The following is a 56743-nucleotide window of genomic DNA, read 5'->3' as shown; positions in this document are numbered from 1 at the left end:
CAGAAGGGTGGCCTGGAAGATCTGGAACAGATTCGCGTCGCGGTCGAGGAGTCGGGCGCGCTGCAGTACACCGCCGAGCTGGCACGCGATTACGTGAAGCGTGCCATCGCCTGCCTCGAAGTGCTGCCTGCCAGTGAATACCGGGATGCGCTGGTTGAACTGAGCGAGTTTGCGGTCGCGCGTACGCACTGACAGACCGAGTCGCCTTCATTCGCGGGCAAGCCCGCTCCTACACCATTTGTGGGAGCCGGCTTGCCCGCGATGCTTTTTGTCCGGACATAATCACTTCCGGGAAATTACCTTTTACAATGTGGGCTTTTAACCGCCCGTCTGTTTGTTTGAGGAACCGAAGTGAGCACTCTGCCACCCTGCCCAAAATGCAACTCCGAATACACCTATGAGGATGGCACTCAGCTGATCTGCCCTGAATGCGCCCACGAGTGGTCGGCCGGCGGCGATGCCGAGGCGGCCAGTGACGAGGTGGTGAAAAAGGATTCGGTCGGCAACATCCTGCAAGACGGTGACACCGTCACCGTGATCAAGGACCTCAAGGTCAAGGGTTCGTCCCTGGTGGTCAAGGTTGGCACCAAGGTCAAGAACATCCGCCTGTGCGACGGCGACCACGACATCGACTGCAAAATCGACGGCATCGGTGCCATGAAACTGAAGTCCGAGTTCGTCCGCAAAGTCTGATTACACAAAAATCCGGCAATTGGCGCTTGCCATTTACGTAATAAGAATTATTCTCATTGGAATTGCTGTCCAAGGAGAATTGCCATGACTTATCTGATCGACGCCTGGCTGGAACGCCCTCACCCCTACCTGCGCATTCTTCATCGGGAAACCGGCGAAGTGTGCGCGGTGCTTGAAGAAGAAGCCCTCGACGAACTGCGTGACCAGGGTGACCTGGACATGAGCGGGCTGAATTCGAGTGAGCCGGGGGTGCTCAAGGAACTGGTACGGAATCTGTTTCTGTTCTGCTATGCGCGGGCATTGCGCCCTGGGGGGACAGACTGGAATTGAGGCCGGCAGGGCCGGCCTCTAGGGCATTACAGAACGTCGAGCAGCTCGACGTCGAACACCAGTACGCTGTGCGGCGGGATGCTGCCAACGCCTTGGGCGCCGTAAGCCAGCTCGCTTGGCACGTACAGGCGCCATTTGCTGCCAGCGTTCATCAGCTGCAGGGCTTCGGTCCAGCCAGCGATCACGCCGCCGACCGGGAATTCAGCCGGCTGGCCACGCTCGTAGGAGCTGTCGAACACGGTGCCGTCGATCAGGGTGCCGTGGTAGTGCGTACGCACGTTGTCTTCGCGGGTCGGCTTGGCGCCTTCGCCAGCGGTCAGCACTTCGAACTGCAGGCCCGAAGCCAGCGTGGTGATGCCTTCACGCTTGGCGTTCTCGACCAGGAACTCCTTGCCAGCAGCAGCGGCGGCTTCGGCCTTGGCTGCAGCTTCGGCTTGCATCACCTCACGGATGACCTTGAAGCTGGCCGACAGGTCGGCTTCGCTGACGCGGCTGTCGGCACCGTTGAAGGCGTCGGTCAGGCCGGCCAGGATGGCTTCCAGGCTAACGCCTGGCGGCGGGTTGTCGCGCAGCTGGCCGCCCAGCTGACGGCCGATACCGTAGCTGACGCGCGTTTCGTCGGTAGACAGGTTGAGTTCGGACATTGTCGTGCTCCACTGCAGGGCGCAATGCAGCCGCGCCCTTGATAAAAAGGGCGAGCAGCCTAGCACACTGGGGCGCTGCGAGCAGCTACCAGGCCGAACGCTGGGAAATCGGCACCTTCAGGTCTTCTTCCGGGTGCGTACCCATGCCGCACATTTCGTCCTGCACCGACCAGTGCACCAGGTTCATCGAGACCATGGGGATGGTTAGCAGCAACTTGCGCGCATCCTCCACCGAGTGCACGCGCAAGCGTTCACCGCGGGTATCGGACAGGGGGTGAGCATGGCCTTTGACCCGGGCCTCGAGCAGGTAGTCACCGCCCTCGATGGCGATCAGGTTCAGTTCTTCGACATGGCCAGCCCTGGCCTCGGTATTGAGCTGATGCAGGTTCATGAGAGCACCTCGCGATGGGAACCACGCATGAGAGCTCATTTTTTGTACAGGAAGGGAGAATGCGCAAGGCATGACTGACGCCACTCGTCAGTTGATCTCTGTGGGAGCGGGCATGCCCGCCCCCCCCAGGAATTGCAGTGAGGCCTGGCAGGACTCAGTGCTTGGTCAGCTTGTCCAGGTAGCCCATGCAGAACGCCGAGACCACGAAGGTCATGTGGATGATCACGTACCACATCAGGTAATCGGTGGAGATGTTCTGCGCATCCATGAACACCCGCAGCAGGTGAATGGACGAAATCGCCACGATCGACGCGGCAACCTTCATCTTCAGCGACGAGGAGTCCATCTTGCCCAGCCAGTTGAGCTTTTCCTTGCTTTCATCGATGTCCAGCTGCGAGACGAAGTTCTCGTAACCGGAAATCATCACCATCACCAGCAGGCCACCGACCAGCGACATGTCAATCAGCGACAGGATCACCAGGATCAGGTCGGCTTCGCTGAGGGCAAAGACGTTGGGCAGGACGTGGACCACTTCCTGGAAGAATTTCAGCGCCAGGGCCAGCAGGCCGAGGGACAGGCCGAAGTAGATCGGTGCGAGCAGCCAGCGCGAGGCATACATCGCGTTTTCGAGGATACGTTCCATGAAGTTCAGGACTCATCAGGTGACTAAAAAAGCGACGGCGAGTATAGCCAGCCACCTGTTACAGCAAAAGCCCGGGGGCTGCTCCGCAGCCTGATCGCGACACAAGGCCACACTCTCACAGCAAGGCGATGCTGTACCTGTGGGAGCGGCCTTGTGTCGCGATGGGCCGCAAAGCGGCCCCGGCATTCTTCAGGTCTCAGGATGAAATTGGTAATCCCCCAGATTGCGACACCGCTCACCATTGATCCGCCGCAACTGCGCCTGCAAATGCAAACACCAGATCTGCGGGTCCTCGGCCACCTGGTACCCATGCAGGGTCAGGCTGTCGACAATGGCATTGAGCACCGACTCGGCCACCAGTGGCCCATGAAACGGGCCCTGCGCCTTGATCGCGGAGGGTTGTTCACCGGCCATGCCGGCGGCGAACAGCAACGTCCACATGCCGTTGTCACCGGCCAGCGGGCGGATGCTGCATTCGATACGGGTCACCAGGCCCAGGCACTGGCGTGTGAGGCTGAGGTTGCGCATGGCCGCGTCCCCTCCAATGAGCCTTGTTCAGCCCGAAACCCTCAGGCTGTTTCCATCCTGAACGCTGTACCGTCCTTAAGTTCCAGCATAGAGGAACAGTACAGAAAGATGGAAAACTGGCGCTGAACGGTAGCACATCGCCGCCAGCGCCAGTTTATTGACTCAGGCTGGTTTGGCCTGGGCAATTACCTCTTCCAGGCGTTCCTTTTCTGCCTTCTCGATGTCTTCCTCGCTGATCATCTCGGCAATTTCACGCAGGCGCTCCACCACCCGAGCGTTGACGCTGCCCTCGGTGAACAGCCCCTTGTCGTCGAGTACCCCGGCCTCCTCGCCCACCAACAGGCTCAGCGCCTCATCAGCCTGGCTGACCGCGTAGACGTGGAACATGCCGTTCTCCACCGCCTGCAACACGCGCTCGTCAAGCATCAGGGTGGCGACGTTGGCACGCGGAATGATCACCCCCTGCTCGCCGGTCAGGCCACGCGCCTCGCAGAGGCGGAAGAAGCCCTCGATCTTCTCGTTCACCCCACCCACCGCCTGCACTTCACCGAACTGGTTGATGGAACCTGTAATGGCGAAGCACTGCTTGAGCGGTGTGCGCGACAAGGCCGAGATCAGCGTGCAGGCTTCGCCCAGCGAGGCGCTGTCGCCGTCCACGTAGCCGTAGGACTGCTCCAGGGCGATGCTCGCGGAGATCGCCAGCGGGAACTCCTGGGCATAGCGGCTGCCCAGGTAACCGGTGAGGATCATCACCCCTTTGGAGTGGATCGGCTGGCCAAGGTTGACCTCACGCTCGATATCGACAATACCGCTGCCGCCGGGGTAGACGGTGGCCGAAATACGCGCGGGCATGCCGAACGCCGAGTCACCCACTTCCAGCACGGTCAGGCCGTTGCACTTGCCGATGGCCGCGCCTTCTGTGTCGATCAGGATGATGCCGGCGAGCATGTCGTCCAGCACCCGTTGCGACACACGACCGGTACGGGTGGCCTTGGCCTTGAGCGCACGCTCGATGTGGCCTGCGTCGGTCATTTCGTCACTGGCCAGCTGGCGAATGAAATCAGCCTCGCTGACCAACTGGAACAGGTCGCCGATACGCGCCGACAGGCGCGACTGGTTTTCAGCCAGACGCGCACTGTAGGTGGCCAGACGCGCCACCGCGTCACTGGTCAGCGGCGCCATGCCCTCTTCGTTGGTGCGGGTGCGCAACAGCTGGGCGAACTGCTCCAGGTTCTCGTCGACCATCGGCATGTCTTCATCGAAGTCCACCAGCACGCGGAACATCTCCTGGAAGTCCGGGTCGTGGTCCTGCAGCGCGTAGTACAGCTGGCGCGAGCCGATGATCACCAGTTTGACGTTCAGCGGAATCACCTGCGGCTGCAGGCTGACAGTAGCAACACGGCCCAGCTCACCGATCGGCGACTCCATCTTCAGCTTGCGCGACTGCAGCGCACGCTTGAGCGCGTCCCATACGAACGGCTCGCCCAGCATTTTCTCGGCTTCCAGAATCAGGAAGCCGCCGTTGGCCCGGTGCAGCGCGCCTGGGCGCAGTTGGCGATAGGAGGTATACAGCGCACCTTGGTCGGTGCTGTATTCGATACGGCCAAACAAATTGTCGTAGGTCGGGTGCGGCTCGAACACCACCGGCGCACCACCGTCAGCGTGATGGCCCACCACCAGGCTGGGCGCGTACTGCTCTTCGAGCAGCTTGCGGGCCACAGCGTCGGACTTGCTGTCATCGACCAGTTGCTCGACCAGCGTACGCAACAGGTTCAATTGCACCGATTGCAGGTAGGCGCAAACCGCCGCGTTTTCGGCGTACTTTTCCGACAGCGGCGCCAGCAACGGCTGGAGTGCCAGGGTGATGGTTTCTTCGTTGAGCTGGCGCAGCTGGTTGTTCGATTCGCGCTTCCATTGCGGCAGGCTGGCCAGCTCTTCGTTGAGGCGCTCCTCAAGCAGGGCAATGTCCTCGTGGAACTGCTCGCGCACCTCCTCCGGCAATTGGGCAAATTCAGCTTCATCCAGCGCCTTGCCATCCGCCATCGGCGTGAAGGCGACGTTGCTGGCATCGCGGTACAAGGCCACGTCCTTTTCCAGCGACGCGCGCTCGATCACATCCAGAGCACGGTCATAACGCTGGTTGAAAGCGCGGTCGATGGCGCCCTTCTTCTGCTGGTAGGACGGGTGTTCGAACACCGCCGGGAACGTCGACAGCAGGTTGTCGATCAATCCGCCCATGTCGCTGATGAACTCGGCGGCGCTTCCGGACGGTAGCTCCAGTGCGCGTGGTTCACGGGTGTCGTCGAAGTGGTTGACGTAGACCCAGTCGGCCGGGGTCTGCTGGCGCTTGCCCTCGGCCTTGAGGTAGCGCTTGACGAACGAGAAGCGCCCGGTGCCGGGCTCGCCCATCACATACACATTGTAACCAGGACGCGGCATGGCCACGCCAAACTGCAGGGCCTCGACAGCACGTTCCTGGCCCAGAACTCCGCGAAACGGCTCCAGATCGTCGGTATGGGTAAAAGCAAACTGCTCGGGTGAGAAACGCCGGGTCAGGGCTTCAGGCGCAAGACGCAGGCGCGCAGCGACAGGATCGGGCATTGGGTTTCCTTACTTCGGCGGGCAGATACGCAGCATTCTGGCGCTGCCCGCGCGCGCCTTGCAAGGCTCCACGGGACTTTATGTCGCAGCCGGTGCAGTCCTGTGACAGCAAATTTTTCGCAATCAACAACGCAACCTTTAGATCGTGCCTAAACTCCAAGCTGCGCGGGTGGGTGAAAAGCTTTCCCGACCTGGCAACCGAGTTGCCAGAAACCCTGACCCTTGGTTAAGACAAAGAGAACAAATGCTATGAAACGGATTCTTCTGGGTACTCTGTTCACCGTGGTCTCGCTGAACGCAATGGCCGAAGCGCCTGGCGGCCCGAACTGCGGCTGGGGCAACATGCTGTTCGAAGGCCAGCGCGGCACGCCGGCACACTTCCTGGCTTCTACCACCAACGGCACCTCCGGTAACGCCACCTTCGGCATGACCTCCGGCACCAACGGCTGCTCGACCAAGGCTTCGCTGACCTACGGCGGCAAGTCCTGGTTCGCCATGAACGGCATGATGAACGAGCTTTCCGAAGACATGGCCATGGGCCAGGGCGAAGCACTGACCACCTATGCCGTCGTTCTCGGCGTAGCACCGGAGGACCGCAGCTACTTCAACTCGGTCACCCACCAGCACTTCAACCAGATCTTCAGCAGCGCCGACGTCACTGCCGAAACTGTCCACAGCAACACCCTGGCCGTTCTGAAGAGCGACCCACGCCTGGCCAAATACGCTACCGAGGCCTAAGCACAGCTGCTCCCGCCCCACCCGGGGCGGGTTTCGCCTTTTTCGGCATCGTCAAGAAGTAGTTGCCCGATATGCTCAAACGCCTCGCTGCCCTGGCGCTGTGTGCCTGCGCCCCTGTTCATGCCGCCCCCCTGCTGGATCCAGGCCGTCTCCAGCAATTGGCCAATACCCCTTACTGGCTCGCCATTGGACATTACGAAACCGCCAAGCTCGGCGGCTGGCGCAGCTATGTGGATGATGATGCGTTCTTCCTCGCCGAAGATGGCGCGCACCATCCGGACCAGGAACTCAAGGCTACGGTCGATGCGCTGTATGCCCCGGCCAGTCTCGGTGACAAGCACGCCCAGTGCGTATTCCCCGCGCGCACCCGCTGGCTGCGCGAACAGCTCGACCTGCAAGACTTGCCACAACCGGACTGCCAGGAATTCAAGACCTGGTACCAGTCGATCGACCCGCACAGCGCCGCGTTGATCTTCCCGGCAGCCTATCTGAACAGCCCGTCGTCGATGTTCGGGCACACCCTGCTGCGCATCGACCAGTCCAACACCCGCAGCGACGACACCACGCTGCTGAGCTACGCCATCAACTTCGGTGCCTATATCGAAGGCAGCGACAACAGCATCCTGTACGCCTGGAAAGGCCTGATGGGTGGCTACCCGGGGCTGTTCGCGCTGATGCCCTACCAGGAAAAACTGTCCGAATACCGCAGCCTGGAAAACCGCGACCTGTGGGAATACCAGCTGGACCTGACCCCCGAAGAAACCGGACGTATGGTCGAGCATGTGTGGGAGCTGAAGCAGATCCAGTTCGACTACTTCTTCTTCGACGAAAACTGCTCCTATCGCCTGCTGGAGCTGCTGCAAGTGGCCCGGCCAAGCCTGGACCTGACGTCTCAGTTCCCGCTGACCGCCATTCCCACCGACACGGTGAAAGCCGTGAAGCAGTCCGGCCTGGTCGCCAGCGAAACCTACCGCCCCTCTCGCGAACGTGAATTGCTGGCCAGGGCCGAGCCTCTCGACCACAACGAAAAACGCCAGGTGCTGGCTGTAAGCGCCGACACTGCGCAATTGCAAAGCCCTGAATTCCAGGCCCTGCCTCGCGAACGCCAAGCGTTGGTGCAAGATGCCGCGTATCGCCTTGAGCGCTATCGGGCCAATGGCCAGGAACGCGACCCAGGGCAGGCCAAACGCAGCTTCGAGTTGCTGCGGGCGATCAACGGCAACCCGCCGCCGCCCCTGCAGATCGAGCGCCCCGGCCTGCCCGAGGATGGCCATGACTCGCGCACCTGGCAACTGGGCGTGGGCACCCGTGAAGACCGCGCCTACGCCGAATATGGCCTGCGCATGGCCTACCACGACCTGAATGACAACGCCTATGGCTTCCCGCTGGGCGCACAGATCGAAATCCTGCAATTGAAGCTGCGCCAGTACGAAGGCAACGATTGGCAGGTGCAGCGCCTGGACCTGGCCACCATCCGTTCACTGACACCCCGTAACGAGCTGCTCAAGCCTTGGTCATGGCAAGTGGCTGGGGGGCTGGAGCGGGTGCCGGGCAAGCATGATGACGAAGTGCTGGTGAGCCATGTGAATGGCGGCGCTGGCGGCACCTGGCAGCTGGCCGACGGTTTGCTGGGGTTTGCCTTGGGCACAGTGCGGGTCGAGCATCACAACGACTTCGCTCAGTTCATTGCCCCGGCGGCTGGCTTCAATGGCGGGCTGCTGTGGCGCAACGGGCTGGGCAACATGACGCTGGAGGCCAAGGGCGATTACTTCACCAACGGCGAGGTGCGACGCAGTGTGAGCCTGAATCAGCAGTGGGAAATCAGCCAGAACCTTGGGCTTCGGTTGAGCGCCTCGCGGGAATTCAGCCACCTGGCTACGGCGCAAAACGAGGTGATGCTGGAGCTGAAGTGGTATCACTACTGAGGCCGCTTTGCGGCCTTTCGCGGGCACACCCGCTTCCACAGAGCCCCACAAGATTCGAGGCCTGTGAAGTACCTGTGGAAGCGGGCTTGCCCGCGAATTGGCCAGTTAGGCTAGTAAAGCAGTGTGACTGAACCAACTCTTTGACACTGTTTTGACACCTATCCGACAAACCGCCACCTAGACTTCCCATCATCAACTGGAGGGCCTTGTGGCTATGTCGCGGTACTGGTTTGGCGTGTGCATTGCGGTGTTGCTGTCAGGTTGCGAAACCACCCACGAGCAGATGGTCAACCACGGCTACCCTCCTGCCTATGCGGATGGCTTCCAGGACGGCTGCAGCAGTGGCCGCCAGGCGGCCGGGCTGATGGTGGGCAACTTCCGCAAGAACGTACCGCGCTACCTGCACGAGCGCCAGTACGAAACCGGCTGGGACGATGGCTTCCGCCAATGTCATGCCATGCAGAACAGCGAAGAACAGCGCCAATACCACGAGCGCTTCTGGGACCAGCGCGACCGCGAGTGGGAACAGGAAAAGGACCGCGGCGCTGCCAAGGCCTATCGCCACAACTGAGTCGCAAACGGACATTCCTTTAAACCGGCGGCCTGCCATGATGGTCTCACGCACAAGGAGGCCCTGCATGAGCCGAGCATTCGTCAACGAAGACCAAGCCGCCGCCCAGGCCGACCAGCCGGTCGAACGGCGCATCAGCGACCAACCCAACTATGTGACGGCCAGCGGCCTGCACCAGCTGCAAACGCGTGTGGCCGAGCTGAATGCCTTGCGCAGCGAACTGCAGGCGCAGGGCGAACAGGGCGACAAGCAACGGCTGGCCGATACCGAGCGGGATCTGCGCTACTTCAGCGCGCGGGTGCAAAGCGCACAGGTGGCGCATAGCAAGGTACAGATTGGTAGCCGGGTGCGGTTTGTCGACACGCATGACCAGGAGCAGGTGGTGCGGCTGGTAGGCGAGGATGAGGCGGATGCCGGGCACGGGTTGATCAACTGGGGTTCGCCGCTGGGGCGGGCTTTGCTCGGGGCTGGGCCGGGGGATGAGGTGGTCTGGCGGCGGCCGGTGGGGGAACAGGTGATAGAGGTGGTTGAGATTCTCGGTGAGGATTGAGGGCCCTGGGGCTGCTTTGCAGCCCATCGCGACGCAAGGCCGCTCCCACAGGGCCTTGACTGCCTGGTTGTCCAACTTCTCGGGTGCAGTCCAGCCTGTGGAAGCAACTGTCTTGCTCAATTTCTAAAAGCTGGCGCCATCCCTGTGGGAGCGGCCTTGCGTCGCGATGGGCCGCAAAGCGGCCCCTACGGCCTCAGATCAGACCACGCCCTGAGCCAACTGTCTTGCTCAATTTCTAAAAGCTGGCGCCATCCCTGTGGGAGCGGCCTTGCGTCGCGATGGGCCGCAAAGCGGCCCCTACGGTCTCAGATCAGACCACGCCCTGAGCCAGCATCGCATCGGCCACTTTCACGAAGCCCGCGATGTTCGCCCCCTTGACGTAGTTGATCCGGCCATCCGCCTCTTCACCGTAGTGCACGCATGCATGGTGAATCGACTGCATGATGTTGTGCAGCTTGCTGTCCACTTCACCGGCCGTCCACAGCAGGCGCATGGCGTTCTGCGACATTTCCAGGCCCGACACGGCTACACCGCCCGCATTGGAGGCCTTGCCCGGGGCGTACAGAATGCCGGCGTCCAGGAAGATATCCACAGCCTCGAGGGTAGTCGGCATGTTGGCGCCTTCGGCCACACAGATACAGCCGTTACGCAGCAAGGTGCGGGCATCTTCGGCGCCCAGCTCGTTCTGCGTGGCGCATGGCAGGGCGATGTCGCACGGCAGGCTCCACGGGGTCTGGCCCTTGCGGAACTCCAGGCCGAATTGCCCGGCCAGCTCGCTGATACGTCCACGCTTGACGTTTTTCAGCTCCATCAAGGCGTCCCACTGAGCGTCGGTCAGCCCGGCTTCTGCATACAAGGTACCTTCAGAGTCAGACAGCGAGATCACCTTGCCGCCCAGGTCCATGACCTTACGCGCAGCATACTGGGCGACGTTGCCCGAACCAGACACCGCCACGCGGCGGCCGTCGATACGCTTGTCCTGACGCTTGAGCATTTCTTCGGCGAAGTAAACGCAGCCATAGCCGGTGGCTTCCGGGCGGATCAGGCTGCCGCCATAGGTCATGCCCTTGCCGGTCAACACCGAGGTGAACTGGTTGGCCAGGCGCTTGTACTGGCCGAACATGAAGCCGATTTCGCGGGCACCCACGCCGATGTCACCAGCCGGTACGTCGCAGTCAGCGCCGATGTGGCGATACAGCTCGCTCATGAACGCCTGGCAGAAGCGCATCACTTCGGCGTCGCTCTTGCCTTTCGGGTCAAAGTCCGAGCCGCCCTTGCCACCGCCCATGGGCAGCGAGGTCAGCGAGTTCTTGAACACCTGCTCGAACGCCAGGAACTTCAGCACGCTGAGGTTCACTGAGGGGTGGAAGCGCAGCCCGCCCTTGTACGGGCCAATGGCACTGCTCATCTGAATGCGGTAACCGCGGTTGACCTGCACCTTGCCCTGGTCGTCGACCCAGGAGACGCGGAACAGTACGGCGCGCTCGGGCTCGACCATGCGCTCGAGGATGCCGGACTGCAGGTAGTGGGGGTTGGCTTCAAGGAATGGCCACAGGGTGCGCAGCACCTCTTCCACCGCCTGGTGGAATTCCGGCTGGCCTGGGTCACGCTGCTTTAGGCGTGCAAGGAAATTGTCGACAGATTCGATCATGGTAGACATCTCACCAAGAGGATTGGACTTATTGGTTTTTTCAGAAATGTACCAAGAAGCAATCGCACCGGAATAGGGCGAAATGTCGTTTTTTTGAAATTATTTGGTGCGTTTTATGTAAGTGTATACAAAATACACCTTCGCTTCGCCCTTTTTAGCGGTCCGCCAGGCACAAAAATGGGGCCCCCTGGGGCCCCATTCTTGTGCATCAGAAAACCGGCTTACTGGGCCAGTTTCTTGTGCCGTACACGGTGCGGCTGGGCTGCAGCATCACCCAGACGCTTCTTGCGGTCGGCTTCGTACTCGGTGTAGTTACCTTCGAAGAACACCACGTTCGAGTCATCTTCGTACGCCAGGATGTGAGTAGCCACACGGTCCAGGAACCAACGGTCGTGGGAAATCACGATCGCGGCGCCCGGGAAGTCCAGCAGGGCTTCTTCCAGCGAACGCAGGGTTTCGACGTCGAGGTCGTTGGACGGTTCGTCGAGCAGCAGAACGTTACCGCCTTCCTTCAGGGTCAGGGCCAGGTGCAGGCGGCCACGCTCACCACCGGACAGGTCCTTGACGAACTTCTGCTGATCGCCACCTTTGAAGTTGAAGCGGCCAACGTAGGTACGCGAAGGGATCTCGTAGTTGCCGATGCGGATCTGGTCGGAACCGTCGGAGATCTGCTGGAACACGGTCTTGGCGCCGTCCAGGTCCTCGCGGCTCTGGTCCACACAGGCCAACTGCACGGTTTCACCGATCTCGATGCTGCCCGAGTCCGGCTGCTCTTTGCCCATCAACATGCGGAACAGGGTCGACTTACCGGCACCGTTACCACCGATAACGCCCACGATGGCACCTTTGGGCATGGCGAACGACAGGTTGTCGATCAGCACACGGTCGCCGTAGCCCTTGGTGACGTTCTTGAACTCGATGACCTTGTCACCCAGGCGCGGGCCGGCCGGGATGTAGATTTCGTTGGTTTCGCTGCGCTTCTGGAATTCCTGCGACTGCATTTCTTCAAAGCGCTGCAGACGGGCCTTGGACTTGGACTGGCGGGCTTTGGCGCCTTTACGCACCCACTCCAGTTCCTCTTTCATGGCCTTCTCGTGGGCGCTCTGCTGCTTGGATTCCTGCGCCAGACGCTCCGACTTGGCTTCCAGCCAGCCCGAGTAGTTGCCTTCGTACGGGATGCCGGCGCCGCGGTCCAGCTCCAGGATCCAGCCGGCGACGTTGTCGAGGAAGTAACGGTCGTGGGTAATGGCTACCACGGTGCCCGGGAAGTCGTGCAGGAAGCGCTCCAGCCAGGCCACCGAATCGGCGTCCAGGTGGTTGGTCGGTTCGTCGAGCAGCAGCATGTCGGGTGCCGACAGCAGCAGGCGGCACAGGGCCACACGGCGCTTCTCACCACCGGACAGGTGTTCGATGCGCGCATCCCAGGCCGGCAGGCGCAGGGCGTCGGCAGCGACGTCCAGCTGGCGCTCCAGGTTGTGGCCATCAGCGGCCTGCAGGATGGCTTCCAGCTTGGCCTGTTCGGCGGCCAGCTTGTCGAAGTCGGCATCCGGCTCGGCGTAGGCCGCGTAGACCTCGTCCAGGCGGGCCTGGGCGTCCTTGATTACGCTGACCGCTTCCTCGACCACTTCACGCACGGTCTTGGTTGGGTCCAGTTGCGGTTCCTGTGGCAGGTAACCCACGTTGATGTCGGGCATCGGACGGGCTTCGCCGTCGAATTCCTTGTCGACGCCCGCCATGATCCGCAGCAGGGTCGATTTACCGGCGCCGTTCAGGCCAAGTACGCCAATCTTGGCGCCTGGGAAGAACGACAGGGAAATGTTCTTGAGAATTTCCCGCTTCGGCGGCACGACCTTGCTCAGCCGATGCATGGTGTAGACGTATTGAGCCAAAACCAAGCCCTCTAATCAGATAGGTAAAGACATCGCCGATCGCCCCGGCAGCATGGCCAGGGAGATGTGTATTGGGGGTGTCATTGAACAAAGTCGACCATTCTACGCCAACGCGCGGCGTTGCATAGGAGGGGCCGATGGTGGGGTGTGACCAGTGCGGTCCCTGGGATGAATTCATTGCCTGTGCCGGCCTCTTCGCGGGCATACCCCCCCCCCGGAGTCACCACAGAGTCTGAAGAATCCACGATTCCTGTGGGAGCGGGCGAGCCCGCGAAAGGGCCGGCACAGCAGCCGAAGAGGCTCAGACGTGACGCTGTTTGGCCTTGCCACGCGGCAAGCGGCAACGGTCGCCCTGCTCGGCCAGGCGCGCGGCCCAGGCGGACTTCACGCTGAAGCCGCCACTGCGGGCAGGTTGCTGCTCGGCCGCCTTGGCCGGTTTGGCAGGCGCAGTGCTGACCACCTTGGCTGCCGGCTTGGCCGCCGCCACGGCAACAGCCGGCTCTGCTGCCACCTTGGCGGTCTTGCGCAGTTCAGCCAGCGATGGGGCCTTGCTTTTGGCGGCAGCGGCCGCCTCGGGTTTGCCCAGCGAACGCTGGCAAGACTTGCAGGATACGTCCTCGGTCACGGCAGTGCTGACAAGGGTCTGACTGCTGCGCCCGCAGGCGGAATCGAGGCCATTGGAGGAAAAGTGAGTAACCAAAACCGAACATCTCCGATGCGTTGTCATGTATAGCGGGCGCTATTCTCGCACAGGTTACAGGGGCTTGCCGAACCACCCGGCAGCCACCATCGGTCAGCATGGCTGGCACTTTGCCATAATCCGAGGCATGCTAGCCGGTTTCGGGTATCCGGCCTTATAGTGCGCCACCGCGGTGCGCAAGCCCGGCGCCGGCACGCTCCGTGCACGATCATTCCCTGCCATCGCCAGCCCAATCGCAGGATCAACGCTTGACCAACCTTACTCATCCGTCGTCATTGCGTTCCGCCCCACAAGCACCCGCGACTCTCCTGCGCGGGTCGATCAAGGGTGCGCTGGCGCTGCTGGCCCTGATCCTGCTGGGCCTGCTGCTGTGGCAGCTGTTCGCCCAGTTCAATCATACCCAGGCCGAATTGCGCAAACAGAGCCTGGACGCCTCCGCGGAACTGGCCGACCACCTGAGCCTGAACATGGCGCTCAAGGCGCAACAGGCCGTTAACGTGGTGCAACCCTACCTTGATGCACCAACACCTGCCGCCCTGCCCAGCCTGCTCGGTACCCTGCGCGAGCGCCTCCCCGCCCTGCAGAGCGTGGCCTGGCTGGACAACGTCGGGCAGCTACGCGCCGACAGCCTGGCCGGCAGCCCTGACCGCCAGTCGCTTGACGAGTTGCTCGTGCTGAGCCAGGGACGCCCGTACTTCTTCACCAATTCGGCCGACAACCACCTCCTGTACCTGTTGCTGCGCCAGGATGCCGCACAGGGTAGCGGCTACTGGCTACTGCGCCTGTCACCGGACTATTACCGCGAGCTCACCCTCCACCTCGAGGGCAGTGGCCACCCGCAGTGGCTGCTGGAAAACAGCCGCAGCGGCGAGGTGCTGCAGCGCCATGCCGCAGCCGACACCAGCGACGAGCCGCTGCAAAGCGTGATGCTGGCCTTCATCGAAAACAGCACCTGGCAGCTACGCGGTCTGTTCGACGCCAAACTGGCCCGGCAAAAACTATTGCCGGCGCTGTTCGGCAAGTGCCTGCTGGTGCTGTTCTGCGCCCTGCTGCCGGTGCTGGCGCTGATCAACATGCGTCGCCGCCAGCGGGCGCTGCAGGAAGACCGCCGGCGTTATCAGGAAATTTTTGAAGGCACCGGCGTTGCCCTGTGCGTGCTCGACCTGTCCAGCCTGCCCGGCCAGCTCGATCGCTACCACCTGCGCAACCGGGCCGCACTCAAGCACAGCCTGGCGCTGGACCCGAACCTGCGCCGCTCGCTGCTGCTGGAACTGAAGATCACCGAGGTCAACCAAGTGGCGCGCCAGCTGCTGAACATCGACTGCCACGAAGGTGCCTGGCAGCGGCTGATCGATGGCACTGGCGACAGCCGAGACAGCGTCGGCATGCAACTGATCGACGCACTGATCGAACAACGCCCGTTGCTGGAGCTGGAAGTGCGCCTGCCGACACCGCAGGGCACCGAGCTGCACCTGTGGCTGATGGCCCGCATGCCGCTGCAGCGCCGTGATTATCAGGCGGTTATCCTCAGCATCAGCGATATCACCAGCCGCAAACAGGTGGAGCTGTCGCTACTGGAGCGCGAAAGCTTCTGGTCGGACGTGGTACGCACCGTACCCGACCAGTTGTATGTGCAGGATGTGCCCAGCCAGCGGATGATCTTCAGCAACCGCCACCTCGGCCAGACCCTGGGCTACGACCGCACCGAGCTGGCACAGATGGGCGACCGCTTCTGGGAGCTGCTGCTGCACCCCGAGGACGCCGCACACTACCAGGCACTGCGCCAACAACAGCGCGACAGCGGTCATGACCAACCGCTGCACTGCCAGCTGCGCTTCCGCCACCGCGACGGAAGCTGGCGCTGCTACGACATCCGCGAGCAAGTGCTGACCCGCAACGCCGAAGGCCTGGTGACGCGCATCATCGGTGTGGGCAAGGATGTGACCGTTCAGATCGAGGCCAGCCAGTCGCTACGTGACAGCGAGCAACGCTACCGCATGCTCGCCGAAAGCATCAGTGACGTGATCTTTTCCACCGACAACCAGCTCAAGCTCAATTATGTCAGCCCCTCGGTACAGAGCGTGCTGGGCTACCAGGCCGACTGGATCTTCGCCAACGGCTGGCAGTCGATCGTCGCCAACCCAGCCCAGCTCACCGGCATCTACAGCCTGATGGAGCGTGTCAGCAAGGCCATGGGCGATCCGGCGCAGATGGCGCAACTGCGCAGCCAGTTACCCACCCAACTGTTCCTGTTCGACTGCCTGCGTGCCGATGGCCGCAAGATCCCGATCGAGCTGCGCCTGGTGCTGGTGTGGGACGATGACCAGCGCTTCGAAGGCGTACTCGGGGTGGGCCGCGACATCAGCCAGCAACGCCGTGCCGAAAAAGACCTGCGCATGGCCGCGACCGTATTCGAACATTCCACGTCGGCGATCCTCATCACCGACCCGGCCGGCTATATCGTCCAGGCCAACGAGGCGTTCAGCCGCGTCAGCGGTTACGCCGTCAGTGAAGTGCTCGACCAATTGCCGGGCATGCTCACTGTCGACGAACAGCAGGAAGGCCACCTGCGCTATGTGGTCAAGCAACTGCACCAGCGCGGCAGCTGGGAAGGTGAAGTGTGGCTCAAGCGCCGTGACGGCGACCATTACCCGGCCTGGGTCGGCATCACTGCGGTACTGGACGACGAAGGCGACCTGGCCAGCTACGTGTGCTTCTTCACCGACATCAGCGAACGCAAGGCCAGCGAACAGCGCATCCACCGCCTGGCCTACTACGACGCCCTTACCCACCTGCCCAACCGCACACTGTTCCAGGACCGTTTGTACAATGCCCTGCAGCAGGCCGAGCGGCAGAAGGCCTGGGTGGTGCTGATGTTCCTCGACCTCGACCGCTTCAAACCGATCAACGACTCCCTCGGCCATGCGGCCGGCGACCGCATGCTCAAGGACATGGCCCTGCGCCTGCTGGCCTGCGTGGATGACGACGACACGGTGGCACGCATGGGCGGCGACGAGTTCACCCTGCTGCTGCAGCCGCGCCCCACCCGCGAAATGGCCCTGAACCGCGCCATCCACGTGGCCGAGAACATCCTCGGCAGCCTGGTGCGGCCGTTCGTGCTGGAAAACCGCGAGTTCTTCGTCACCGCCAGCATCGGCATCGCCCTCAGCCCGCAGGATGGCAGTGAGCTGAGCCAGCTGATGAAGAACGCCGACACCGCCATGTACCACGCCAAGGAGCGCGGCAAGAACAACTTCCAGTTCTACCAGGCCGAAATGAACGCCAGCGCCCTGGAGCGCCTGGAGCTGGAAAGCGACCTGCGCCATGCCATGGAGCAGAACGAGTTCATCCTCTATTACCAGCCGCAGTTCAGCGGCGACGGCAAGCGCCTGACCGGCGCCGAAGCGCTGCTGCGCTGGCGTCACCCGACCCGTGGCCTGGTGCCGCCGGGTGACTTCATCCCGGTGATCGAGGAACTGGGCCTGGTGGTGGACGTGGGCGACTGGGTGCTGCGCGAGGCCAGCCGCCAGCTCAAGGCCTGGCACAAGGCCAAGGTGCGAGTGCCGAAAGTGTCGGTGAATATTTCGGCGCGGCAGTTCTCCGACGGCCAACTGGGCACGCGGATTGCCAACATCCTGGAAGAAAGCGGCCTGCCGCCGGCGTGCCTGGAACTGGAGTTGACCGAAAGTATCCTGATGCGTGAGGTGAACGAGGCGCTGCAGATTCTTGCCAGCCTGAAGAACCTCGGCCTGAGCATTGCGGTAGACGACTTCGGCACCGGCTACTCGTCGCTCAACTACCTCAAACAGTTCCCCATCGACGTCCTGAAGATCGACCGTACCTTCGTCGACGGCCTGCCCGAAGGCGAGCAGGACGCGCAGATTGCCCGGGCGATCATCGCCATGGCCCACAGCCTCAACCTGGCGGTCATCGCCGAGGGCGTGGAAACCCACGAACAGCTGGAGTTTCTGCGCGAGCATGGTTGCGACGAGGTGCAGGGCTATCTGTTCGGGCGGCCGATGCCGGCGCATCAGTTCGAGGCGCAATTCTCCAACGAGACCTTGTTCATGTTCCATTGAACCGCACACAAGGTCCCCGTAGGAGCGGGTTTACCCGCGAACACCGGCCAAGCCAGTGCCATCCACCGCGCCGCATTCCTGCATAAAAAAGCGGACTTCCAGGTCAACTCCTGCCCCCGCCCAGCCCAGAAACGGCGCGGGATGCAAGATGAAGCCCATTGGTCTGCGACTTGACGCCACTTCATATGCCAGCCGCGAATCAATCGGTTAGAATGCACACCCAAATTACCCCGATCCTTGAGGACCGCCATGTTCAGCCGTGATTTGACCATTGCCAAGTACGACGCCGAGCTCTTCGAAGCCATGCAGCAAGAAGCTCTGCGCCAGGAAGAGCATATCGAGCTGATCGCTTCGGAAAACTACACCAGCCCGGCAGTCATGGAAGCCCAGGGCTCGGTCCTGACCAACAAGTACGCCGAAGGCTACCCAGGCAAGCGCTACTACGGCGGTTGCGAGTACGTCGACGTCGTCGAGCAACTGGCCATCGACCGTGCCAAGGAGCTGTTCGGCGCCGACTACGCCAACGTACAGCCGCACGCTGGCTCCCAGGCCAACGCTGCCGTCTACCTGGCCCTGCTGTCTGCCGGTGACACCATACTGGGCATGAGCCTGGCCCACGGTGGCCACCTGACCCACGGTGCTTCGGTAAGCTCCTCGGGCAAGCTGTACAACGCCATCCAGTACGGCATCGACAGCAATGGCCTGATCGACTACGACGAAGTCGAGCGCCTGGCTGTCGAGCACAAGCCCAAGATGATCGTTGCCGGCTTCTCGGCCTACTCGCAGGTTCTGGACTTCGCCCGCTTCCGCGCCATCGCCGACAAGGTCGGTGCCTACCTGTTCGTCGACATGGCCCACGTTGCCGGCCTGGTTGCCGCTGGCGTGTACCCGAACCCTGTTCCGTTCGCCGACGTGGTTACCACCACCACCCACAAGACCCTGCGCGGCCCGCGCGGCGGCCTGATCCTGGCCCGTGCCAACGCCGACATCGAGAAGAAGCTGAACTCCGCCGTCTTCCCGGGCGCCCAGGGCGGCCCGCTGGAGCACGTCATCGCGGCCAAGGCCATCTGCTTCAAGGAAGCCCTGCAGCCAGAGTTCAAGGCTTACCAGCAGCAGGTCGTGAAGAACGCCCAGGCCATGGCCAGCGTGTTCATCGAGCGCGGTTTCGACGTGGTTTCCGGTGGCACCCAGAACCACCTGTTCCTGCTGTCGCTGATCAAGCAGGAAATCTCCGGTAAGGATGCTGACGCCGCACTGGGCAAAGCTTTCATCACCGTCAACAAGAACTCGGTACCGAACGACCCGCGTTCGCCGTTCGTCACCTCGGGCCTGCGTTTCGGCACCCCAGCCGTTACCACCCGTGGTTTCAAGGAAGCCGAGTGCAAGGAACTGGCCGGCTGGATCTGCGACATCCTGGCCGACCTGAACAACGAAGCGGTGATCGACGCCGTCCGTGAGAAGGTCAAGGCCATCTGCAAGAAGCTGCCGGTTTACGGCAACTGATTGGCGCTTGCCTGAAGTGAAAAAGCCCGGCCCAGTGCCGGGCTTTTTCGTTTGATTTCGTTTGCTTCACACGCACTGCTGCTCTTTGGAGGAGCAACTGTCTTGCTCAATTTGTAAAAGCTGGCGCGATCCCTGTGGGAGCGGCCTTGCGTCGCGATAGGGCCGCGCAGCGGCCCCAGGATCGCGGCATCATGCATAGATTGCAGGGGCCGCTTTGCGGCCCTATCGCGACACAAGGCCGCTCCCACAAAGACCGCGTTCCCAGTTGATCACCGCACAGGCCACACCTTGACCAGAGAACAACTCGAGACCCACCAGATCCCGATCTACTTCGCTGCCGTGCTCGCAGCCGCTGCCTTCGGCTTGATGGCCAGCCACAGCGCACGGCATCTGGAAGCCCTGATCACTCCCGCCATCGCCGTGCTGATGTACGCGATGTTCCTGCAAATACCCTTCCTCGACCTGCGCCAGGGCCTGGGTAACCGCCGCTTCATCACGGCCCTGCTACTGGCCAATTTCATGCTCGTTCCGCTGCTTGTCTGGGCCATCACCCGCGGGCTGGTGGAACACCCGGCGATCCTCGTCGGTGCCTTGCTGGTGCTGCTTACGCCCTGCATCGACTACGTGGTGGTGTTCACCCACATTGGCAAAGGCGACTCACGCCTGACACTGGCCGCAACCCCCCTGTTATTGCTGGCGCAACTGGTGCTGCTGCCGGTGTACCTGGCCCTGATGCTGGGTGGCAGCCGCCAGGTGGCAATCTCCATCACCCCGTTCGTGGAAGCCTTCGTGCTGTTGATCGTGTTGCCGATGGTCCTCGCGGTGCTCACCAGCGCCGGTGCCCGGCACTCGCGCGCAGTCGCGACCTGGAACGACGCCTGGGCATGGTTGCCAGTGCCGGCGATGGCCTTGGTGCTGATGGTGGTGATCGCTTCGCAGATTGTCGTGGTACTGCATGATTTCGACCGTTTGCTGCCGGTGGTTCCGGTATACATCGGCTTCATGCTGCTGGCGCCGGTGCTCGGCTTCATCTGTGCGCGCCTGCTGCGCCTGCCGGCCAGCGAGGCACGCTCGGTGACGTTCAGCGCAGCCACGCGCAACTCGCTGGTGGTGCTGCCGCTGGCGCTGGCGTTGCCAGAAGAGATGCGCAGGTTGGCGGCAGCGGCGGTGATCACACAAACCTTGGTAGAGCTGGTGAGTGAACTGATCTATGTACGGGCGGTACCACGGTTTGTGCGTTGACCGGTGGTACTCGTCATAGAGAAAAGGACTATTCGGGGCACACGGCGAATACCTGCACCTCTACCAGGTAGCCAGCCCCCAGGTCGGCACCCACGCAGGCCCGCACCGGTTTTGCAAAGCCTTGCAACCAGGCGTCGTACACTTCGTTGACCAGGTCGAAGTGGCGGTAGTCGGCCAGCCACATCTGAACCCGCGTCAGCTGCGCCTTGCCGACGTTGGCCTGCACCATCAGGCCGTCGATCACGCTCAGCGCCTGACGCAACTGCCCCTGCACATCCTGTTGCAGGTCATCCGCCACGATGCCTGCCGTTTCAAACAGGCCCCTGTAACTGACCGCCAGTGACATCCGCGCGCTTGATCCGTAGCGAGTGATCATCGAGGTACCCTCCCCCTCAACCCATCTGGTTGAAGCAGACGACTTTGGGTTGGGTCATGTCCTCGTAGGCGAACCGTACCCCCTCACGCCCAAGACTCCCATACTTGGCCCCACCAAATGGCATGGCATCGAAGCGGTAGTCGGAAGAGTCGTTGATCATTACACCGCCGGCCTCGATACGCCGGGCCAGGCTCAACGCCAGCGACAGGTCGCGGGTGAACACACCGGCATGCAAGCTGTACTCCGGGGCATTGGCCAGCGCTATCGCCTGCTCGACAGTCTCGAAGGGCGCCAGCATCACCACCGGTGCAAAAACCTCCTCGAGCCACAGCCGGCTGACGGGGTCAACGCTTTCGAGCACTGTCGGCGCATAGACCGCCCCCTGACGCTGGTGGCCACAGAGCAGGCGGGCACCGCCCTCAAGCGCCTGGTTGACGCGTGCTTCGATCTGCCGTGCAGCCGCTTCGGTGATCATCGGCCCCATATCGGTTTCGCGCCGGCCCGGATCGCCCCAGACCATCGCCTGGGTCAATGCCACAAAGCGTGCACGAAACGCCTCGTAGATCGAGGCATCCACGAGAATGCGCTGGGTGCCGATGCAGTTCTGCCCGGCGGCCCAGAACGCGCCCGACACACACGATTCGACCGTGGCTTCAAGGTCGCAGTCCTTGAGCACCAGCACCGGGGCATTGCCGCCAAGGTCCATGGCAAGTTTTTTCAAGCCAGCCCCGTGCGCAATCTGTTCGCCCGTCGCGAAACCGCCCGTAAAGGAAACCATGCGCACCTCACGCACAGCCACCAGCGCCTTGCCCAGTTCGGCGCCCCCTGTGGCTACGGTGACGACGGCCTCCGGCAACCCTGCATCCACCAGGTACTGCACCAGTTTCAGGGCAGAAAGAGGGGCCAGTTCCGAGGGTTTCAGAATGACCGCATTGCCCCCTGCAAGTGCTGGCCCCAGCTTGTGCGCCACCAGGTTGAGCGGGTCGTTGTACGGGGTAATGGCCAGGATCAACCCCAACGGCTCGCGGGTGAACCAGCCCTGACGCGATTCGGAGCCTTCATAGGCATCGAAAGGCACCACCTCACCGGCGTTGCGCCGCGCCTCTTCGGCAGACAGCTTGAGCGTGTTGATGCAGCGTTTGACCTCTTTCTCGGCCTGGCGCAGGGTCTTGCCCGCTTCATCGACGATCAGGCCGGCAAAGTCTGCCGCATCCCGTTCAATGAGCTGAGCGGCGTGCTCCAGAATAGCGGCCCGGCGGTGCCGGGGCAGCGCCGCACTTTCACGCACACCCTGACGGGCACGGGCGAGCAAGGCAGGCACCGCTTCTGCGCCGAGGTTGTCGACGCTGCCAACCAGGCTGCCATCGAAGGGGTTGTACACATCGATCAAGGCGGGTTGCTGAACAAGCGCCCGCGATACGGAAGTCAGGCTCATGAACGTTGCTCCTCAGACCGAATGGCCGGCGGTGTGAATGGCGACAATGTCCGACAGCAGGGCAAAAGCCGTTTCGATGCGCCCCGCCCCCGGGCCGGACATGGTTACAGCCCCCAGCAACTCGGTGTCGAACGCCAGCGCATTGGTGGCGCCCGAAATACCCGCCAAAGGGTGATGGCCAGGCAACAGCTTCGCTTCGACGCTGGCTCGCACCGAGCCATCAGCTTCACGGCGGGCGCTGCCGATCAGCTTCCAGCGCTCGCCCGCCGCCTGTGCCCGCTCGATAGCTGCGCTGTCGATGGCACTGATACCGCTGCAGGCCACATCACCCACCTGCAGACAGGCGCCGAGCAACTCATTGGCGAGGATCACCACCTTCAGGCGTACGTCATGGCCTTCCACATCGGCGGTCGGGTCAGCCTCGGCAAAGCCAAGCGCTTGTGCCTGGGCCACCGCCTCGTTGAAGCCAAGCCCTTCCTCCATGCGCGTGAGCACATAGTTAGAGGTACCGTTGAGAATGCCCTCGAAACCTACCAAGCCCGCGCCCGCCAGGGTCTGGCGCGCCATGCGCAGCACCGGTGTGCCGCTCATTACGGCGCCTTCGTATTCGAACGACACATCGTTGGCCTTGGCCAAGGCCTTGAGCGCCTGGGCATGCAAGGCAATCGGCCCCTTGTTGGTGGTGACCACGTGCTTGCCCGCCTCCAGCGCCCAGCGGCAGAAGGTTGCCGCCGGCTCACCGTCCTTGGGGTTGGTGAATGTGGCCTCGGCGATGATGTCGGCGCCTGATTGCTTGATCACCGCCTCATTGAACGCCTCGGCCGAACCTTGAGGGATTTGCGCCAGCGCACCCTTCTGGGCCGGCAGCGCGGCCAGCATGGCGGCATCCAGGCCGTCGCGGTCGATCACCGATCCCAGGAACAAGTCGGTGACACCAACGATTTTCAGGCCAAAGCCCAACTCTTGCTGCCAGCGCGCATTGCGTTCGGCGATCAGTTGGGCAAGCGCGCGGTTAACGCCACCAAAGCCAACGAGTGCAATTTTGTATTCGGTCATGGTTTGCTGTCCTGTCCAGGCAGTGGGTCGATGAGGACTAGCGTAAGAGCCGTGCACTGCCAGTTGAATATGGCAATCCGCTGTATTTATTGGCCAATCTGGCCAGTGCAAAGCGCGCACCTGCGCCGGGGCAAAACGCACAACGCCGCCTGGGCGCGAACCCAGGCGGCGTTGTGCAAGCCGATGCAAAGACGCGGTTCAGACCACCGCAGCCAGGACGAACGAAGTCACCGTGTTCTCCACCCCGGGCATGGCAGCGATTTCCTTCCACACATGGTGCACCCGCTCCGGGCTGGAGGCCTCGACGCGCAACATCAGGTCGAACTCGCCGCTGAGCACTTCACACTGGATCACCTCAGGGATCTGGCGCAGCGCATCGAGTACCGCGTCACCGCGCATGCGGTCATAGCGGTAGACGAAGATCACCGCGTTGATCAACGACGCCGGCCGTCTGCCCTCACCGATGCGCAGGGTGTAGCCCTGAATGGCGCCGTCGCGCTCCAGGCGCTCGATGCGCTGGCGTACCGCATTGCGCGACAGGTTCACCTTCAACCCCAACTCGGCGTGGGCGATACGCGCATTGGCGGTGAGCTCGGCGAGAATGCGCTCGTCCAGGGGGTCGAGGATGCGCTTCATCGCCCAGCCTGCAGCCGGGCCAACAAGGCATGAACACCGGCCAGGTCGTCAGGTGCCAACAGCGGCCCATCGCCCGCTGTGCTGACCGCACCGGCGGGCACCTCACCGTGCCAGGCCCCCAGCTCCGCCAGCAGCCCGGCAGACTTTTCGGGGGCAAACTGCCCCAGCGTGACGATGGGCGCACCGATGTTGCGCCGGTGCAGGCGCCCGGCGAATACCCCTGTCGCGGCATGAGGGTCTACTGCGCTGCCCGTTTCGTGGAACAGCGTGACAATTTCTTCGCGAATCAGCACGTCGTCCACGGCATAGGAGTCGAACAGCATGCGCGCATGCAACCACTGGCGGTTGCCGATGCTCAGCTCACCACACGCCTCGAAGTGCTCCATCAGTGCCCGGGTCGCCCCCCCATCGCGGTCATACAGTTCCCAGACGAAGCGCTCCAGGTTGGAGAACAGCGAAAAGTCCATGACCGGTGACAAGGTCTGGCTGGTTGAGCCACGGCTGTAGCGGTTGCAGTGGATGAACCGGTGCAGGGCATCGTTGCGGTTGGTGGAGACGATGATCTGGTTGATCGGCAGGCCCATTTTCTGGGCAATGAACCCCGCGTAGATCTCGGCAAAACTGGCCGTGGGGATGCTGAACCCGACCGGGCGTATCCCGCCACCGAGCTGCAGCGCTGCATGGAAATAGAACACGATCTGCGCCAGCACACCGACCCAGTTGGTGGAGTTGAAGCTGACCGGAATCAGCCCGGGGCATGGCCAGTCACGCAGCAGCGCCGACACCAGCGACTGGCAATCGTCAAAGCTGCCATCCACGGCCACGCAGCTCACGCTGTCGGACGCGGCACTGCGCATCACTGCCGCGCGGTCGGCGGGCGTGCCTGCGCTGGGGTATAGCGCCAGCAAGCCTGCTGCCGGGCAATGCCGCAACGCTTCGATAGCCGCTACTGCGGTATCGCCGTTGCTGGCACCGACCAGCATGACCCGCTCGCACTCCGCCCCCAGAAAGTGCCGGACAAAACGCGCCTGCAACTGCGCGGCAAAGTCCTTGGAGGACCGGGTAGGCCCATGGAAAAGCTGCAGGATCCATTCGTTATGGCCAAGCTGCTGCAACGGCGCAATGCCGCGGTGGCGGAACCCGCGATAGCTGTCGCTGACCAGCGCCCTGAGGGTAGGCTCGTCGAGGGTATCGCCGACAAACGGTTCCATCACCCGCCAGGCCAGTTCGTCGAAGGGCAACCACGACCAGCTGGCAATTTCCTGTGGGCTGAACACCGGCACCGAGGTGGGCACATAAAGCCCGCCATCGTCGGCCAGGCCAGAAAGCAATGCCGTGCGGAAATCGACCCGTGTCTCGTTGCCGCGCGTGGATGTGTACTGCATCGGTGCTCCAGATAGCTACGTAAATTAACGATGCGCCATGGCCACCAGCCAATGGCTGAACGCCTGGGCATCGGGGGACAACGCTTCACCCAGGCCGCGTACCAGGAAAAACGACTCGCTTGCCTCGATACGCTGGGCAAAGGGAGCGACCAGCCGCCCCTCCTGCAGCAGGTCCTCTACCAGCGACGAGCGTGCCAGCGCCACCCCGAGCCCCAGCTCCGCCATGCGCAGGGTCGACACCAGCGTGTCGAACTGCAGGCCGCTGGAAGAATCGACCTGATCGGCGCCGACCCGCTCCAGCCAGTAGCCCCACCCCTCCTCGTAACCCAGCACATGCAGCAACGGCACACGGGCCAGGTCGCGCGGGTCGCGCAGCGGGCAGCTGGCCAGCAGCGCGGGGGCGCACACCGGCACCAGCATGTCGCGGGTCAGGCGCTGCGCCTCTACCCCGGCCCACTGCCCGCTGCCCCAGCGGATTTCCAGATCATCTTCGGCATCCAGCTCCTTGACCCACAGGTTGCTGATGTAGCGGATGTCCACCTGCGGGTGCGAACGCCGAAAGTCGGCCAGCCGCGGGGCCAGCCAGAAGTGCAGGAACGACAGGCTGCCCCGTACCTTCAGGGGCCGACGTTGGCGTTGCCCGAAGATTTCATTGGTGCCGACCGCAAGGCGGCTGATGGCGTCCTGCACCACCGGCAGGTAGGACTGCCCTTCTTCGGTCAGCCCCAACCCGCGCGGCAGGCGCTTGAACAGCGCCACACCCAATTGGCTTTCCAGGTGACGAATCTGTTGGCTCACAGCCCCTTGGGTAAGGTGCAGCTCTTCTGCCGCATGGGTGAAGTTCAAGTAACGCGCCGACACTTCGAAGGCTCTCAGCCAGTTCAGGGGGGGCAAGGTTTTCTGGGTCATCGGCGGCTTCTCGTGGCTAGGTTCCGGTGGCCTAGTATCACCTGCTCAGGCGGCCTCGGAACCTGGGGCGACAATTTCCACCGGGCCCGTACGGCCGCTGCGGTACTTGCACGTCAGCCAATAGGCCAGGTAGCACCAGGCAATGAAGGGCAAGCCGAAGTACAGGGCAACACGTTGAGCTGGGTCGAAGGCAATGCCGACGCAGGCCAGTACGCAGCAGAAAATGGCCCCCAGTGGTACGAACGGGTAGCCACGCACCCGGAACTTGAGGTCCTCGAGCTTGCCGCCGCTGGCGATGTAATGACGGCGGAATGCGATCTGGCTGGCCGCGATGCTGATCCACACCACCACCACGGCCAACCCTGAAATCGACACCAGCGCCAGGTAGATGGTGTCGGGGGCAAACACACTGCTCAACAGCGAAGCCATGCCGCCAGCCATGCTCAGCACGATTGCATTGAAGGGTGTGCCGCGGCGCGACAGCGTGGCGTAACGGCGGGGCATGTTGCCTTGGTCGCTGAGGGTCCAGAGCATGCGCGAAGCGGCGTAGAGGCCGGAGTTGGCGGCAGACAGCAGCGCGGTGATGATGACGAAGTTCATGATATCGGCCGCATACGGGATACCAATCATCGCAAAGACCATCACGAACGGGCTTTCAATAACCCCGGCCTGTTCACGCGGCAGCAAGGTGGCCAGTACAAAGATGGTGCCGATGAAGAACAGCGCCAGGCGCAGGACCGTGGTGCGAATGGCCTTGGGGACGTTCTTTTCCGGGTCTTTAGTTTCGCCGGCAGCGATGCCGATCAGCTCGGTACCCGAGAACGCGAAGGCCACTGCCAGCAGGGTCATGGCAATGGACCAGAAACCGGTGGGGAACAACCCTTCACGGGTGAAATTGCCCAGCCCTGCACTGTGCGCCTGCTGGATCTCGAAGCCACCCAGAATGGCCCCGCCGCCCACCACCAGAAAGGCGATGACGGCCAACACCTTGACCAGTGACAACCAGAATTCGGTTTCGGCGAACGATCGCACCGAAATGATATTGCTGATGAACACCGCAGCGCCGAACAGCGCACTCCACATCCATACCGGCGTGTCGGGGAACCAGCGCACCATCAGGATGCCCGCGGCGGTGAATTCGGAGCCGATGGCCACCGTCCAGGTCAGCCAGTACATCCAGGCCACCATGTAGCCGGTACCCGGGCCGAGGTAACGCGTGGCATAACTGCTGAACGAGCCGACTTCCGGCATGTGTACCGCCAGCTCGCCCAGGCACATCATGACCAGGTACACCATGATTGCGCCAAGTATGTAGGCGATAACCGCGCCCAACGGGCCGGCCTGGTTAACGGTGTAGCCCGACGTGAGAAACAGGCCGGTGCCTATCACACCGCCCAGTGCCAGCATGACGATGTGGCGGGTTTGCATATCCTGCTTGAAGGTATGCGCCGAGGCATTTCTAGTTGTGGTTGTCTGCACGGACATTGTGGGTTACTCATGAAAGTTGGCGGGCAAGGACGTAGCAACGACCTCGTCTTGGCAGAGCGAATCGAGTTGCCTTGCATATTGTTTTTGTTCGACTTCATGAAGTGGCACCCACCGCACGGGTGAGTGCTACGCGCCAGCCTCAGGCCTGCACCGGGCGCTGGCAGGCGTCTGCGTCAGCGTGCAATTCCTTTGCGACGGCCAGTTCCTCACGCACCGATGCACAGGCCTGTGCCAGGTCCGCCAGCAGGTCATCGGTTTCCTCGATGCCCACTGAAATGCGCACCAGCCCTTCGGAAATGCCCAGCGCCAGGCGTTCTTCCAAAGTGTTCTCGACATGACTGGTGGTGCGCGCCGGGCCATAGATGGTTTCTACCGCGCCGAGGTTGCCGGCCCGGTGGGCATACTTCAGCCGCGGCAGCAAACGGACCACGGTCGGCATGCCGCCCTTCAGCACGAAGCTGACAATGGCGCCAAACCCGCGCATTTGCGCCTTGGCAATGACATGCCCGGCATGCGCCGGCAAACCTGGGTAGTTCACCGCTTCAACCAGCGGCTCGGTGCTCAGGTAAAGGGCCAACGCCATGGCGCTGGCTTGCTGCTGGCGCAGGCGCACTGCCAGGGTCTTGATACCGCGGATGATCAGGTAGGCCGAGAACGGGTCCAGCGCCGCACCGTTGATTTCCCGGTAGTGCCGCACCTGGGCCATCAGCACCTCCGCGCCGCACACCACCCCACCCAGCACGTCACCATGCCCGGACAGAAACTTGGTTGCGCTGTGCACCACCACATCCACGCCCAGCGCCAGCGGGTTCTGGTTCAGTGGCGTGGCAAAGGTGTTGTCGGCCACCACCAGCGCCCCCACCTTGTGCGCAGCGGCGCTCAGCCGACGAATGTCCAGCACCTTCAGCGTCGGGTTGGTGGGGGTTTCCAGGTACAGCAGGTCGCAACCGGCGGCAATCTCGCGCTCCAGCGCTTCAGTATCCAAGGTATCGCACAGGCACACTTGCACCCCCATGCGCGGCAGGAACTCTTCGAAGATCTTGTTGGTGCCGCCATAGCTGTCGCGGGTCGACACCACGCGTTTGCCGTTGGACAGGAAGGTGTGCAGCACGGCACTGATGGCCGCCATGCCGCTGCTGAACGCGACTGCCGACTCGGCTTGCTCCAGCTCGGCCAGTTTTGCTTCCAGCGTGGCGACCGTGGGGTTGCTCATGCGGCTGTAGATGAAGCCCGGCTGCTTGCCCTGCGCCACGTCGTACCAGGCATCGATATCGTTATAGCCATAAGCGGCGCTGACCACGATCGGGGTCTGCGTGGCGTTGTACGGGTGCTGTACCTGTTCCCCGCTCCACACGACCCGCGTCCCCACACCGGCCGCAGCATTGCCCTCGAATTTTTCGTTGTTGTTCATATCCGCTTCCCGCCCAGCTGAGTTGTGTACACCGATGCAGCATCGGCCTTCAGCGGACTATAGGGAGATGACGGAGGCCTGAAAAACGATGGAATCCGGGTCTGACTGGCGTTTTTTTTAATGGCTGCGGGCCGGGCGCTGCAAAAGCCGCCCGGCCACGTGTGCGCTTAGGCCAGGTTGCGTTTCAGCTCGGCGATGTGCTCCGGGCCGATGCCACAGCAACCGCCGACCATGCTGGCACCCCGCGCACGCCAGTCCATGGCCCATGCCAGGTAACCCGGCGGATCGAGGTCTTCGCGCAGTTCGTCCAGGCCATCGTTGGCAGTGGCTTCTTTGGGCTGCGGCGGGAAGGCGTTGGCATAGGCACCGATGGCAATCTCGGCGTTGTGCCGCTCGATGACGGAGCGCGCGAAATCAATGGCGGCGCCGATCACCTCAGGCTGGCTGCAGTTGAACAACACCGCAGCCACCCCCAGGCTGACTGCAGCTTCGATGGCGTCGGCCACCGGTTCACCGGAGCGCAGGCGCGGAACATCGTCGACGTCCTCGTCCTGCAGGGTGAAGGACACCCAGAACGGCCTGCCGTCTGCCGGCAAATGGCTATGAATGGCCCGCACTTCGGCCACGGAACTCTGGGTTTCGGCCAGCCACAGGTCAACATGCGGGGCCAGGCCCTGGAGCAACGGGGTCAGCACCTCTGCCACACGCTCGGGCTGGAACAGGTCGGGGCGGTAGGACCCGAACAGCGGCGGCAGCGAACCGGCCACCCTGACCGGGTGCGCGCCGCTATCTGCCGCGTGCCGCGCAAGCTGGCCTGCGATATGGGCCAGCTGTCGCCCTTCGGCGGCAAAGCGTTCTTCACCGATGTGGAACGGCACTACTGCATAGCTGTTGCTGGTGATGACCTGCGCACCCGCCTCGATGAAGGCTGCATGCACGCCCACGACCGCCTCCGGCGCCTCGCTCAGCGCCAGCGCCGACCACTCGGGCTGGCGAAACGGTGCACCACTGCGCTGCAGCTCTCGGCCCATGCCACCGTCCAGAATTACCATCGTTCGCTCTGCCATATAACTTCTCTGAAGGTTCTTATGAATAAAATTCATTATGGGGATTAGGGTTATAACTATTAAATACCCTATCACCCATTTGCCCAACATATCAGGTATGTACATGCGATTTTCTTCTCTGCTGGGTGCGGGCCTTGTACTGCTCGCAACTGCCACCCAAGCCTTTGCTGGCGCCACGCTGGAGCGAGTTGAATCGCGCAAGGAAATGGTCAACGTGCTGATGGAAAGCTACCCGCCGTTTTCCTTCCTCAATGACCACAACCAGCTCGACGGTTACGACGTGGACGTGGCCAAGGCAGTGGCCGACAAGCTCGGCGTCAAACTGCGCCTGGAAACACCGTCCTGGGACGTGATTGCCGCTGGCCGCTGGAGCGGGCGCTACGACATCTGCATTTGCTCGATGACCCCGAGCAAGGCGCGCGCCGAGGTGTTCGACTTCCCCGTGGAGTACTACGCATCGCCCGCCGTGATCGTGGTCAATGCCTCGGATGAGCGCATCCATGGCGCCAAAGACCTGGAAGGCCGCAAGGTGGGTTCGATCAGTGCATCGAGCTACGAAAGCTACCTGAACAAGAACCTGGTCATTGAAGGCAAGGAAGACCAGAAGATCGATTACCCGTTCGACTTCGTGCAGGCTGCGCCCTACGACACTGAAAACGTCGCCTTCCAGGACTTGGGCCTGGGCACTGGCGTGCGCCTGGACGCCATCATTACCAACCTGGTGACCGCGCAGCCGCGCCTGCAGCAAGACAAGCGCTTCAAGCTGGCCGGCGCGCCGCTGTATGAAGAGCCCAACGCGGTGGCCATCGAAAAAGGCGACCCTGAGTGGGATGCCAAGGTACGCCAGGTGTTCGCCGAGCTGAAGGCTGATGGCACCCTGGCCAAGCTGTCGCAGAAATGGATTGGCGCCGACATCAGCAAATGAGCACCTTCCCTCCCTCCCCCAAGCCCGTGGCAAAGCCTGCGGGCGCCGGCCTGTTCGGCTTTCGCACCCGGTTACTGCTGACCTGGCTGGCGCTGTTCGGGCTGTTTGTCGCCTTCTTCCTCAGCTTTGACCTGAAGTTCGCCATCATTCTGGAGAAGTTTCCCAACCTGGCCGGTTTCAAGCTGGGGCCCAATGGTTTTCTGCAAGGCGCCGCTCTGACCCTGTTCCTGTGCCTGTGCTCGATGGTGGTATCCGTGCTGCTCGGCTTTGCCGCCGCGCTGGCACGGTTATCCAACAGCGCTGTGTTGGTGGGTGTGGCCAGCTTCTACACCTCGTTCTTCCGTGGCACGCCGCTGCTGATCCAGATTCTGCTGATCTACCTGGGGCTGCCGCAGGTGGGCCTGGTACCCGGCGCCATCAGCGCCGGCATCATTGCCTTGTCGCTGAACTACGGGGCCTACCTGAGCGAGATCTTCCGCGCCGGCATCCTCGGCGTGGCCCGTGGGCAACGTGAAGCAGCATTGGCGCTGGGCATGCGCACGCCGCAGATCTTCTGCCACATCATCCTGCCCCAAGCCATGCGGGTGATCATTCCGCCCACCGCCAACCAGTTCATCTCGATGCTCAAGGACTCGTCGCTGATTTCCGTGATGGGGGTTTGGGAGGTGATGTTTCTGGCGCAGTCGTATGGGCGTTCGAGCTATCGCTACCTGGAAATGCTAACCACCGCCGCCGTGATCTACTGGGTGCTGTCGATACTGCTGGAGCTGCTGCAGGCGCGCCTGGAACGGCATTTTGGCAAGGCTTATCAGCGCTGAGGGCTGCACACAGCCCCTGCGAAATCATCTACGCAGGCACGACGCGCAGGAGCGCCACCAGGGCGCTCCCGCATCTACTGCGTTAACTGAAGCCGCTTTGCTGCTCACAACGCTTTCATCTCTGCAATATCCCGCGCCACCTGATCTGCAGAGTGGTCGAACATCGCCTGTTCCTGCGCATCCAGCGGCAACTCGATCACCCGCGCAAGCCCCTTCTCTGCCAATACACAGGGCACCCCCATGGCGATATCCGTTCGCCCATACTCGCCCTCAAGAATCGCCACCGCCGGCAAAATACGGTTCCGCCCATTGACGATCGCATCGACCATCTGCGCAATGGCCACGCCAGGTGCATCGCAGGCGCTCCCCGTCTTCTTCAACCCCAGAATCTCGCCGCCGCCCTTACGGGTGCGCTCGACAATCTGTTCGATCTGCTCGCTGGACAAAAAGTGCGACAGCGGCACTGAGCCGATCTGGCAGTAGCGCATCAGCGGCACCATGCTGTCGCCATGCCCGCCCAGCACCAGCGCCGTGATATCCCGTGCAGAAAACCCGGTTTGCTCGGCGATGAAGCACTTCATGCGCGCGGTATCCAGCACCCCCGCCTGCCCGAACACCTTGTCGCGCCCTAGCCCGCTGACGCGCCAGGCGCGGTAGGTGAGCACATCGACCGGGTTGGACACCACCAGCACCGTCGCTGTCGGCGCGTGGTGCTTGATATCCGCCATGATGCTGTCGAGGATTGGCAGGTTGGTACTCAATACATCCTGGCGCGACTGGCCGGGCTTGCGCGGCACGCCTGCCGTGATCACCACCAGCTCGGACCCCTCCAGCATTTCGGCTTTGGCCCCGCCGTGAACATGGGTATCGGAACCTGAATCCACAGCCGCCTGCCAAACGTCCAGCGCCTTGCCCTGCGCCAGCTCACCCTGCACGTCCATCAACACCAGCTCACGGCACAACTCATCCCGGGCGATGATCTGCGCCGCCGCCTCGCCGACCAGGCCGGCACCCACAATCGTTAATTTGTTCACCAGACACCTCCCAGCGGCGCGCGCCACCAGGAACACGCCTGCATATAGAGAGAAGTATTGCCTGCCGGGGCTAAATGGCCACCCAAGACGATGCGACGACCTTCACTTGACAGTATTCCATGGCAGCGCGAATACTTTGGCCAGATTCATATAGATGACCATATAACAAGGTGAATCAATCAGTGAACATGCTGCCCAAGCGCCCCGTCGCCACACCGCCGCCAACCGGCCTCAGCGCCACGCCTACCTGCTGCCCATCTTCCGTTACCAGGCGCCCGCCTGTGAGCGGCAGATAGCGCAAAGCCGCGTTCCCTTCCTCGAAACCGTAGCAGCAGCCGCAACGGCAGCCACCTGGGCATGCCCCGTGGAAACGCCCGTCACGCCTTCAAAGCCTGAGTGCAGCCGAGCGCCAGCCCAACCGAGACTCCTTGAATGACTCCCTTAGATATACAGCTATTACTGACAGCCTTGGCCAGTGTTCTGGTGCTGGTGGCGCTCATCGTTTCGCGCCTTAAGATGCACCCGCTGCTGGCCTTGCTGGTGGTGTCCATTGGCGTGGGCTTCGCGACGCATATGGCGCCAGGCAGCATCGTCGCCCATCTGCTCACCGGCGCCGGCAAGACACTGGGCGCAGTGGGGGTGGTGATTGCGCTGGGTGCGATGCTCGGCAAGATCCTGGCTGACGCTGGCGTCACGGAACAGGTCGCGGATGTCATCCTCAAGCGCACCTCCGACCGCATGATCCCTTGGGCCATGATGCTGGTCGCCTTTGTCATTGGCATCCCCATGTTTTTCGAAGTCGGCCTGGTGATCATGCTGCCGCTGATATTCAGCGTGGCGCGCAAACTGGAAAGCAAGGCGCGCTTCAAAGGCTCGGCGTATGTGTATGTAGGTGTGCCGGTCATTTCGGCGCTTGCCGCCATGCACGGCATGGTACCGCCGCACCCAGGCCCCCTGACCGCCATTGCCGTGCTCAAGACCTCGGTGGGGCCCACCATGCTCTATGGCTTCCTTGCCGCCATTCCGGCAATGATCCTGGGCGGCCCGCTGTACGGCATGTTCATTTCACCGCGCATGAACACGCGGCCCGATCAGGCATTGCTGGACCAGTTCACACTGGCTGAAAAAGCCGATGGCCAACCCCGCCCCGGGGTAATGGTCGGCATGCTGGCCGCATTGCTGCCGGCCATCCTGATGCTGGTGCATGCCGTCGCCGAGATGCTGCTGCCCAAAGGCAATGCGCTGCTGGAACTGGCCAGTTTCCTGGGCAACCCGCTGATCGCCATGCTGCTGGGCGTGCTGTTCGCCGGCGCCAGCCTGGTGCTTGCGCGCGGCGGCGACGCCGAACAGCTGCGCGATGCGCTGGGCAAAAGCCTCAAGCCGATTGCCTCGATCATCATGATCATTGCCGGTGGCGGTGCCTTTCAGGAAATGCTGACCAGCGCCAAGGTTGGCGATGCCATTGTGCACCTGACCCAGCAATCTGCCTTCCCTCCCCTGATCCTGGGGTGGCTGATCGCGATGTTGCTCTCGGTGTCTACCGGTTCCGCCACGGTCGGTATCGTAGGGGCTGCCGGCTTGCTGGCGCCGCTGGCAGGTGCAGACCCCAGCCTAAACCTGCCTTTGCTGGCCTTGTCCATCGGCTGCGGTTCGCTGTTCTTCAACTATGCGAACCATGCAGGCTTCTGGATGGTGAAAGAATCCTTTGGCATGACCATGGGTGAAGCCACCAAGACCATTTCGGTGGTGCAGTCGATTGTGGCGGTGGTTGGCTTGATCGTGGTGCTGCTGCTGAACGCGGCGATTGCTGTGAGCTGAACCGGCTTGCAACAACTGCCCTAGATCATCCCAAGGTCTGCACGGACGGTGCGGACCTTGGGTCGCGATGGGCTGCAAAGCAGGTTCACACTGACATCAGTACTGGTTTTTCTTCAACTTCTCGGCCAAAGGCGGATAGTAGATCTGGCCGATCTCATCCGATGACCACCACGCCCAGTGCAGCAGGTACAGGGTGACGATGCTCAGTAGCGCATAGCCCTTCCAGCCAAACCAAAAGGTGAAATAAGCCATCAACCCGGGCAGCTGGAAATGAGCACTCACCCCAGCATTTGCAATTGCCATCAGCACCAGGCCGAACACCAGTACCCCGGCTTGGAAGCGCTGTTGCCGCCACTCCTCGCGCTGCACGGTCAAGCGTTTCCAATAGTTGTAGAGGAATTCGTTGCCTTCACGAAGGCTGTGCTCTCGCAGTGCACTGAAGGTCACGTAGTTGGGAAACAACGAATAATCTCGCGGGCCCTGAAGCCGATACCACGGAACGAAGCTGCCCATGATCGCCGCCACACGCGCCAGCACCGGAATTACCACCGACACCACCAGGCAGAAGACCATGATGCCCACGAATATACGCCCGACATTTTCCCAGACGATCACCATGTCCCCTGAGAAACCCAGCAAGGTTGTACCCAGTGAGTGCATGAGCGCGATATCGATGAACAAGCCTACATAGGCCAGCTTCAATGCCCAGCGTACTTCCCACGCTTTTTCGAATACCGCACCCGGCAGCCCGGCAATAGGGTTGGTGGTTTTCAGGCTGTCTCTGTTTTGATCCATGCAGAACCCTCGGTAGTTGGCACATGGCCAGGCAAATGGTCAGGGCAAAGCGCTTTAAATGCGCTTTGCCTGATTACCATGCACTACAGAGGCGCGAGCGTTCTACTCAACTTGAGGCAGTTGCTACCATCCCCGCAGAAGGGGCTGCTTTTGTGTTGCATGTCCAAGGGCTGCAAAGCAGCAGTTCATGCATCCACACCGGAGTGCCATGCCCTCTTCCGCGGTGCACACTAATCAGCTGGTCCTACCCACCCTGCTCCATCACCTTCCCACACTGCTCACTGGCCAATCGGCTGATGATCCGGATCGCCTGGTGGATACCGGCCGTGTTGCGAAAGCTCAGACGCGGGTTGTGTTCGCATTCCAGCATTTCGTCGTGCTGGACCAGGGCCTCGCCTAGCAGTTCTAGGGTCCAGGCGTAGCTTTGGATGGTGGAGAGGCGTTCTTGGTCAGACATGGCGGGCCTCCGGTTGGGTGGAGGTGAAGAAAGGTTTGCCGACGGCGAGCTCACTCAGGGCGGCCGAAGAACAACGGCGGAGAACGGATACGCGGATCTGTAACGGATTTACGGTGATCATGCATGAGTTCCTTTCGTGATGGAACTGCCACCGCTCGCGGCCAAGCAAGTTAAGGTGGCAGCAGTACGCGGGTTGGCCGACCGGGACGAAAGGAGCCCGGCACACCCGAAGGTGTCCCGCGCACCACCGCCATAACGCAACATCGCGGGCACAAAAAAGCGCCTGCGATGGAGATTGGGCGCTGATGCGCCTTTCGATTCCGACCGGCCAAGGTCGCATCGCCGATGCTTCGGCGACAGAGGGACTTTATTCCTGGGTGGCGGTTTTCGCAAGTTTCTCGGGGTACGAATAGCCAACGCGCGCCGTAGGAAAACGGCTTGCCACAAGTCACATGTACTTCCCAGAATAAATGCGGTCCGTGTAGGAGCTGGCTTGCCTGCGAGCGAAGGGCTGCGCAGCAGCCCCATACGGAAAATCCATTATCTAGAAAAATTTCGGTTATCACCCGGTAAGCACTGGTCAAAACCTGATCGCCAGCTAACCATTATCTAAAAATACCTGCAACCCTAAGTGGAAAACTGCGAACCATAAAGTCAAAAACACGCAGATCCGTGGGGAAAAAAGCGGGAACAAAAAAGCCCGCACAAGGCGGGTTTCTGTTGGTGCCAGGTAGCGAGAAATCGCCATAGGCCAACTGATTCTGGTGCGGAGACAGGAGTCGAATCAGCTACCTCAACGCCAGAGAATCAGGCGTTGAATTCAGTTTAAATATGCAAAAAGGCACTCATCTGGGTACTCAGCTCGGGCTCGGGCTCGGCTTCACAAGGGAATGCGATTGAGGGTTACCTTCGGCGCTCTCAGCAGTAGGACAAAGGACAAAGCATCCTCACGGTGAAATCCGAGCTGGTGAGCCTGTAGGTAGAGCTGAGACACCGCCGGTAACAGCTGCTTTCCTTGCCGGTGGCCCAAGGTTGGGCCATCATCCGTTCACGACCTAGCTTGAGTACTCAGTGAAAAGCACTACCCCTCGCTCAAGCGCCATCCAGAACAGAGAAAAATATGAGCAGCTATATCTTCAGTAGCATTGAGGCAAGCGCAGAAATTGAAGGTTTTCTGCATGAGCTGGCCGATTGGTGCGCAGAAAAATTCGTACAGTGCTACATAATCGACAAGCCACTGATTGAAGTCAAAGGCAACTACGAATCAGACAAATGTTTCGCCATATTAATCCCAAAACGAAAGATCGTATTCGCAAGTTGCAGCACAGACGAAAACACCCTATCAGAATATGCCGATGATTTCGTTGAGGATATTGGCTACATCTCAACAAAATTCAACTACAAAGAGAAAATCGGTCGACCGAAGCGCTGGCAAAATATTTTAACCTCTCAGAAGCCAAACGCCGAAAACCTATCAATAGCAGAATACCTTGAAGCGTCGGAACTAGACAATCCAGAAGAACAACGCCTTTCAGAATTGCTTGTTTCATTAGCCACCGGCAGCATTAACGACATCGAACGTGTCGGTGTGGAAGTACCTGAAAATGACCTCGATCGAATTAAGCGTAATATTTTGCTTTTCGATGGAGATCAGACTCGCTTCGTATATCAAGACTTGAAACAAAAAGAAGTCCGCATACAAGGTCTCTCAGGGACCGGCAAAACTGAGTTACTGCTTCACAAGCTTAAAGAGCTCTACGTTGCCGATGACAGTTCCAAAATTGCTGTCACGTGCCACAACAAAATTCTTGCCGCCAACCTTCGAGCAAGAATCCCGAAGTTCTTTAACTTCATGAAGGTTGAGCAGCAGATTGAATGGAACCAAAGGCTTCTTTGTGTTCATGCATGGGGCTCATCTGGCCAGCCATATTCCGGCGCATACGCAGCTATTTGCAGCGCGTACGATATTCCCTGCCATCCGTGGTCACGTTCCATGGATTTTGACCGAGCTTGCTCACTCTCTTTAGAAGCACTGAAAGCGAAAGGTGGAACAGACGGAGTATATGCGTTCGATTACATGCTGATCGATGAAAGTCAAGATTTCCCCGAGAGTTTCTTTGTGCTATGCGAACTGGCAACAAAAAATTCTCTATTCATAGCCGGCGACATATTCCAAAGCATTTTCGACGAAAGAAAAAACGCCGGAGCTAAGGCGGAATTTACACTTAGCAAGTGCTACCGCACGGCACCCACTACGCTTATGTTCGCACAGGCGCTAGCTATGGGATACTTCGAAGACCGGAAACTTAACTGGCTGGACAACGACGATTTAGATGCTTGCGGCTACCAAAACCATACCGATCCCCACACGGGAGAGTTGATTCTCAAGCGCGAGCCTATCAGCAGATTTGAAGATATATCTCAAGAAAGCAGAAGCGTAGACTTAATTCGCTTAAATGGAGAGTATCGCCAGCAAAGCTGCCTGCAAATCATAGAATGCATAAGAGATATAAAAAGACAGTACCCCAACGTAACTGCAAATGATGTCGGCATTATCATGATCGACAAAGGAAAAGCAATTTACGAAATGTCTGACATGCTTGCTCAGATCATACCTAGAGAAGTCGGCTGGCCTGTTAACAAGGCCTATGAATCTGGTAACCCAAGCAAAGATGGAGAGCTTTTCCTCAGCAACACTAACCATGTGAAGGGCTTAGAGTTCCCATTTGTTATCTGTGTAACCTCCCACCTCTCGGAGTCATTCAATCATCGAAATGCACTCTACATGGCAATTACGAGATCCTTCCTTAAGACGTATTTTTTAGTCCCGAATGGAGCTATGAATCAAACGCTCGACAGAATTCAGGAAGGTCTAGAAAAGATCTCCGAAAGCGGCGTATTGAGAGTCATGCCGCCACCAGCTGAAGAACAAGATCGAATTAGAGCCTCCGTCAAATGGCATGGCAGACTTAAATCTTTCGATGATCTCGCGTTAGATATTCTCACAGAACTGGGCACACCTGAATCTCAAGTCGCTCGTTATCTCAATGCAATGAAGTCTCTCCTCGATCCTGATGCATCTAAAGTCGAGATCCACAAGCTTGCACGTAAGCTTACGTCGGAATAGCTCGGTATGACGGTGAATATTTTCAAAGTGGACCAATATCAGACTGAAGCTTTCACTAAGGCCATACGCAGCAGGTTTGATATTTTGAGACTATGGATGGACTCAATAAAAGTAATCATCAACTACTTTCCACCGCATGAAGCTATCACTGCCGCAGAAATCCACATCCACAACTCCAGAATGAGCAGGCTATTCTACTCCAGCGGCCCTAAAACTTTTTCCGTAGCCTTTCCATTTAGGGTTGAAGCCGATGCAGGCTCATTTACCGTAAAAACCATCTCCGGCATTGATATTGATAGTAGGCTATCCTCAGAAATACTACTGATAGCATCACTTCTGAAAAATAATGGTTTGATCAATGAGTGGACTCTAGCGGAACATTTCGAAAGCCAGGGTGGGGCTTCAAATGACTTTTGGCCTGTTCTGGCCGAGCTACTTGATGCAGAAGACGGATATCTGCGCTTCGACCATGACCCCGACAGACGAGATGGGCACAAACACCCTTTAGACCATGCCGACCTTTTTTATACTAATGGAGCCAGCTTCAAAATTGGACTGCATAAAAAAATTGCACTTGATGAAATTATAGACATACTCAACCGGGAAACCGACTGCCACTATCTTGGCCGAGTGACAGAGCGAAAATAGCGGACTTTTAGCGCATCACTCGAAAATCTCAAATGGCTCGCGGCTTCTGCCCGCTCTCAAGCGAACTACAACACGATTGGTTTGATACCCGGAGGGAGCGCCAAGGCGCTCCTCCTTTATCTCTGGCAGCCCGATGTTTAGCCAATCATAGGGCGATGCTATCTTTTCTCAAACAAGCACCGGACTCCCCCGACCTTGCTTGGTAAGCGCTCCATGAACCCCGCCTGCCCGCAAGGTGAGGTCTCAGTTTATCGTGGCATTACTGGCTTACAGTTCGTAAGCGCTCCATGAACCCCACATTCAAAGCGCTTACCTGATCCCCGATGCTGTGCTCCCGATTTCTTTCTGGAGCTCGCCGACCATGATGCGACCCGACGCCAAAGTCGAAAAAGTGTACCTCTACCCCAAGCTCGTCGACTTTCGAAAATCCATCGATGGCCTGGCCGCGCTGGTCGAACTCGATATCAAGGTGGCGGTGTTCGATCCAGTGCTTTTCGTCTTCCTCAACAAACCGCGCAACCGCGTGAAGATCCTGTATTGGGAACGCAACGGCTTCTGCCTCTGGCTCAAACGCCTGGAGTCCTAACGGCTCAAAACTTCACCTGATCCGACTGACGTCGCCATTGTCCTGACCGTTCAGGAACTGAACTGGCTGCTCGATGGCTTCGACCTCTGGCGCAACCGTCCGCATCAGGTTTTGTCGCCTCGATACGTCGCCTGACTCGGTATAATCCGCGGCATGATTTCCATGCCCGAAAACCTCCCTGACGATCCTGTTCTGCTCAAGCAACTGCTTGAGCAGATGATCAACGAGCGCGCGTCCGACAAGGGCAAGATCGTTCATCTCGAAGAGGAAGTTGCGCTGTTGCGCCAGCGCTTGTTCGAGCGCAAGACCGAGCAGACTGGCGATGCAGCGACACCACAGTTGCCACTCTTCGACGAAGCGGAAAGCCTGGCCGAGCCCTTGGATGAGGCTGACGACGAAGAAGTCGTTGCGCCGACCAAACGCCGTGGCAAGCGCAAGCCGCTGCCAGCTGATTTGCCGCGTATCGAAGTTGTCCACGAACTGCCCGAGCATGAACTGACCTGCGCTTGTGGCTGCCGTAAACATGCCATCGTTGAAGAAGTCAGCGAACAGCTTGAAATCGTCCCGATGCAGATTCGCGTCATCAAACATGTTCGCAAGGTGTACGGCTGCCGGGACTGCGAGTCAGCGCCCGTAACGGCGGACAAGCCCGCCCAGATGATCGAGAAAAGCATGGCCAGCCCGAGTGTGCTGGCCATGCTGCTGACCACCAAATACGTAGACGGCTTGCCGCTTCACCGCTTCGAAAAAGTGCTGGGGCGTCACGGTATCGATATCCCGCGCCAAACCCTGGCACGCTGGGTGATTCAATGCAGCAAGCACTTTCAGCCGCTGCTGAATCTGATGCGCGAAAGCCTGTTGAACAGTTGGATCATCCACTGTGATGAAACACGTGTGCAGGTGTTGAAAGAGCCTAGTCGTGAGCCCAGCAGCCAATCCTGGATGTGGGTGCAAACCGGCGGCCCATCTGATCGCCCGGTGATCCTTTACGACTACGCCACCAGCCGAGCGCAGGAGGTGCCGGTGCGCCTGCTGGACGGCTATCGCGGCTATGTCATGACCGACGACTACGCCGGTTACAACGCGCTGGCCGCACAGGACGGGCTGGAGCGATTGGGCTGCTGGGCGCACGCGCGCCGCAAGTTCGTCGAAGCGCATAAAGTACAGCCCAAGGGCAAAACAGGAAGCGCTGACATCGCATTGAACCTGATCAATAAGCTCTATGGCGTCGAGCGCGACTTGAAGGACAGTGACGACGAAGATCGTAAGGTCGCCCGCATGGAGCGCAGCCTGCCATTGCTGACTCAGCTGAAAAACTGGGTAGAGAAAACGCAACCTCAGGTCACGACGCAGAATGCCTTGGGCAAGGCCATCGGTTACTTGGCCAGCAACTGGAGCAAATTGGAACGCTACGTCGACCACGGCTACTTGCCGATGGACAACAATGCGGCTGAGCGTGCGATCCGCCCGTTTGTCATCGGGAGAAAGAACTGGTTGTTCAGTGACACGCCCAAAGGTGCCACTGCCAGCGCACAACTTTACAGCTTGGTAGAAACGGCCAAAGCCAACGGCCAAGAGCCCTATGCGTGGCTGCGCCACGCACTGGAACGTCTGCCGCAGGCGTGCTCAGTGGAAGACTACGAAGCGCTACTCCCATGGAATTGCACACCTCAAATACACAGCTAGGTGCGCTGCTCATCTTTGGTTAGGTGGGGTTTATGGGGCGCTTACGAAAAACTTAGGCCCCCGCATCAAAAGTAATGGCAAAAAAGCATCATTTTTGGCTAGGATATGCGGAGCAATACATAAAGCGTATGAATCAGGATGAAACGATGCTTAACACCGACACCGAGCTTTCAGCGTCAGAAAGCTCTAACAACGTGAATGATAAGTACTTCAAAATGATGATCGCGTCGGTCGATGAAGCTCCCCCCGTAATGCCATTGGTTCACACCTGTGACTGCTTCACGCTAAGAAACATAGTCAATTCAAAACTTTTAGAGCCAAGCCTCTGCCCTGTATTCAACGAAAATCTTGTTTACTATTTCTACGGCAGACCATCTTATCGCCTTGGCGACAAAGGCTTGGCGTTTAACACTTCCAGCGTTTATCCTGCATGCTTCATCATTGACCCCACTGAAGTTAATGTCCTTACCCGTGTCTTTCCGTTCGATAGCGGCGCTTATGCAGCGGGACTATATGAAAAACATATACATAAAAAAGCAAAAAAAGAAGACTATCAATTTGAGACAAGCTACGAATTCATCCAGAAATTTGTAAAGTTCTTTTACGACTCAAATAGCAATTATTTTGATGGTAAAACAACAATTCAGCGAAATGAAATACAGCCCTGCGCCTACGAACTTGAGAGCATTTACTCCCTTATAAACACTCCACATGGCGAGCAATTCGACGATCGCTGCTACACCATCGAAATCCAATCAAGCGCCCCAACACAAATAGATGGAAAATCCTTACGCGCAATTGTCATACCAGACTCAATTGCTGCAGATGAAGTACTTGCATCTTTTTTGTACGACAATGAAATAGAAGCTATCACTTACACAACCACAAGGGTTGCACCCAGCCAACTAACACCATTAGTTATCGCTAAAGTAAGAGATTTCTACCTAAACAAGGGTGTAATCCAGTGAGCAAGATCTTTATTCTACTTGGCTTCTCCACGCCTACAGAAAATTCGCCATCTTTCTCGACCCCAGTATTCAAGCAAGGCGAATCCCTCTATCTCCAGATTATAGATGAGCAAGAGCAGATCAGAGATTTCGAAAAAATCGAAAACATTGATATTGATGTCTATCAAGCCTCTTGCAACACCGAGTATACGATCGGGGACGAGGCAATTTATGCAATCCGAAATCATAGAAATCAACTAATCCAGCACAACAAAACTAATATGGATAAGTATCTAAAGGAAAACAGCAGGCAATTTATTTCCTATCCATTTTTCTACAAGTCTGCCAGTGAGTTCAGCCATTTAGACTCACCTGAATTCCGAGGCTGCAGAAACAATAAAGATTATCTTCTCTTGCAAATACTTTCCAATGCAGCCAAGGAGTTTATCAAGCCCACCAACAATCAAAAACTATTGCAGAATGGCAAAAACAAGGGGGACAAACAATTCCACCCCTATGAACCCGCACATACTCAAATTGATAAAGCCTTTAACTTCTCACAAGATAGCCTCAGATCCAGCTACTTTGAAAAATTTATTTCCTTTGCCCAAAGCAAGCACCAGAAATTAGCTCGCGAGAAGGCGGTAATAGAGTCACTCATTCTAAGTGCATACATATCACATATACTACCGGATGACATTGAAAACCTCGAATCAGTTAGAAGCACCCTAATTAATATGCTAGAAAACTCAAAAATAGACCTCTCACCAAAAACCTACGAAAGCGTTAAACCATCGCAACTAAAAAGAAAAAAAAGACACAGCCCGCATATAAAATTAATCCCAAGAAAAATCATTGACCAGAACTCTGACGGACTATCACTTATAATTTTTATCACTACCACAATCAACCACTTCAAATCAGAACACAAATTCAAACAGAAGTAGTTTTACAATGCACCTAATATTGTTAGACTTGAGTCTCGACCCAAAAGTGCGACATGAATTTGAGTGCTTTACTGACAGATCAGCAGCCTGTCCATTTTCTGTTTTTGGCCGTTAGCTGCCCAACGCCAAGGGTAGCTTGGGATCGATTGCTATCAGTCGTGCCTATCAAAATCAGATTCTCGCTCAGAGGTCGAACATCCATGTTTTTTGTAAACGACGAGCGAGCAGCCGCGCGGTCAGAAAATAGTAATATCACGTCACCTCGCTACGTCGATCTAAGCGATGCTCAAGAAACCAAACCACATGCTTTCTCTGCCAGGCCCAAGGTGTCTCTCGCTGCCAGCGCTCTGCAATTTCAGCTTGGATAAGCGTCGCCTGCCGCACATGTGCTCACTAGGGACAGCAGCGAGTAGATGGAGATCGACATATACATAAGGAGATCCCCATCACTACTTCCGGTCGTATCGGCAGCCACTGGCAGCCAGATAAAGTACAAGGCCTATAAGGAACTGGCTGATAGCTTCGACGATGAACCTAGGGCCATGCTTTAGTTCAAAGCTATCGGGACTGAGAAAGCCCGCAACCTCTAACAATTTTATTAATAATTTAAAGCAGTGCAACTCAAGACCTGATAAAAGCCTAGATTAAGCCCGGAATGGAATATCAGATTTTACTATTCGCACTCGAGTTAGTCCACAGGATCTCAGCAGCATGGATAATGAGTTTTCGGCTAAATCTTGGTTGGCGATGGGACCGATATGAATTGCCACAACACTCTCAACTGGAAAGCTAATTTCCTGATATGGAATTAGCAAATCCCCCCTTGGACGAAACTTAACTCCACTCATGTGATAGTCACTTTTCCCAATTATCCGCACCTCATGCTCAGCAGCGAAATGCTCGTTCTTGAAGGTAGAAATTTTTTCGGTCAGACATGCAAGGCCCGGCATATCTTCTGCGAAATCCGTTTCCATATAGTCCTCTGCCTCCTCAATAAAAGGCTTAAGAACACGCTCCGCCAGTGATTCTTTAGCAGCAGCATCATAAACACAGTCATGAAGACTAAGCGCAGACTCAAGCCCTTCCCTACAAAACTCTATAGCATAGTTACCATAAGCTCTCCACTGACTTAACAAGTTACCAGCCCCACTGAAAGAGCAGCTATATAATGAGCTCCAAACTCCGCAGTCTTTGTAGCACTGCAGAACACCTTGGGCAAATGCTAAGCCGCCACCTCGCTGTTCAAAAACACACCCCTCCCGAGCAACCAAACGCTCAATAACTCTAGATACAACTGCAACACCATCATGAAACTCTTGAGAATCGTTAAGATAACCAAGGTTAGTAAGCCAAAGGACTTTATTTCTCAAGATCGAGGAGAGTGCAGAAACGTCAGTGTAATGAAATAAAGTCTCGTTCTTTGTCATATCATCAACCTAATAGCTTTTAAATTACGAAATTTGTACACAATTCGTTAGACCGTCAAGTCCCATGATCACAGAAACTGATAAGGCGACACCGAGCTGATCAAAACTCATGTACAAAACTAATCCGTTTTACGGACTTGCTCCAATTGCCACAGTTCATTTTCAATCTCTGCTACTGAACCAGATACATGCGTGGCGGCTATTCAGCGCCCGGATACATTTCCAATGCACGCATGTCTAAGATCGGCGGCATTGACTCATTGCTGCTCGGCAGCCACAGCCGCCTTTACTTTTCAAATACAAACCCGCGCCCGATATGATCCCTAGCAAGGGGCTCAGATATATTGGAGGCGGGCGAATACCAACCGCTTCATCTCGTACGGCTAGCTCGCTTCATGAGCTATGCATTGCAGCCATTCATCAGCAGTAAATAGAGTGTCGCCTTCATACCAAAGCAACCCGACGCTCATCCAACTCAGAAAATACTCGACACTTAATGGCGGTCTTTCAGGGAGAAGCACTGCCAAATGCGGGTCTGAATCCCCATGTAGCACATGCCAGTAGTGAAAAAGTTGGCCGACAGCCATTCTGACGCTAGGTATTTCAATTGAGCTTTTCACTTCTATGAGCAGATCGTTGCCTTCCTCATCATATCGACAGACCAACACATCAAACATACAAGAATCATCTCTCCCCTCTAAAAGGGTGAACGATGCAAGTGACCTACGCAGGCTATTAGTCAGGCTATTGTGGATTCGCCTCTGAACAACTGTCCCTGCCTTTCTAATTGACTCTACGTCATTCTCGTCTTTAAGTGGCAGGTCAGATGATGAGCTTTCATCTTTCTCTTCAAGCAGCTTTTTTTTCGCGCCCTGCCCTGGCGTCGATATAAAATCAGACAAACTCGGCCCTAACTGATCAAGATCAGCAGCATCTACAATCCCACCAGTACCATAGAGTGCGGTCATGGCACGATATTGTGAGACCAGGTCTAAATGCACCACATTGAGCCTTCTCAGGAGGTTTCTAACTCCTGGATTTCCGTTAATTAGCGGAAATTTAATATCGACATCCAGCATGAAAAATGACGGTGTCAAAAAATACTCCGGCCTCATCAACTGCGTAGGATTGTTGGCTTTAGGAATTCCTGGCAGATTGGAAATCCTTTGTACTATAGCCAACCTTTCCCTGTCCTCTGTGGCTTCGTAGACATCCTTATAGAGCGGCAGTAGCACTTCCATGTGTTCTTCAATCCATATGAGAACGCTATTGCGAAAAGCCTTATAGAAGTTGGTAAATCCCGTGTGGCCTAGTATCAGTGCTTCCAGCGAAGCATCGCTAGCCTCAGAAGAGGCAATATTCGCAACCTCAGCTAGGTTCATCCCTGAAAAATTCGAATGCAACACATGGCCGAGCGCAGGTATTTTGGTGCTTGAGATATATCCTGCGTTATCCCCATCAAAGCTATTCGTAATCCATGCCAGCATAGATAAACCATAGATTTGCCTCGGTGTAACATCCTGCTGTTCAAATAATTTTCCCGCTATCTTTCTCGCTAGCTTATTCGTATTTCGCTGCCGCTCAGCCCAATAACTTGACATGAAACCCTCCTATCCTTGCGTTAAGCAGAGGCCGTTTACGTCATCCAGATCGATGACTTTTGGCATTATCGAATCATCCGCGCAGGCACGTTACCTCTAGTTAGCGACGGAGGCTAGATCTGGCGCTAATCATTTAACTCGCAGGCGAGCAAAAGTCTAGCTTTCGCTAGTCCAGCAAGCTAATCTTATTGATCGCACCGTTAGGTTTTTCATCCAAGACTCGTATCGACGTTTAGAAACTCAGCTGCTCTGTACGGTCGAAAACAGCCCCACACTTGATAGCATACGCGGAATGGACAAGCTCGAACGCCAGTTTTTAATTAACTGTCACACTGTCTACGTACCGACGTCATTGATCCTTGCTGGCCGGCAGCTATGGGTCGATTACTGTGAGCCCTGCCTATCGAAATCAAATCCTCGCTCATAGGTTGAACACCCACGTTTTTTGAAAACGACGAACTAGTAACCGCACGGTCAGAAAATAGTAGTACCGCGTCATCCTGCTGTGTCGATCTAGGCGATGCTCTTGAAACCAAGACACATGCTTTCTCTGCCAAGCCCAAGGCGTCTCTCGCTGCCAGCGCTCTGCGATTTCAGCATGTATGGTCTTCGCCTGACGCAAATGGCGTTGCCGAGTTGCGAACGACCCCGTCAGAACCGCAGCCAAAAACAATTCCATATCGAATGGCTTGCTCATGTTCGTCCTCCAATGTACGCCGCGACCACGTCGATCCGACCGTGCCCTAGTTCATAGCTGATCTGGCTTCGGGCCTCACGATCAAGGTGCCTATCAACCCGGGGGCATTGGCCGCCGTTGATTGGCGCAAGGTGTTGGGTGATTTGCTCATAGCGCTCACATGCGTACGCCGCTCGTAGCTCACGGAAGCCTTTGATTTTGTGTGCATGCAGGACGTCCCGTGCAGGGCGAATGATTTTTTGCAGAACATTCAGGTAGCTTTCGTCTGGCGCAATCAGGTTGTGGCTACCCACAGGCAACACCTGCCGTGCAAACCCAAGTGCACCTCGAACATGGTCGTCCACCGCAATCCAACGTGGCGCCGAGGCGCCGGCGCGGCCGCGCTTGGTGCCATCCTGAATGTTAATCCTGCCTAGGTCTTTAGCCTCACGGCTTAGCCGTGGCAGGTCAGCCAAGATGGACTCACGCAAGCGCATGCCAGTGGCTCGCGCCAACAGAACGATCGCTGCTGCGCGTAGCTGATCACGGCTACAAAGCGCGTCGACGATCTGCTTAATCTGTTCGCGGTCTTGGCCTTGCGGCACCGACTGTCGAACACCGGTGCGCTGCATGCCCAACGCCTTACTCGGACTTGGCAACTTCACGTACTGATCACCGCGAAGCGCCGCCATGGTCTTGTTAACGCTGGATAGCCGGTTTTGTGCGGTACTGACGGCGAGGTCACCGCGCCCAACCACGTCGTGTAGATACGCCGCGTAGTCGGCTAACACCTTCCGATCAATCTGCCGCGCATTATTGATGCCGGGCCCCTGTTAGGAGCGGCACCACTTCACGAATGCCAGCCATCGACCACTGTGCGCCTTGACCGTACCGTAGTGGCCACCGCCGAACATGTCTTTCAGCGCCTGCGGTCCTGCATAGCTCAATTGCCTGCCATACCCGAAATTGCGGCCATCTCGCCTACCCACCAATGCCATGCCAGTCACCTCATCTTCCGATCTCCGATCCTCGCCCCACGTCATCCCGCCAAGAATGCTGAGTGTTATCAGGGATCAAGGCCCCTGCGACCTGTGGGGAGTGTCCTCTACGCGGGACTGGCGGCTCCTTACGTCCCAGGCTGTGTGAAAACGCCCGCAGTTGTCTAACCTTCTGACCGTCGTGATCGTGGCGGGGACAATCATGAAGCGGTTCATCGAAGGTGAGGCTCGGACGCAGGTCACATTGCTGCCAGAGTGCCTAGATGACTACATCACCGATGAAAACCCAGTGCGAGTGGTCGATGTCTTTGTCGATGAACTCGACCTGAGCGCGCTCGGTTTCGCAGGCGTCGATCCGGCAGCAACAGGTCGCCCGGCCTACCATCCAGCGGTCCTGCTGAAGATCTACATCTACGGCTACCTAAACCGCATTCAGTCCAGCCGCCGGCTCGAGCGTGAAGCTGAACGCAATGTCGAGTTGATGTGGCTTACGGGGCGTCTGGCTCCAGATTTCAAAACCATCGCCGACTTTCGCAAGGACAACGGTAAAGCCATTCGCAGTGTCTGCCGTCAGTTCGTGATCCTCTGTCGCAACCTCAACCTGTTCTCTGACTCAATCATTGCCATCGACGGCAGCAAGTTCAAAGCCGTGAACAATCGCGACCGTAACTTCACCCAGGCCAAGGTGAAGGCCCGTATGCAGCAAGTCGAGCAGAGCATTGAGCGCTATCTGACAGCGATGGATTCGGCGGACCGGGCAATGCCGGAGGTAGCTGTGGCCAAGGCCGAGCGACTGAAAGAGAAGATCGAAACGCTGAAACAGCAGATGCAGAAGCTCAAAGACATTGAAACGCAGCTACTTCAAACCCCAGACAAACAAATTTCTCTCACAGATCCCGATGCTCGCTCCATGTCAGTTGGTGGTCGGGGCAGTGGCACCGTTGGCTATAACGTGCAGACGGCCGTTGACGATCAGCACCATCTGATCGTTGCACATGAGGTGAGGAATGTCGGTCATGATCGCGGCCAGTTGAGCAACATGGCGAAGCAAGCGCGTGACCAAATCGGTACTGAATCGCTGAATGTCGTTGCCGACCGGGGCTACTACACAGGCACGGAAATCGTTGCATGTGAGCAAGCTGGAATCTCGCCCTTCGTACCTAAACCACTGACCTCTAGCAGCAAAGCCGAAGGTCGATTTGGCAAGCAAGATTTCCTGTACGTCTCGGCATCGGATGAGTATCGATGCCCTGCGGAGCAATTACTGACCAAGCGTTACTCAACTTGGGAAGACGGGATGCTGATGCATGTTTATTGGTTCTCGGGCTGCCAATCCTGCGCAATGCACAAGCAATATACGACGGGCAAGGAGCGGCGGTTGAAACGCTGGGAACATGAAGCGACCCTCGACTCGATGCAGGTTCAACTGGAGCACGATCCTGGGAAAATGAAGGTGCGCCGTCAAACCGTTGAGCATCCATTTGGAACGCTCAAGTACTGGATGGGGGCGACCCACTTCCTGACCAGGACCCTGCCAAGGGTCAGTATTGAAATGAGCCTCCATGTGCTCGCTTACAACCTCAAGCGAATGATGAGCATCTTGGGCATCAGGGGGCTGCTCGAAGCGCTCAAAAGGTGAAATGGCCTACTGAGCCGCCAGTTAGGGGCCCCAAAGTCTCCACGAAGGACTCATACCGGCCAGATGCACCCTTGCGAGGCCAACTAAGCTAATCCAGGCAATTTCCTGCCAGTTTTGCAAGCGCCCCTAGATAGCCACGACCTTCAACGCATTCCGCGAGTTTTCACACAGCCTGGTCCGGGAGCAAGGGCATCTCATGATCTGGCCTCCTTAACACCGTTGCCGGTGGGCGGGTGGAGGCAGTGCTGGCTGACTAAACCAGCGCCTGAAGATCCTGGGCCGGGTGAACGCAGCAATGCGATGACTGGGGCATGCCTGACTGTCAGTCAGGTGCAGTCCATTCCGTGGTCTGCGGCACCATCATCTAAATGGCTGTTGCTGGTGACATCGGCGCTTGTCACGCCGATTGTCACGAGGGGAAATGCCGCAAAGCCATGTGCGATCAGGGCAGCAGCAGTGGTAGAAGTGCCCGTCTCTTTCCACAGAAAGACACGGGCACAGGTTGGCGCAAAAGTCGGCCAAGCGGATAGGTTGCTGCTGGGCAGCGAGATACGGTCTGTTTGGTGCGCAAGCACCCATGATCGTTACAAGCATGAAGCCGTCGTGGTTGGAACTACTGCGAGCAACCAGATTTAATACCGCAACCAATTAGAGGAAAATGGGATGAGACTTTATTTGCATACCACATCAATCTCACTGTTCCTGACTGCTTTTCCGTGCCCGTGACTATGCCGGCCTCGACACTGCCTTCTTCGCTTTGGCTGCCGGAGGGCTTTTCCCTCGTTTCGGTCCGGCCACCACGCAGGAACTGGCCAGCGGCGCGCCCACCGCGATTGTCCCACCAGCCTTCAACTGGCCGACAGTGTTGCCGACGAGCGTTGCAGTGGGATTATCTTTGGCAGTCATCACCATACCCATCCGCACGCCAAAGAGACGCAGCACGCCCTCCAAAGTGCTGAGCTTCGGATTCGACTTCCCGCTTTCCAGTTCGTACAGGCTTTTCGTGGACATCTTGCACATGGCCGCGAAGGTCTTTTGATCAAGCCCTGTGACTTCGAGCCGCAGACGGCGGATGGATGTCCCGATTGGATCGAGCCCCGCCGCGTTGCGCTTGACGATATCCTCTACGAGCTGAGCGCGCTCTTCAGGCTGTAGTTTTTTCATAGCAGTCACCACTCCACGAGTCGTTTATTCAGGTTATTCACAGGTAGAGAGGCTGCATTGCGCATCGATTCAGGCGCATCGGTCAACAGATCGGGCAACGCCCTGAATGCCTCAGCCGCATGCATCAACCATTGCAGCAGGACATCGGGATCAGTGTAACCAACAAGCTCAGCGCAGTTGTCGCGCCAATTAGAAGACCGCTTGCGCTCCGCCGCCCACTTCGTCGTCCGTGTGATGCCCTCTTCATCCAGGATCGTTGGCGCGAGGTCATAGATTGGCGCCAAACGAAACCTACCACCCACACGCATGATGGAGGTGTTGCGACCGTGGTTATCGGTGTTCCCTAGAATGCGGTTCAGCAGATCTCGATGATGTAGTCGTCGTAGGCGACAAGGCAGCTTCCATCAGCAACACGCTCGGGGTTCACAACCGTGAGTGTCGCTGCCTCGCGCCATGCACCATCGGAGAAAGCCTGGATCGTGAGTCGGAGCGGCATCGCTATACCATTAATCCGCATTTGAATGCCGATTAAATTAGTGCGCACGAAAGGAACCGGCAATATTTTGCCGATTAAAAGCTTAAGCACGGGCAAAACCGGCACCACACTACCGATTATGCATTCACAGCGCGCCGGTGGGTGCTAGAGGTCGTCGCTACGCCTGGGAAGCAGGAACTGCATGTGACTCGGCCTTTGGGTTATAGGACTATGTTTGATTGCGTTGGGTAGGTGGTGGATGGCACGGGCTTCGCCCGTGTTCGCGGGTAAACCCGCTCCTACAGGGGGGAACGGCTAAGTCCGAGGTTTGCAGGCCTGATGAGAAAAGACAGGCATAAGAAAGCCCGCACTTAGCGGGCTTACATTGATGGCCCGATAGCAAAAAATCACCATCGGCCAAATTGTCTGGCGCGGAGACAGGAATCGGATAAACACGAAAGAGGTTGAACTCAGTGTTCCAGCCTCAGCCTGCGCAGAAATTCGAGCTCGGCCAGAACGTCAACCAGCGGCGAGTCGAGGGACGGGGTCAGTAGCTTGCAAGTCGTGGTGAGAAAACTGGGGCATCTCAAAATTATCTCTAAACGGGAAAATCATTATCTAGAAAAATTTCGGTTCTCACCCCGTAAACACTGGCCAAAACCTGATCGACAGCTAACCACTATCTAAAAATACGTGCAACCCTAAGTGGAAAACTGCGAACCATAAAGTCAAAAACACGCAAATCCGTGGGGAAAAAAGCGGGAACAAAAAAGCCCGCACAAGGCGGGCTTCTATTGGTGCCAGGTAGCGAGAAATCGCCATAGGCCAACTGATTCTGGTGCCGGAGACAGGAATCGAACCTGCGACCTTCGCGTTACGAGTGCGCTGCTCTACCGACTGAGCTACACCGGCGTGTAGCGCAACGTACCACTGCTCACACCCGTAACGCAAACCCCTGTTTCCGCTGGTTTATTGCCCTGCCCTCAAGCCCCCTTGCACCCTTTGGGCGCCAGGTCTTCCTCGATGTCGGTCGTGCACGCCCAGCCGCTGGCCGAACGCGTCAGGGTCAGGGCCTTGCCCAGCACGTTGGCCGGCGCATCCACCAGGGTGCAGACAATGCTGCCGCTACCATCCGCGGCCTTGCCGCTCGCCGTGATCGCACAATGCGCAGTCGCCGGCTGGCCACCCAGGGCGGCTACATCCGCTACATCCTTCCCATCGTTCAGCCGCAGATCCATCGCCGTCTTCAGCGCGCTGATCTCCAGCAACCCGGCCGCGGCCTTGGAGCGTGCCTGGTGGTTGGTGTACATCGGTAAGGCGATGGTCGCCAGAATGCCGATGATCGCGACGACGATCATCAGTTCGATCAGGGTGATACCGCGTTGCCCTTTCATGAACGTAGTTCCTTTTTGATTCGCTTACACATTGAGGTCAGTTGCGCCCCAACCGGCAGCGGCGCAGTAGGCCTGAACAGACACCTTTTGTCACCCCTGCCCGCACGGGCGTCATCTTCGCTGAACTACTCTAGTGAGCATCACGGACGCGTGCCCTTGCATGGACGCGGCAAGCTGTTTCCAGGCTTGTCGCCAGGGCAGAACAAGGACCTTTGCATGACTTCATCTTCACTTCTCTACCGCTGGCACGGCACCGACGCCAATGGCACGCCGGTCAGCGGTCAAACCCCCGGGCGCAGCCCGGCTTATGTGCGCGCCGGGCTGATTCGCCAGGGCATCACGGTGGCGAGTTTGCGGCCGGCCAGCGGGCTGGCGTTCAGCTTGCCAAAGCGGCGCGAAAAGGCAGACCCGGCGGGGTTCAGCCGGCAGTTGGCGACGTTGCTCAAGGCCGGCGTGCCGCTGCTGCAAGCGTTCGAGGTGATGGGCCGCAGTGGTTGCGATGCGGCGCAGGCGGCGTTGCTGGAAAGATTGAAACAGGATGTGGCCTCGGGCCTGGGGTTGGCGGATGCGTTGCAGCGTCACCCGGCATGGTTCGATGCGCTGTATTGCAACCTGGTACGGGTGGGCGAGCAGTCCGGTACGCTCGACCGGCAGCTGGAGCAGCTGGCCGGCATGCTGGAGCAGCGTCGGGTGCTGCACAAGAAGGTGCGCAAGGCAATGATCTACCCGCTGCTGCTGTTGCTGACCGGGCTGGGGGTGTCGGCAATCTTGTTGCTGGAGGTGATTCCTAAATTCGAGAGCATGTTCTCGGGCATGGGCGCGGCGTTGCCGGCATTTACCCAATGGGTGATCAATTTGTCCACAGGGCTGAGCCGGTTTGCGCCGCTGCTGCTGGTGATGGGCGTGGTGCTGGGTGTTGCCGTGCGCCAGCTTTACCGGCAGCACGCGCCAGCGCGCCTGTGGATATCTCGGCGGGTGCTGGGCTTGCCCGTGTTTGGCAAGTTGCTGGGGCAGGCCGCGCTGGCGCGGTTTGCGCGCAGCCTGGCAACGTCCTACGGCGCCGGGGTGCCGCTGCTGGATGCGCTGGGGACGGTGGCGCGGGTAACGGGTGGCGACCTGCACGAACAGGCGGTGTTGCGGCTGCGCCAAGGCATGGCCAATGGGCAAGGGCTGAACCAGGCGATGGCCGGTGAACCGCTGTTCCCCCCCTTGCTGGTGCAGTTGACGGCCATCGGTGAATCCAGCGGCACGCTGGACCAGATGCTGGAAAAAGCCGCCAGCCATTACGAGGAACAGGTCAGCCAGGCGCTGGACCAGTTGACCAGCCTGCTGGAGCCGGCCATCGTGCTGATCCTGGGCTTGCTGGTGGGTGGCCTGGTGGTGGCGATGTACCTGCCGATCTTCCAGTTGGGTAGTTTGATCTGAACATGACTTTATGGGCTTTGCTGGCTGAACAGCCAGCGTATCTCCTCACCCTTGCCACGGTGCTCGGCCTGCTGGTGGGCAGCTTTATCAACGTGCTGGTGTATCGCCTGCCGATCATGCTGGAGCGGCAATGGCAGCGTGAGGCGCAAGAGGTATTGGGGCTGCCGACCACGCAGCACCCGCGTTTCGACCTGTGCCTGCCCGCCTCCCGGTGCCCACACTGCGCGCACCGGATTCGTGCGTGGGAGAACATTCCAGTCATCAGCTACCTGGCCTTGGGCGGGCGCTGTTCGTCCTGCAAAAACCGCATCAGCCTGCGTTACCCGGTAGTGGAAGTGGCCAGCGCGCTGCTGTCGCTGGTAGTGGCCTGGCGCTTCGGCGCTTCGGTAGAGGCGTTGGTGGCTCTGCCGCTGACCTGGTGCCTGCTGGCGCTGAGCCTGATCGATGCGGACCACCAGTTGCTGCCGGATGTGCTGGTGCTGCCGACCATGTGGCTAGGGCTGATCGTCAATGCCTTTGGTATCCATGTGGCCCTGGCCGACGCACTGTGGGGCGCAGTGGCCGGGTACCTCAGCCTGTGGACGGTGTACTGGGTGTTCAGACTGGTCACCGGCAAGGAAGGCATGGGCTATGGCGATTTCAAGCTGATGGCGCTGATCGGGGCATGGGGTGGTTGGCAGGTGCTGCCGTTGACGCTGCTGTTGTCGTCGGTGGTCGGGGCGCTTGTTGGCCTGTGCCTGCTGCGTTTTCGCCGGCATGCCTTGGGCACGGCTATCCCGTTTGGCCCTTATCTGGCAATTGCGGGGTGGATTGCCGTGCTCTGGGGTGATGAAATATACGCCTCATACATGCAACTGCTTGGATACTGATGACCACTGCGGCCTTTACCCCCTGGATTCTCGGCCTGACCGGCGGCATTGGTAGCGGCAAAAGCGCCGCTGCCGAGCGCTTTGTCGAGCTTGGCGTGCACCTGGTCGATGCCGACCAGGCGGCGCGCTGGGTTGTCGAACCTGGTCGCCCGGCCCTGGCCAGCATCGTCGAGCGCTTCGGCCCGAGCGTGCTGCAGGGCGACGGCCAGCTCGATCGCGCCGCCCTGCGCCAGCTGATTTTCGCCGACCCGGCGCAACGCAAGTGGCTGGAGCAACTGCTGCACCCGCTGATCGGTCAGGAGATTTTCAGCTATCTGGCCAAGGCGCAGTCGCCTTATGCGGTCTATGTGTCGCCGCTGCTGATCGAATCGGGCCAGCACCATAAGACCCAACGTGTGCTGGTGATCGATGCGCCGCAGGACCTGCAAATAGCCCGTACCCTGGCGCGGGACAACACCAGTGCCGAGCACGTGCAGGCCATTTTGCAGGCGCAGTTGGCCCGTGAGGATCGCCTGCGCCATGCCGATGATGTAGTGGTCAACGACGGCGGCCTGGCCGCGCTGCATGAGCAGATTGACCGCCTGCACCACTTTTACCTGACTTTGAAAGGAGGCCAGCCATGAGCCAGCCATTGACCGTCGATTGCCCAACTTGCGGCGCGCCTGTGGAATGGAGCGAAAAAAACGCGTTCCGACCGTTTTGTTCGGACCGTTGCAAGCTGATCGACCTGGGCGCCTGGGCAGCCGAGGAGCACAAGATTGCGGGGTCGGAAGGGTCCGAAGATGAGCTGTATTCGGGGGACCTGGAGCCGCGGCATTGAGCTGATTGCAAGGCGGCTGTGCCGGC

The 56743-nt window shown here is 58.9% G+C and carries 51 protein-coding genes, 1 tRNA gene and 3 pseudogenes (1 of these 55 cut by a window edge); 24 read left to right on the top strand and 31 right to left on the bottom strand.

Annotated elements, in window-relative coordinates:
- The 3 genes from ACF8Q6_RS15400 to ACF8Q6_RS15390 form a co-directional block, all read left to right on the top strand.
- Positions 1-192: the 3' end of a polyprenyl synthetase family protein gene (locus ACF8Q6_RS15400; RefSeq protein ID WP_003247469.1), read on the top strand. It extends 777 nt beyond the left edge of the window; only the last 192 of its 969 coding nucleotides appear in the window; its start codon lies beyond the left edge, outside the window; its stop codon occupies positions 190-192.
- A gap of 159 nt (positions 193-351) precedes the next feature.
- Entirely contained in the window at positions 352-693 is a 342-nt protein-coding gene (locus tag ACF8Q6_RS15395) for a zinc ribbon domain-containing protein YjdM (RefSeq protein WP_003247477.1), read from the top strand.
- A gap of 84 nt (positions 694-777) precedes the next feature.
- Positions 778-1023, top strand: a complete 246-nt coding sequence (locus tag ACF8Q6_RS15390) for a hypothetical protein (RefSeq protein WP_010951938.1) — start codon at positions 778-780, stop codon at positions 1021-1023.
- Positions 1024-1049: 26 nt separating this feature from the next.
- Here ACF8Q6_RS15390 and ACF8Q6_RS15385 read toward each other — a convergent pair whose 3' ends face one another.
- The 5 genes from ACF8Q6_RS15385 to ACF8Q6_RS15365 form a co-directional block, all read right to left on the bottom strand.
- Positions 1050-1667, bottom strand: coding sequence for an FKBP-type peptidyl-prolyl cis-trans isomerase (locus ACF8Q6_RS15385; protein ID WP_003247482.1), 618 nt, complete (start codon positions 1665-1667; stop codon positions 1050-1052).
- 85 nt (positions 1668-1752) lie between these two features.
- Positions 1753-2058 carry a DUF6482 family protein gene (locus ACF8Q6_RS15380; RefSeq protein WP_012051153.1) on the bottom strand — a complete coding sequence of 102 codons (306 nt, stop codon included), beginning with the start codon at positions 2056-2058 and terminating at the stop codon, positions 1753-1755.
- Positions 2059-2212: 154 nt separating this feature from the next.
- Positions 2213-2701: a TIGR00645 family protein gene (locus tag ACF8Q6_RS15375; RefSeq protein WP_003247486.1), complete on the bottom strand. Its 489-nt coding sequence runs from the start codon at positions 2699-2701 to the stop codon at positions 2213-2215.
- Between the two features lie 189 nt (positions 2702-2890).
- Positions 2891-3229, bottom strand: a complete 339-nt coding sequence (locus ACF8Q6_RS15370) for a hypothetical protein (RefSeq protein WP_003247487.1) — start codon at positions 3227-3229, stop codon at positions 2891-2893.
- Between the two features lie 162 nt (positions 3230-3391).
- Positions 3392-5830, bottom strand: a complete 2439-nt coding sequence (locus ACF8Q6_RS15365; RefSeq protein WP_004575710.1) for a Lon protease family protein — start codon at positions 5828-5830, stop codon at positions 3392-3394.
- 249 nt (positions 5831-6079) lie between these two features.
- Here ACF8Q6_RS15365 and ACF8Q6_RS15360 point away from each other — a divergent pair, with 249 nt between their 5' ends.
- The 4 genes from ACF8Q6_RS15360 (at position 6080) to ACF8Q6_RS15345 (ending at position 9614) form a co-directional block, all read left to right on the top strand.
- Positions 6080-6568 carry a DUF3015 domain-containing protein gene (locus tag ACF8Q6_RS15360; protein WP_003247492.1) on the top strand — a complete coding sequence of 163 codons (489 nt, stop codon included), beginning with the start codon at positions 6080-6082 and terminating at the stop codon, positions 6566-6568.
- Between the two features lie 71 nt (positions 6569-6639).
- The gene (locus ACF8Q6_RS15355) at positions 6640-8493 is read left to right on the top strand and encodes a DUF4105 domain-containing protein (protein ID WP_161775318.1); all 1854 of its coding nucleotides are present in this window, start codon (positions 6640-6642) and stop codon (positions 8491-8493) included.
- Between the two features lie 214 nt (positions 8494-8707).
- Positions 8708-9064: a hypothetical protein gene (locus ACF8Q6_RS15350; RefSeq protein ID WP_004575712.1), complete on the top strand. Its 357-nt coding sequence runs from the start codon at positions 8708-8710 to the stop codon at positions 9062-9064.
- Between the two features lie 67 nt (positions 9065-9131).
- Positions 9132-9614 (top strand): GreA/GreB family elongation factor, encoded by a 483-nt coding sequence (locus ACF8Q6_RS15345; RefSeq protein ID WP_392494384.1) that lies wholly within the window; start codon positions 9132-9134, stop codon positions 9612-9614.
- A gap of 310 nt (positions 9615-9924) precedes the next feature.
- Here the strand turns inward: ACF8Q6_RS15345 and gdhA are convergent, their stop codons facing one another.
- The 3 genes from gdhA to ACF8Q6_RS15330 form a co-directional block, all read right to left on the bottom strand.
- Positions 9925-11265 (bottom strand): NADP-specific glutamate dehydrogenase, encoded by a 1341-nt coding sequence (gene gdhA, locus ACF8Q6_RS15340; RefSeq protein ID WP_003247498.1) that lies wholly within the window; start codon positions 11263-11265, stop codon positions 9925-9927.
- 221 nt (positions 11266-11486) lie between these two features.
- Entirely contained in the window at positions 11487-13154 is a 1668-nt protein-coding gene (gene ettA / locus ACF8Q6_RS15335) for an energy-dependent translational throttle protein EttA (RefSeq protein WP_003247499.1), read from the bottom strand.
- A gap of 301 nt (positions 13155-13455) precedes the next feature.
- Positions 13456-13854: a hypothetical protein gene (locus ACF8Q6_RS15330; RefSeq protein WP_088513535.1), complete on the bottom strand. Its 399-nt coding sequence runs from the start codon at positions 13852-13854 to the stop codon at positions 13456-13458.
- 248 nt (positions 13855-14102) lie between these two features.
- On the opposite strand from ACF8Q6_RS15330, the gene ACF8Q6_RS15325 reads away from it, so the two are divergent.
- The 3 genes from ACF8Q6_RS15325 (at position 14103) to ACF8Q6_RS15315 (ending at position 20678) form a co-directional block, all read left to right on the top strand.
- Complete coding sequence (locus ACF8Q6_RS15325) at positions 14103-17933, top strand: EAL domain-containing protein (protein WP_392489442.1); 3831 nt, start codon at positions 14103-14105, stop codon at positions 17931-17933.
- Between the two features lie 249 nt (positions 17934-18182).
- Positions 18183-19436: a serine hydroxymethyltransferase gene (glyA, locus tag ACF8Q6_RS15320; protein ID WP_392489441.1), complete on the top strand. Its 1254-nt coding sequence runs from the start codon at positions 18183-18185 to the stop codon at positions 19434-19436.
- Between the two features lie 288 nt (positions 19437-19724).
- Positions 19725-20678: an arsenic resistance protein gene (locus tag ACF8Q6_RS15315; RefSeq protein WP_392493508.1), complete on the top strand. Its 954-nt coding sequence runs from the start codon at positions 19725-19727 to the stop codon at positions 20676-20678.
- Between the two features lie 28 nt (positions 20679-20706).
- Here ACF8Q6_RS15315 and ACF8Q6_RS15310 read toward each other — a convergent pair whose 3' ends face one another.
- From ACF8Q6_RS15310 to ACF8Q6_RS15270, 9 genes are all read right to left on the bottom strand, one after another.
- Positions 20707-21054, bottom strand: coding sequence for a RidA family protein (locus tag ACF8Q6_RS15310; RefSeq protein WP_392493505.1), 348 nt, complete (start codon positions 21052-21054; stop codon positions 20707-20709).
- A gap of 16 nt (positions 21055-21070) precedes the next feature.
- Positions 21071-22489: an aldehyde dehydrogenase family protein gene (locus ACF8Q6_RS15305; RefSeq protein ID WP_267825259.1), complete on the bottom strand. Its 1419-nt coding sequence runs from the start codon at positions 22487-22489 to the stop codon at positions 21071-21073.
- Between the two features lie 12 nt (positions 22490-22501).
- Positions 22502-23545 carry a homoserine dehydrogenase gene (locus tag ACF8Q6_RS15300; protein ID WP_392493504.1) on the bottom strand — a complete coding sequence of 348 codons (1044 nt, stop codon included), beginning with the start codon at positions 23543-23545 and terminating at the stop codon, positions 22502-22504.
- A 198-nt stretch (positions 23546-23743) separates the two neighbouring features.
- On the bottom strand, positions 23744-24181 hold the full coding sequence (locus ACF8Q6_RS15295) for an Lrp/AsnC family transcriptional regulator (RefSeq protein WP_014589620.1): 438 nt from the start codon (positions 24179-24181) through the stop codon (positions 23744-23746).
- Positions 24178-25566, bottom strand: a complete 1389-nt coding sequence (locus ACF8Q6_RS15290; protein ID WP_392493502.1) for a threonine synthase — start codon at positions 25564-25566, stop codon at positions 24178-24180. The genes ACF8Q6_RS15295 and ACF8Q6_RS15290 overlap by 4 nt, the downstream gene beginning before the upstream one ends.
- A 24-nt stretch (positions 25567-25590) precedes the next feature.
- Positions 25591-26475: a LysR substrate-binding domain-containing protein gene (locus ACF8Q6_RS15285; RefSeq protein ID WP_392493501.1), complete on the bottom strand. Its 885-nt coding sequence runs from the start codon at positions 26473-26475 to the stop codon at positions 25591-25593.
- Between the two features lie 45 nt (positions 26476-26520).
- Positions 26521-27960 (bottom strand): amino acid permease, encoded by a 1440-nt coding sequence (locus ACF8Q6_RS15280; RefSeq protein WP_392493499.1) that lies wholly within the window; start codon positions 27958-27960, stop codon positions 26521-26523.
- Between the two features lie 142 nt (positions 27961-28102).
- Positions 28103-29374, bottom strand: coding sequence for a cystathionine gamma-synthase family protein (locus tag ACF8Q6_RS15275; protein ID WP_392493498.1), 1272 nt, complete (start codon positions 29372-29374; stop codon positions 28103-28105).
- 167 nt (positions 29375-29541) lie between these two features.
- Positions 29542-30426, bottom strand: coding sequence for a homocysteine S-methyltransferase family protein (locus ACF8Q6_RS15270; RefSeq protein WP_392493497.1), 885 nt, complete (start codon positions 30424-30426; stop codon positions 29542-29544).
- A 118-nt stretch (positions 30427-30544) separates the two neighbouring features.
- Here ACF8Q6_RS15270 and ACF8Q6_RS15265 point away from each other — a divergent pair, with 118 nt between their 5' ends.
- Complete coding sequence (locus ACF8Q6_RS15265; RefSeq protein WP_003247511.1) at positions 30545-31366, top strand: ABC transporter substrate-binding protein; 822 nt, start codon at positions 30545-30547, stop codon at positions 31364-31366.
- Positions 31363-32184: an amino acid ABC transporter permease gene (locus ACF8Q6_RS15260; protein WP_003247513.1), complete on the top strand. Its 822-nt coding sequence runs from the start codon at positions 31363-31365 to the stop codon at positions 32182-32184. Before ACF8Q6_RS15265 ends, ACF8Q6_RS15260 begins: the two co-directional genes overlap by 4 nt.
- A gap of 104 nt (positions 32185-32288) precedes the next feature.
- Here the strand turns inward: ACF8Q6_RS15260 and ACF8Q6_RS15255 are convergent, their stop codons facing one another.
- Positions 32289-33218, bottom strand: a complete 930-nt coding sequence (locus ACF8Q6_RS15255) for a malate dehydrogenase (RefSeq protein WP_392493507.1) — start codon at positions 33216-33218, stop codon at positions 32289-32291.
- A gap of 432 nt (positions 33219-33650) precedes the next feature.
- On the opposite strand from ACF8Q6_RS15255, the gene ACF8Q6_RS15250 reads away from it, so the two are divergent.
- A complete protein-coding gene (locus ACF8Q6_RS15250) occupies positions 33651-35036 on the top strand; it encodes a GntP family permease (RefSeq protein WP_108078091.1) in 1386 nt (461 codons plus the stop codon).
- A 96-nt stretch (positions 35037-35132) separates the two neighbouring features.
- On the opposite strand, the gene ACF8Q6_RS15245 is transcribed toward ACF8Q6_RS15250, so the two are convergent.
- From ACF8Q6_RS15245 to ACF8Q6_RS15235, 3 genes are all read right to left on the bottom strand, one after another.
- On the bottom strand, positions 35133-35831 hold the full coding sequence (locus ACF8Q6_RS15245) for a hypothetical protein (RefSeq protein WP_392493496.1): 699 nt from the start codon (positions 35829-35831) through the stop codon (positions 35133-35135).
- A 244-nt stretch (positions 35832-36075) separates the two neighbouring features.
- Positions 36076-36288, bottom strand: a complete 213-nt coding sequence (locus ACF8Q6_RS15240) for a hypothetical protein (protein ID WP_014589611.1) — start codon at positions 36286-36288, stop codon at positions 36076-36078.
- Positions 36281-36409 carry a hypothetical protein gene (locus ACF8Q6_RS15235; RefSeq protein WP_263395049.1) on the bottom strand — a complete coding sequence of 43 codons (129 nt, stop codon included), beginning with the start codon at positions 36407-36409 and terminating at the stop codon, positions 36281-36283. The genes ACF8Q6_RS15240 and ACF8Q6_RS15235 overlap by 8 nt, the downstream gene beginning before the upstream one ends.
- Before the next feature lie 999 nt (positions 36410-37408).
- Here ACF8Q6_RS15235 and ACF8Q6_RS15230 point away from each other — a divergent pair.
- The 6 genes from ACF8Q6_RS15230 (at position 37409) to ACF8Q6_RS15205 (ending at position 44229) form a co-directional block, all read left to right on the top strand.
- Positions 37409-39415: an ATP-binding domain-containing protein gene (locus ACF8Q6_RS15230; RefSeq protein WP_014589610.1), complete on the top strand. Its 2007-nt coding sequence runs from the start codon at positions 37409-37411 to the stop codon at positions 39413-39415.
- 6 nt (positions 39416-39421) lie between these two features.
- Positions 39422-40063: a hypothetical protein gene (locus ACF8Q6_RS15225; RefSeq protein WP_049870065.1), complete on the top strand. Its 642-nt coding sequence runs from the start codon at positions 39422-39424 to the stop codon at positions 40061-40063.
- 361 nt (positions 40064-40424) lie between these two features.
- Complete coding sequence (gene tnpB, locus ACF8Q6_RS15220) at positions 40425-40649, top strand: IS66 family insertion sequence element accessory protein TnpB (protein ID WP_014589609.1); 225 nt, start codon at positions 40425-40427, stop codon at positions 40647-40649.
- A 153-nt stretch (positions 40650-40802) separates the two neighbouring features.
- Positions 40803-42335 (top strand): IS66 family transposase, encoded by a 1533-nt coding sequence (gene tnpC / locus ACF8Q6_RS15215; protein WP_392491448.1) that lies wholly within the window; start codon positions 40803-40805, stop codon positions 42333-42335.
- Positions 42336-42481: 146 nt separating this feature from the next.
- Positions 42482-43303, top strand: coding sequence for a hypothetical protein (locus ACF8Q6_RS15210; protein WP_392491449.1), 822 nt, complete (start codon positions 42482-42484; stop codon positions 43301-43303).
- A complete protein-coding gene (locus ACF8Q6_RS15205) occupies positions 43300-44229 on the top strand; it encodes a hypothetical protein (protein WP_392499045.1) in 930 nt (309 codons plus the stop codon). Before ACF8Q6_RS15210 ends, ACF8Q6_RS15205 begins: the two co-directional genes overlap by 4 nt.
- A gap of 183 nt (positions 44230-44412) precedes the next feature.
- Here ACF8Q6_RS15205 and ACF8Q6_RS15200 read toward each other — a convergent pair.
- The 5 genes and pseudogenes from ACF8Q6_RS15200 to ACF8Q6_RS15180 all read right to left on the bottom strand — a co-directional run.
- A pseudogene (locus ACF8Q6_RS15200) lies at positions 44413-44616 on the bottom strand (hypothetical protein); the annotation flags it as partial.
- A gap of 257 nt (positions 44617-44873) precedes the next feature.
- A complete protein-coding gene (locus ACF8Q6_RS15195; RefSeq protein ID WP_392490589.1) occupies positions 44874-45656 on the bottom strand; it encodes a DUF2971 domain-containing protein in 783 nt (260 codons plus the stop codon).
- Between the two features lie 383 nt (positions 45657-46039).
- Positions 46040-47257: a hypothetical protein gene (locus ACF8Q6_RS15190; protein WP_392490590.1), complete on the bottom strand. Its 1218-nt coding sequence runs from the start codon at positions 47255-47257 to the stop codon at positions 46040-46042.
- 421 nt (positions 47258-47678) lie between these two features.
- Positions 47679-47954, bottom strand: a complete 276-nt coding sequence (locus ACF8Q6_RS15185; protein ID WP_392490591.1) for a hypothetical protein — start codon at positions 47952-47954, stop codon at positions 47679-47681.
- A pseudogene (locus ACF8Q6_RS15180) lies at positions 47951-48931 on the bottom strand (integrase). Before ACF8Q6_RS15180 ends, ACF8Q6_RS15185 begins: the two are co-directional and overlap by 4 nt.
- Positions 48932-49133: 202 nt before the next feature.
- Here ACF8Q6_RS15180 and ACF8Q6_RS15175 point away from each other — a divergent pair.
- The gene (locus ACF8Q6_RS15175) at positions 49134-50570 is read left to right on the top strand and encodes an IS1182 family transposase (protein WP_392490592.1); all 1437 of its coding nucleotides are present in this window, start codon (positions 49134-49136) and stop codon (positions 50568-50570) included.
- 726 nt (positions 50571-51296) lie between these two features.
- Here ACF8Q6_RS15175 and ACF8Q6_RS15170 read toward each other — a convergent pair.
- From ACF8Q6_RS15170 to ACF8Q6_RS15150, 5 genes and pseudogenes are all read right to left on the bottom strand, one after another.
- Positions 51297-51734: a helix-turn-helix domain-containing protein gene (locus tag ACF8Q6_RS15170; protein ID WP_392490593.1), complete on the bottom strand. Its 438-nt coding sequence runs from the start codon at positions 51732-51734 to the stop codon at positions 51297-51299.
- Between the two features lie 5 nt (positions 51735-51739).
- Positions 51740-52102: pseudogene (locus tag ACF8Q6_RS15165) on the bottom strand (HipA domain-containing protein); the annotation flags it as partial.
- Positions 52090-52320 carry a hypothetical protein gene (locus tag ACF8Q6_RS15160; RefSeq protein WP_392490594.1) on the bottom strand — a complete coding sequence of 77 codons (231 nt, stop codon included), beginning with the start codon at positions 52318-52320 and terminating at the stop codon, positions 52090-52092. The gene ACF8Q6_RS15160 and the pseudogene ACF8Q6_RS15165, both read right to left, overlap by 13 nt.
- A 725-nt stretch (positions 52321-53045) precedes the next feature.
- Positions 53046-53121, bottom strand: a tRNA-Thr gene (locus ACF8Q6_RS15155).
- Between the two features lie 71 nt (positions 53122-53192).
- A complete protein-coding gene (locus ACF8Q6_RS15150) occupies positions 53193-53603 on the bottom strand; it encodes a pilin (protein ID WP_176685551.1) in 411 nt (136 codons plus the stop codon).
- Between the two features lie 216 nt (positions 53604-53819).
- On the opposite strand from ACF8Q6_RS15150, the gene ACF8Q6_RS15145 reads away from it, so the two are divergent.
- The 4 genes from ACF8Q6_RS15145 to yacG are packed head-to-tail and all read left to right on the top strand — an operon-like array spanning position 53820 to position 56717.
- Positions 53820-55028, top strand: a complete 1209-nt coding sequence (locus ACF8Q6_RS15145) for a type II secretion system F family protein (protein ID WP_021784186.1) — start codon at positions 53820-53822, stop codon at positions 55026-55028.
- 2 nt (positions 55029-55030) lie between these two features.
- Positions 55031-55897: a prepilin peptidase gene (locus ACF8Q6_RS15140; protein WP_392491429.1), complete on the top strand. Its 867-nt coding sequence runs from the start codon at positions 55031-55033 to the stop codon at positions 55895-55897.
- Positions 55897-56520, top strand: a complete 624-nt coding sequence (gene coaE, locus ACF8Q6_RS15135) for a dephospho-CoA kinase (RefSeq protein ID WP_392491430.1) — start codon at positions 55897-55899, stop codon at positions 56518-56520. The genes ACF8Q6_RS15140 and coaE overlap by 1 nt, the downstream gene beginning before the upstream one ends.
- Entirely contained in the window at positions 56517-56717 is a 201-nt protein-coding gene (gene yacG, locus ACF8Q6_RS15130) for a DNA gyrase inhibitor YacG (RefSeq protein ID WP_003247540.1), read from the top strand. Before coaE ends, yacG begins: the two co-directional genes overlap by 4 nt.
- The last annotated feature ends 26 nt before the right edge of the window (positions 56718-56743 follow it).

This window comes from Pseudomonas sp. GLN_2 (genome assembly GCF_043106005.1).
Classification (GTDB): Bacteria; Pseudomonadota; Gammaproteobacteria; order Pseudomonadales; family Pseudomonadaceae; genus Aquipseudomonas; species Aquipseudomonas alloputida.
Note: the sequence above shows the minus strand (reverse complement) of the source record. Positions and strands in the feature narration are given on the sequence as shown.

What these genes read in the sequence shown, in the direction of transcription:
- ACF8Q6_RS15305 (WP_267825259.1), bottom strand. Translation starts at nt 22,489, where the DNA reads ATGAGCCTGACTTCCGTATCGCGGGCGCTTGTTCAGCAACCCGCCTTG.
- ACF8Q6_RS15230 (WP_014589610.1), top strand. Translation starts at nt 37,409, where the DNA reads ATGAGCAGCTATATCTTCAGTAGCATTGAGGCAAGCGCAGAAATTGAA.
- ACF8Q6_RS15385 (WP_003247482.1), bottom strand. Translation starts at nt 1,667, where the DNA reads ATGTCCGAACTCAACCTGTCTACCGACGAAACGCGCGTCAGCTACGGT.
- ACF8Q6_RS15190 (WP_392490590.1), bottom strand. Translation starts at nt 47,257, where the DNA reads ATGTCAAGTTATTGGGCTGAGCGGCAGCGAAATACGAATAAGCTAGCG.
- ACF8Q6_RS15270 (WP_392493497.1), bottom strand. Translation starts at nt 30,426, where the DNA reads ATGGTAATTCTGGACGGTGGCATGGGCCGAGAGCTGCAGCGCAGTGGT.
- ACF8Q6_RS15390 (WP_010951938.1), top strand. Translation starts at nt 778, where the DNA reads ATGACTTATCTGATCGACGCCTGGCTGGAACGCCCTCACCCCTACCTG.
- ACF8Q6_RS15355 (WP_161775318.1), top strand. Translation starts at nt 6,640, where the DNA reads ATGCTCAAACGCCTCGCTGCCCTGGCGCTGTGTGCCTGCGCCCCTGTT.
- ACF8Q6_RS15295 (WP_014589620.1), bottom strand. Translation starts at nt 24,181, where the DNA reads ATGAAGCGCATCCTCGACCCCCTGGACGAGCGCATTCTCGCCGAGCTC.
- ACF8Q6_RS15345 (WP_392494384.1), top strand. Translation starts at nt 9,132, where the DNA reads ATGAGCCGAGCATTCGTCAACGAAGACCAAGCCGCCGCCCAGGCCGAC.
- ACF8Q6_RS15280 (WP_392493499.1), bottom strand. Translation starts at nt 27,960, where the DNA reads ATGTCCGTGCAGACAACCACAACTAGAAATGCCTCGGCGCATACCTTC.
- ACF8Q6_RS15360 (WP_003247492.1), top strand. Translation starts at nt 6,080, where the DNA reads ATGAAACGGATTCTTCTGGGTACTCTGTTCACCGTGGTCTCGCTGAAC.
- ACF8Q6_RS15250 (WP_108078091.1), top strand. Translation starts at nt 33,651, where the DNA reads ATGACTCCCTTAGATATACAGCTATTACTGACAGCCTTGGCCAGTGTT.
- ACF8Q6_RS15235 (WP_263395049.1), bottom strand. Translation starts at nt 36,409, where the DNA reads ATGATCACCGTAAATCCGTTACAGATCCGCGTATCCGTTCTCCGCCGT.
- ACF8Q6_RS15275 (WP_392493498.1), bottom strand. Translation starts at nt 29,374, where the DNA reads ATGAACAACAACGAAAAATTCGAGGGCAATGCTGCGGCCGGTGTGGGG.
- ACF8Q6_RS15225 (WP_049870065.1), top strand. Translation starts at nt 39,422, where the DNA reads ATGACGGTGAATATTTTCAAAGTGGACCAATATCAGACTGAAGCTTTC.
- ACF8Q6_RS15380 (WP_012051153.1), bottom strand. Translation starts at nt 2,058, where the DNA reads ATGAACCTGCATCAGCTCAATACCGAGGCCAGGGCTGGCCATGTCGAA.
- glyA (WP_392489441.1), top strand. Translation starts at nt 18,183, where the DNA reads ATGTTCAGCCGTGATTTGACCATTGCCAAGTACGACGCCGAGCTCTTC.
- ACF8Q6_RS15150 (WP_176685551.1), bottom strand. Translation starts at nt 53,603, where the DNA reads ATGAAAGGGCAACGCGGTATCACCCTGATCGAACTGATGATCGTCGTC.
- ACF8Q6_RS15260 (WP_003247513.1), top strand. Translation starts at nt 31,363, where the DNA reads ATGAGCACCTTCCCTCCCTCCCCCAAGCCCGTGGCAAAGCCTGCGGGC.
- ACF8Q6_RS15300 (WP_392493504.1), bottom strand. Translation starts at nt 23,545, where the DNA reads ATGACCGAATACAAAATTGCACTCGTTGGCTTTGGTGGCGTTAACCGC.
- ACF8Q6_RS15265 (WP_003247511.1), top strand. Translation starts at nt 30,545, where the DNA reads ATGCGATTTTCTTCTCTGCTGGGTGCGGGCCTTGTACTGCTCGCAACT.
- ACF8Q6_RS15285 (WP_392493501.1), bottom strand. Translation starts at nt 26,475, where the DNA reads ATGACCCAGAAAACCTTGCCCCCCCTGAACTGGCTGAGAGCCTTCGAA.
- ACF8Q6_RS15195 (WP_392490589.1), bottom strand. Translation starts at nt 45,656, where the DNA reads ATGACAAAGAACGAGACTTTATTTCATTACACTGACGTTTCTGCACTC.
- ACF8Q6_RS15170 (WP_392490593.1), bottom strand. Translation starts at nt 51,734, where the DNA reads ATGAAAAAACTACAGCCTGAAGAGCGCGCTCAGCTCGTAGAGGATATC.
- ACF8Q6_RS15145 (WP_021784186.1), top strand. Translation starts at nt 53,820, where the DNA reads ATGACTTCATCTTCACTTCTCTACCGCTGGCACGGCACCGACGCCAAT.
- coaE (WP_392491430.1), top strand. Translation starts at nt 55,897, where the DNA reads ATGACCACTGCGGCCTTTACCCCCTGGATTCTCGGCCTGACCGGCGGC.
- ACF8Q6_RS15290 (WP_392493502.1), bottom strand. Translation starts at nt 25,566, where the DNA reads ATGCAGTACACATCCACGCGCGGCAACGAGACACGGGTCGATTTCCGC.
- ACF8Q6_RS15310 (WP_392493505.1), bottom strand. Translation starts at nt 21,054, where the DNA reads ATGATCACTCGCTACGGATCAAGCGCGCGGATGTCACTGGCGGTCAGT.
- tnpC (WP_392491448.1), top strand. Translation starts at nt 40,803, where the DNA reads ATGATTTCCATGCCCGAAAACCTCCCTGACGATCCTGTTCTGCTCAAG.
- ACF8Q6_RS15370 (WP_003247487.1), bottom strand. Translation starts at nt 3,229, where the DNA reads ATGCGCAACCTCAGCCTCACACGCCAGTGCCTGGGCCTGGTGACCCGT.
- ACF8Q6_RS15245 (WP_392493496.1), bottom strand. Translation starts at nt 35,831, where the DNA reads ATGGATCAAAACAGAGACAGCCTGAAAACCACCAACCCTATTGCCGGG.
- ACF8Q6_RS15240 (WP_014589611.1), bottom strand. Translation starts at nt 36,288, where the DNA reads ATGTCTGACCAAGAACGCCTCTCCACCATCCAAAGCTACGCCTGGACC.
- ACF8Q6_RS15175 (WP_392490592.1), top strand. Translation starts at nt 49,134, where the DNA reads ATGAAGCGGTTCATCGAAGGTGAGGCTCGGACGCAGGTCACATTGCTG.
- ACF8Q6_RS15365 (WP_004575710.1), bottom strand. Translation starts at nt 5,830, where the DNA reads ATGCCCGATCCTGTCGCTGCGCGCCTGCGTCTTGCGCCTGAAGCCCTG.
- gdhA (WP_003247498.1), bottom strand. Translation starts at nt 11,265, where the DNA reads ATGATCGAATCTGTCGACAATTTCCTTGCACGCCTAAAGCAGCGTGAC.
- ACF8Q6_RS15210 (WP_392491449.1), top strand. Translation starts at nt 42,482, where the DNA reads ATGCTTAACACCGACACCGAGCTTTCAGCGTCAGAAAGCTCTAACAAC.
- yacG (WP_003247540.1), top strand. Translation starts at nt 56,517, where the DNA reads ATGAGCCAGCCATTGACCGTCGATTGCCCAACTTGCGGCGCGCCTGTG.
- ACF8Q6_RS15375 (WP_003247486.1), bottom strand. Translation starts at nt 2,701, where the DNA reads ATGGAACGTATCCTCGAAAACGCGATGTATGCCTCGCGCTGGCTGCTC.
- tnpB (WP_014589609.1), top strand. Translation starts at nt 40,425, where the DNA reads ATGATGCGACCCGACGCCAAAGTCGAAAAAGTGTACCTCTACCCCAAG.
- ACF8Q6_RS15140 (WP_392491429.1), top strand. Translation starts at nt 55,031, where the DNA reads ATGACTTTATGGGCTTTGCTGGCTGAACAGCCAGCGTATCTCCTCACC.
- ACF8Q6_RS15350 (WP_004575712.1), top strand. Translation starts at nt 8,708, where the DNA reads ATGTCGCGGTACTGGTTTGGCGTGTGCATTGCGGTGTTGCTGTCAGGT.
- ACF8Q6_RS15185 (WP_392490591.1), bottom strand. Translation starts at nt 47,954, where the DNA reads ATGAGCAAGCCATTCGATATGGAATTGTTTTTGGCTGCGGTTCTGACG.